Genomic DNA, 55,903 nt, shown 5'->3' with positions numbered 1-55,903 from the left:
TCCTTCGGTGACCAACGCCCAGGCCCAGGCGTGGCCGTTGATCCGCCAGCGCCGCTCGACGCTGATCGCCGCGCCCACCGGCTCCGGCAAGACACTGACGGCCTTCCTGGCAGTGCTGGACGACCTGGTGCACCAAGGCCTGGCCAACGGCGGCGAACTGCCGGACCAAACCCTGGTGGTGTATGTGTCGCCGCTCAAGGCGCTATCCAACGATATCCAGATCAACCTGCAAAAACCGCTGGCCGGCATTACCGAACATCTACAGAAGCGGGGGCTGCCGCCGCTGGTAATCCGCACCGCTGTGCGCACCGGCGACACCCCGCAAAAAGACCGCGCCCAGATGCGCAAACGCGCACCGCATATCCTGGTAACCACTCCTGAATCGCTCTACGTGCTGCTCGGCTCGGATTCCGGCCGGCACATGCTCGCCAGCACACGTACGGTGATCGTCGATGAGATCCACGCCATCGCCGCTGGCAAGCGCGGCAGCCACTTGGCCTTGAGCCTGGAGCGCCTGCAAGGGCTGTGTGCCGAGCCATTGACCCGTATCGGCTTGTCGGCCACGCAAAAACCCATCGAAGCCGTCGCACGCTTTTTAGTTGGCACCGAACGGGATTGCGCCATTGTGGATATCGGCCACGCCCGCCCCCGTGACCTGGCGATCGAAGTGCCGCCGGTGCCGCTCTCGGCGGTGATGGCCAACGACGTGTGGGAGTTGGTCTACGATCGCCTCGCGCAATTGGCCCGTGAACACCGCACCACCCTGGTATTCGTCAACACCCGACGCCTGGCCGAACGCCTGGCCCGGCATTTGAGCGAGCGCCTGGGCAAGACCGCCGTGGCCGCTCACCACGGCAGTCTGGCCAAGGAGATGCGCCTGGATGCCGAACAGCGCCTCAAGGCCGGCGAACTGCAAGTGTTGATCGCCACGGCGTCCCTGGAGCTGGGGATTGATATCGGCGAAGTGGACCTGGTGTGCCAGATCGGCTCACCCGGCTCCATCAACGGCTTCCTGCAACGGGTCGGCCGTTCCGGGCACCAGGTCGGTGGCACGCCCAAGGGGCGCCTGTTTGCCACCACCCGCGACGACCTGATCGAGTGCGCCGCGCTGCTCGACTGCGTGCGCCGTGGCGAACTGGATACCTTGCATATTCCGGTGGCACCGCTCGATGTACTGGCCCAGCAGATCATCGCCGAGGTCAGCGCCCAGGAATGGCCGGAACAGGCGCTGCTGGCGCTTATCCACCGCGCCGCGCCTTACGCCGAACTGGATGAACGCCACTACCAGGCCCTTTTGCAGATGCTCAGCGAGGGCTACAACGGCCGCCAGGGCATGCGCAGCGCCTACCTGCACCGCGACGCCGTGGCCCACACCCTGCGCGGCCGCCGTGGCGCCAGGCTCACGGCGGTAACCAGCGGCGGCACGATACCCGACAACGCCGACTACAGCGTGTTGCTGGAGCCGCAAAGCCTGAATATCGGCAGCGTCAACGAAGACTTTGCGGTGGAAAGCATCGCCGGGGATATCTTCCAGCTCGGCAATACCTCCTATCGCATCCTGCGTGTCGAAGCCGGCAAGGTGCGGGTCGAAGACGCCCAGGGCCAACCCCCGACCATTCCGTTCTGGTTGGGTGAAGCGCCCGGGCGCAGCAACGAGTTATCGGTGGCCGTGGCCCGCTTGCAAGGGCAATTGGACAGCTTGCTCGGCGCCACGCCCGGCGACCTGCAACCGGCCCTCGACTGGCTTACCGGCACCCTGGGCCTCAACGTCGCCAGCGCCGACCAACTGTTGGACTACCTCGCCCGGTCACGCCAGGCCCTGAGCGCCTTGCCGTCCCAGGACACATTGATCATGGAACGGTTTTTCGATGCGTCCGGCGGCACCCAACTGATCATCCATACGCCGTTTGGCAGCCGCATCAACCGCGCCTGGGGCCTGGCCTTGCGCAAGCGCTTTTGCCGTACCTTCAATTTCGAGCTGCAAGCGGCGGCCAGTGAAAATGCCATCGTGCTGTCGTTGTCCACCAGTCACAGCTTCGCGCTGGACGAGGTGTGGCGTTACCTCAACAGCAACAGTGCCGAGCACATCCTGATCCAGGCCGTGCTGGATGCGCCACTGTTCGGTGTGCGCTGGCGCTGGAATGCCGGCGTGGCCCTGGCGCTGCCGCGTTATACCGGCGGGCGCAAGGTGGCGCCGCAGATCCAGCGCATGAAGAGCGAAGACCTGATCGCCAGCGTATTTCCCGACCAGATCGCCTGCCTGGAAAACCTCTCCGGCGAACGCGAAATCCCCAACCACCCGCTGGTGGAGCAAACCCTCGACGACTGCCTGCACGAGGCTATGGACAGCGACGCCTGGCTGGCGCTGCTGCGGCGCATGGAACGCGGCGACGTGCGGTTGATCAGCCGCGACCTGCCCGCGCCCTCGCCCATGGCCGCAGAAATCCTCAGCGCTAAACCCTATACCTTCCTCGACGACGCCCCCCTGGAAGAGCGCCGCACCCAGGCCGTGCTCAACCGACGCTGGAGCGACCCGCAGAGCACCGACGACTTGGGCGCCCTGGATGCCGACGCCATCGCCGGTGTACGCGAAGAAGCCTGGCCGGCGCCCAATGGCCTGGATGAAATGCATGAAGCGTTGATGAGCCTGGCGTGCATCGCAGCGGGCGAAGTTACGCCGCAATGGGCCCAATGGTTGCAGGCCTTGCGCAAGGCCGGGCGGACCTATCAGTTGCCCAACGGAATGTGGGTCGCCGTAGAGCGCTTGAATTGTTTGCAGGCGCTGTATCCCAACGATCTGCCGTTGCTGCCGGGGTTCGATGAGCCCTGGTCCTTTGATGAAGCGCTGGTGGAAGTGCTACGTGCGCGCCTGAGTGGTTTTGGCCCACTGACCCTGGTCGAGATCGCAGCGCCCCTGGCATTACCGGTGGTGGCGCTTACCCAGGCCCTGGCACGCCTGGAACAAGAAGGCTATGTGCTGCGAGGTCACTTCAGCCCCGGCGTGGGTGAAGAACAATGGTGCGAACGTCATTTGCTGGCGCGCATTCATCGCAACACGGTCAAGCGCCTGCGCCGGGAAATCGAGCCGGTGGCATTGCAGGATTTCATGCGCTTTCTGTTCGATTGGCAACACCTGTCCGACAGCACCCGCGGCCAGGGCAGCGCCGTGTTGCCGCAAATCGTCGGCCAGTTCGAAGGCTATGCCGCTGCCACGTCAGCCTGGGACACAGACCTGCTCAGCGCCCGCATCAAGGATTACTCATCGACCTGGCTCGATGACCTGTGCCGCAGCGGCAAGCTGGTCTGGACGCGCCTGAGCAACAAGGCCGGCGCCATGGCATTGCGCAGCACCCCGGTGGTTTTGCTCCCCCGTAGCCAGGTAGCGTTGTGGAGCGGGCTGACCGAGCTTACCGACAGCACCACCTTGTCGCCCAAGACGCAGAAGGTCCACCTGGCCCTGCGCGAGCATGGCGCGCTGTTTTTCGATGAACTGGTACACGAGGCCCATTTGCTGCGCAGCGAGCTGGAGACAGCCTTGCAGGAATTGGTAGGCGCCGGCTTGGTGAATGCTGACAGCTTCGCCGGCCTGCGCGCCTTGACCACCCCCGCCAGCAAACGCCAGGCGCGCAGCAGTCGACGTGGGCGCGGGGCGTTTGTCGGCGGTATGGACGACGCCGGGCGTTGGGCCTTGGTTCGCCGCTCGGCGACCGCCGCCGGCGCGCATACGGCCGAGACCCTGGAGCATGTGGCGATGACCCTGCTGCGCCGCTATGGCGTGGTGTTCTGGCGGCTGCTGGAGCGCGAGGCGGATTGGTTACCGAATTGGCGCGAGTTGCTGCGCACTTTCCATCGGTTAGAGGCGCGAGGCGACATCCGTGGCGGGCGGTTTGTCAGTGGGTTGGCGGGAGAGCAGTTTGCATTGCCGGAGGCGATACCGTTGCTGCGCGAGGTGCGGCGGCGGCCCCATGATGGGAGTTTAATTGCGGTGTGTGGGGCGGATCCGTTGAATCTTGTCGGCACGCTGTTACCGGGAGCCAAGGTGCCAGCGGTAAGCGGTAATCGGGTTGTGTACCGTGATGGGGTGCCGGCGGCGGTGATGGTAGGGGGCAAGCAGCAAGTTTTGTTGGAGGTGGATCAGCAAGCGGTGCAGGAGAAGTTGATCAGGCGCTGACCTTGAGGGCCTCATCGGGAGCAAGCCCCCTCCCACACTTGAAACGTGTTCACAAATCTCAATGTGGGAGGGGCTTGCTCCCGATGGGGCCAGGACAGCCACCTTCATCATTGAGACCTGGGCTGCTCCGTCAACACCACCGCCTCCTGCTCATGCTCCTGCGCCACACGCTTAGGCAACAACACCTGCTGTGGATAAGTTTGCGCAAAATGCACCTCATCACAGTTATCCACAAGCTTTTTCAAGCGCTGATTAAACGCACGGCTGACAGCGTATTGGCCACCCGAAACCGTGCGGAACTGCGCCGTGAGCACCACGCCATTGAGGTCCATCTTGTCCACCCCGAACACCTCCAACGGCCCTTGCAGGTTGTACTTGAGGAACACATCGTCGCGAATCGACTGGCCGGCCTCGCGGATCAGCTCCACGGCCCTGTCCACGTCAGTGTCGTAGGTGAACTGCACCGAGAAGAAGGCATAGGCGAATTGACGGGACTGGTTGGTGACCGCCTTGATCTGCCCGAACGGCACCGAATGCACAAACCCCTTGCCATCACGCAGGCGCAGGGTGCGGATGGTCAGGCCCTCCACGGTGCCGGCGTGACCAGAGTCGAGCACCACCCAATCGCCGATGGACAGGGTGTCTTCGATAATGATGAACAGGCCAGTAATCACGTCCTGCACCAGTTGCTGGGAACCGAAACCGATCGCCAGTCCCACCACCCCGGCGCCCGCCAGCAACGGCGCGACATTGATGCCCAGATTGGCCATGGTGGTGATCGCGCAGATCACCACCAGGATGATCTTCACTGCATTGCGCAGCAGCGGCAGGATGGTTTTGACCCGGGTACTGGGCTGGCGACTGGAGCGCTTATTCACGGGTGGTTTGAGGGCTTCCTGGATCGCGGTGTCGAGCACCACCCAGAACAGCCAGGTCACCAACAGGATCAGGCCGATGCTGCTGAGGGAGTCACTGATGGCCCGCCCCACCGAGTTGCGCTGGGCGAATTCGAACAGCGAAACACCCCAGATACGCCCGAGTATCTCGATAAACGCAATGGCCATGGCGATACGCAAAATCGCGTGCAGCAAACTCAGGAAGCGTTCCTTGTAGGCACTGCTGCGTTGGATCGATACCTGGCTGCGGGACTTGAACAGGTGTTGCAGCACGGTGCTGAGAAACACCGTGCCGATCAGTAACAAAGTGGTGAGCAGCGCGCAGCGCAGGGCCTCTTGGTTGTCGTCACCGGCACCGATCAGGTTGACCACCGACACCAGCACCATCAACAGAATCGGCCAGTACCAGAGCCCGGAAAACACCCGCAGCGACTGTTGCAATGCTGGATGTTTGAGGCGCTGGGCCAGTGGCCGGTTGCGGATCAAATGGGCCACCGGCCGCCGCAGGCGTACCACCAGCACGCCAAAGATGACCGCGGCAAACAGGCCGGTAAACACGGCGATGCTGCTGGTGATATTGCCGCCCAACTGACGAGCGATTTGCGGGCTGGTCAGCGCATCGCTGAGGGCCGCGAGAAAGCCGATCAGGAACAGCGGCTTGGGGCAATAGTCACGAATGATCTGCACGGCAGGCCGCTTGTGCCCGACGTTGAACATGACAATGACGCACAGCAACAGCGAGGAGGAAAAGATGCCACTGCTGGTGGCGTAGGCAAAACACAGTGCCAGGGCTCGGCCGACAGACGCAGGTAAAAAGTGACTGACATAAAGCGTCAGCGGCAGGCAGATCAGCGCTGGAATCGTGTAGGGCACCACATAGCCCAGCAAGCCTTGCAGCCGTTGACGCCGCGCAAGGAACGGGCGGCGGCTCGTGCGTTGCACAACCAGACGCCCAAGCATCGTCAACAGGGTAAAGGCACCGGCCCACACGCCGGACAACAGCAGGAAATCGCCGGCCACGCTCCAGGGCGAGCGTGCGGCTGTCTGGTCTACCAGGCGTCCGACTTCGTCTGCGGCGCGATCAGCACGCAGGCGCCAGGCGTCGATGAGGTTCTGGTCGAGGTCGAGCTTGTTCTGCACGTCGTCGATGCTGGAGCTGATGGCCCCGAGCAACCCGCCCTCCACCAGCAGCTCCGGCTTGGCCGGTGTGTCGGCAGCAGGCGCAGAGGCCGCGGCCTGCAATGCGCCATTGCCGCAGAGCAGCAGCGCGCCGAGCAGTAATGCAGTCTTTAAATTCAGCAAAACAGCAAGCTCCTTCAGCAGGGTCTGTAAGGAACTGACGAGCTGGGGCCTTTATCGTTCCCTGCATTTGCAATGCCCCTCCCGCATTTCACCCCTATTACCGCCTGTAGGAATGTGGAAACTTTCAGCCAAATAGCGCAGTCATCCCATAACGGAGGTCACCTCACCCACCATCCACGGGAGTAAACATGGCGGCGATTCACATCGGCATTTCCGGCTGGCGCTACACGCCCTGGCGCGGGGACTTTTACCCCGAAGGGCTGACCCAGAAACGCGAGTTGCAGTTTGCGTCACGCGCCGTCAACAGCATCGAAATCAACGGCTCGTTCTACGCGCTGCAAACCCCCAAGCGCTACGCCGAGTGGTATGCCGATACGCCCGAAGGTTTCCTGTTCAGTGTCAAGGCGCCCCGTTTCATCACGCATATCCTGCGCCTGCGGGACGTGCACAAGCCGATGGCGAATTTCTTCGCTTCCGGCGTGCTGGAACTCAAAGAAAAACTCGGCCCCATCCTCTGGCAGTTTCCGCCCAGCTTCAAATTCGACGCCACGCTGTTCGAAACCTTTTTGGCTGAATTACCTACCGATACCCAGCAGGCAGCCGCCCTCGCCCGCCAGCATGAGCCACGCCTGAACGGCAAGGCGAGCATGAAGGCCTATGCCAAGAAGCCTTTGCGCCATGCCGTGGAGATTCGCAACAAGAGTTTTGCCGTGCCGGAGTTCATCCAATTGCTGGATAAGCACGGTGTGGCGCTGGTGGTCGCGGACACTGCCGGCAAGTGGCCGTACATGGAAGACGTGACCGCTAACTTCATGTACCTGCGCTTGCACGGCGACAAGCAGTTATACGCCAGCGGTTATAGCGCCGAAGCGCTCCAGCGCTGGGGTGACCGCATTGAGCGCTGGGCCCAGGGCAAGCAACCTGCCGATGCACACCTCGTCGACCCGCACCACACACCCCGCAGGCGTAAACACCGTGACGTGTTCTGCTTTTTCGACAACGACATCAAAGTTCGCGCCCCCTTCGATGCACGCCAATTGCTGCAACGTTTCGGGCTGGACCAACACCTGCTCACCGAACCTGGCCGGCTGCCGGAACCAGGAGTATTGCCATGACGCATCCAGAGCTGATCCCCACCCCGCCGACCACCGCCATCACCCGTTTCACGGTGCTGACGGTTAATATCCACAAGGGTTTCACCGCACTGAATCGCCGTTTCATCTTGCCCGAGCTGCGTGAAGCGGTGCGCAGCGTGGGCGCAGACATGGTGTTCTTGCAGGAGATCCATGGCACTCACGAACGCCATCCCCAGCGCTACAGCGACTGGCCAAAAATGCCGCAGTATGAATTCCTGGCCGACAGTATCTGGCCGCAATTTGCCTATGGGCGCAATGCGGTGTACCCCCATGGCGATCATGGCAATGCACTGCTGTCGAAATTCCAGATCATCCGCTACGACAACCTCGATATTTCGCAAAGCGGCCATGAAAACCGCGGCCTGCTGCATTGCGTGTTGCGCCTGCCGGGCAGCGGCCAGCAGGTGCACGCGATCTGCATCCACCTGGGCTTGCGCGAGGTGCACCGCCAACAACAATTGCGCTTGCTGGAACAACGTATCAGCGAGATTCCCGCCGATGCGCCGTTGGTGGTCGCTGGCGATTTCAACGACTGGCGGCAAAAAGCCGACCTGAGCCAAAGCGGCCTGCAGGAAGTGTTCATGCACACCCTCGGCAAACCGGCGCGCACCTTCCCGGCACGCCTGCCGTTGCTGCCGCTGGACCGCATTTATGTGCGCAACCTGACGGTGCACAACCCTCGCGTGCTCACCACTCGTCCCTGGTCCCATTTATCAGACCATGTGCCGCTGTCGGTGGAGGTTGAGCTATGAACGTTGCGGTAGACCATATCGCCACAGACCAACCGCCAGATGACAGCAAGGCGCGAGATCTGGATTACGGCTGGCAGAGCGGCAACCAGGTGGTGTTGCTGGAGAACGGCGAGGCGTACTTTCCTGCCGTGTTCGAGGCATTGCGCAGCGCCGAGCGCGAGATCCTGCTGGAGACCTTCATCCTTTTTCAAGACAAGGTCGGCTTTGAGCTGCACAGCATCCTCATCGAGGCGGCCAAGCGTGGGGTAAAGGTGGTGGTCAGCCTCGACGGTTTTGGTTGCGGCGAGCTGAGCCCGGGCTTCCTGCGGGAGTTGGCCGAAGCCGGGGTGATGGTGCAAATGTTCGACCCGGCGCCCAAGACCTTCGGCATACGCACTAACTGGTTTCGCCGCCTGCACCGCAAGATTGTGGTGGTGGATGCCCGTGTGGCGTTTATCGGCGGGATCAATTTTTCTGCTGACCACTTGGCGGATTTCGGCTCCGAAGCCAAGCAGGATTACGCCGTGCAGGTGATCGGCCCGGCCGTGGCCGACCTGCACCATTTCGCCCTTGCCCAAAGTGGCCGCCAGGTGCGCAGCCGTCGCGGTTGGCGGCGGCGCCAGCAGCGGCCTTCACCCTGGACGAACGAGCCAGGCGACGGCTTGGTACGCCTGATCTATCGCGACAACATCCAGCATCGTGACGACATCGAAGACGCGTATATCCACGCCTTGAGCCAGGCCCGGCAGCGGGTGGTGATCGCCAACGCGTACTTCTTCCCCGGCTATCGCCTGCTTCGCGAGATCCGCAACGCGGCGCGCCGTGGCGTGCAGGTGCAATTGATCATGCAGGGCCAGCCCGACGTGCTGTTGGCAAAACTTGCCGCGCGCATGCTCTATGACTATCTGCTCAAGGATGGCGTGGTGATTCACGAATACTGCCAACGCCCACTGCACGGCAAGGTGGCGCTGGTGGATGACGAATGGAGCACCGTCGGTTCGAGCAACCTGGACCCACTCAGCCTGGCATTGAACCTGGAGGCCAATGTGCTGATTTGCGACCGGGCTTTCAATCAGCAGCTCTACGAACGCCTGGAAGCCCTCGCCCACAATCATTGCCAGACCATGCCGGAAAAGCGCAAGCCACGCCTGTGGCTCTGGCGCCTGACCGTGGGTTTCCTGGTGTTTCATGTGATGCGCCATTTCCCGGTACTGGCCAGTTGGTTGCCGGCCCACAAACCGCGCTTGAAACCTTTTGAGGCCACGCCCCATGACGTCTGAAGCCCGCCCCCAAACGCAAGCCTCTGGGTTCAAGCGCTGGAAGAAACCGCTGACGATTGCGTTCTTCGTGCTGCTGATCGTGTTGTTTACCCTGCTCGCCCGGCGCATCGACTGGAGCGAAGTGTTCCAGACCCTGAGCGAGTTCAAGCTACGCACATTGTTCATCGCCGGCGCGCTGACGCTGTGCAGTTTTATCGTCTATGCCTGCTTCGATTTGATCGGCCGCACCTACATTCGCCAGCCGTTGCGTTGGAAGCAGATATTACCGGTGGGCATCATCAGCTACGCGTTCAACCTCAACCTCAGCGCCTGGGTCGGCGGCATCGCCATGCGGTATCGGCTGTATTCACGCCTGGGCGTGAGCACCAGCAATATCGCCAAGATCCTCGGCCTGAGCCTGGCCACCAATTGGTTCGGCTATATGGCGTTGGCCGGGGTGGTATTCAGCAGCGGGTTGGTGACCCTGCCGCCAGGCTGGAAGCTCAGCAGCGGCGCCTTGCAAGGCGTCGGGGTGTTATTGGTGATCGCGAGCCTGGGCTACCTGGCGGCGTGCCGGTTTTCGAAAAAGCGTGCGTGGTCGATTCGCGGTATCGAGATCAACTTGCCGTCGTTGCGCATGGCCTGTTTGCAGTTGGCCCTGGGTGCGTTGAACTGGTCATTGATGGCCGCGGTGATCTTTACCTTGCTGCCGGCCAAACTGGATTACCCACTGGTGCTGGGCGTGCTGTTGATCAGTGCGATTGCCGGGGTGGTCACCCATATCCCCGCCGGGTTGGGGGTGTTGGAGGCGGTGTTCATTGCGCTGTTGCAGCATGAGGCGTCGCGGGGGAGTTTGCTGGCCGGGCTGATCGCGTACAGGGCGATTTATTTTATCTGCCCGTTGTTGATTGCACTGGTGATGTATTTGGGGGTGGAGGCCAAGGCCAAAGCGTTGCGGGTTAAGAAAACTGCCTGATGAGACGGTGGTGACGGTGGAATCGCTATCGCGGGCAAGCCCGGCTCCCACAGGGGAATGCATTCCCAGGTGGGAGCCGGGCTTGCCCGCGATAGCGATCACAAGGGCAACGACTATCGAGCCTGAATGATGCTCAACCGCTCCCCCACCACCATCTCGGTAATCCAGTCCACCAGGATCGAGGTGTAGGCCTGTTGCGACACCGGGTCGCTCAAGGAATGGTCGGCGCCGTCGATGATGCGGTGGGTCAGGGAGTGGGTTTGCTGGCACGCCGCGCGGTAACTCATGATGGTGGCGTGGGGTACATGGTCGTCGGTTTCCGATTCGACAATCAGCACATCGCCGGTAAATTGCGCGCAGGCATGCAGGGCACGGTTGGTTTCGGCGTGCACGAGGGTGCCGCGGTAATCCATCAGGTCGGCTTTATCCAAGTCGCGCTTGGGCTTGAGCCATTCCTGGTCGCGGTACAGCGCCGGCACTCGCAGCGCCAGCCAACGTACCGGGCGCAATGAGGTGAGGATCGCTGCCAGGTAGCCGCCATAACTGGTGCCCACCACTGCCACCGCCGAGGTGTCGATAGCCGGGTGGGACAGCAGGCGGTCGTAGGCGGCCAGCAGGTCGCGCAGGTTGTCTTCGCGGGTGACGCGCGACAAAGGGATGCCGGTGCCAGCATGGCCACGCAGGTCGAAGGTCAGGCACACACACCCAAGGCCTGCGATACCTTTGGCCCGCTCCAGGTCGCGCTCCTGGCTACCGCCCCAGCCGTGCACGAACAACACGCCGGGCACTTTGGACTTGGGACTGAGGAATGTCCCGCTCATCTGTTCGTCGTCTATATCGATGGTGATGCTCTCGCTTCTAGCCGTCATAAGTCTTGACCGTCACATACTTGAGTAGAAAGTCGCTGTTTTCGGCCGGGCCTCGGTATACCTCGATGGCATCCGCCGGCAGCGCCTGGTCTACATAGGTTTCTACCGAGGACACACGGATGGCCTTAAGGCCCGGATGGTTGATAAAACTCTGCAACGCCGCGACTTCCGCGCTGCTGGCCCCGCCCATGCGCCAGGATTGTTCGAGCACACCACTGCGGCGCTGGCCTGTGCTGTCCAGGCCTTGGGCGATGTCGTAGTTGCGGCGCGAGGCGAAGAGGCCTGGGTAGGCCTCATTCGCAGCACGGTCGAAAACCAGCGCCTGTTCGATGGCCTCACGCACGTCTTCAGGCAGATCCAGTTTGAGCAGGGCAGCGTAATCACCGGGGACGACCAGCAGATCGGAACCGCCGTAGACCTCTTCCCCCTGCCCGTCTTGCGTCAGGTGCTGCTCGCCGCAGTAGCTGAAGAGGTGAGCGCCGATAAAGCTCTGGCCTACACTGTGGGTGACCACCGCGTGCAGGTCTTGTTCCAGCACCACACCTTCATTGAACATTCGGGCCGCTTCCGGGCGCGCCACTATCGCGTCGAACTCATCCAGGCTGTGGATAACTTCCTGCCCCCGCCCTGCACAGGCATTTACGGGTTTCAGACGAATCGGGCCGCTGTAGAGCAAGCGGGTCGCGGCAGGACGTGCATCCTCAAGGGCGAACACACTCACACCGTCCAACACCACGTCACGCACACGCTCGCAGAATGACGGCGACCAGCCTTCGGGCGCCTTGGCCTCGGGACTCAGCAGCCCGTGACTGATGGCTTTGGTGCAGATGAACGCGTGATCGACATAGCCGCCCCACAGATCTTGTGGCCCCTTGATATTGAGCTGGTGCGCTTGGGCTGGCCCGACCAGGGTTTGCGTGGGCAGCAGATACAATTCCCGACCCGCATGCAGGGCCGGGTCGTAACTGCCACCGAACTTGAGCCCCAGGATCTGCGCGAGCCAGCGTGCGAGGGCGCGGTTGGTCTCAATTTCATGCAGGGGCGCACCCTCTCGCATGGAGTGGGCGACCACCAACTTCTTGCGACTTATGGGGGTCATGCGGTCCCCTTTTCTATCAACCTTTGTGTAGCAGTGAGGTTGCATGGATCAGGCCAACGCTGGGATTGAGGGAAGAGCTGTTAAATCAATAATTTGCGCAAAAAGTGATGGCCGTTAGCCTGTTTTATTCTGCACGACCCGGGGCGACGCCTGCGGCGTTCTGCACGATTCAAACCCCGAAGCGGTTGCGGTAATCGCTGGGGGACAGGCCGGTGATTTTCTTGAAGATGGCGCGAAAGGCGCTGGGGTCCTGATAGCCCACGGTCCAGGCAATGTGATCGATCGTGCCGTTGGTGAACTCCAGCATCTGCCGCGCCTTGCCGACTCGCAGATGCTGACAGTACTCGGTGGGTTTCAGCCCGGTGGCGTTGCGAAAGCGGCGCAAGAACGTGCGCTCCTCCAGGTTCGCCTCCTGCGCCATCGCCGCCACGGACACATCCACCGCGCCACTGGCCTGCAGCCAATGCTGGACCTTGAGGACCGCACCATCACCATGCCTGAGAATCGGCGCAAAGTTGCTACCGCACTGGCTGGCACTGGCGCTGTGCTCGATCACCAGAAAGCGCGCAGTGTCAGCTGCAATGCTCGGCCCCATAAGCCGATCGACCAGGCGCAGGCCCAGCTCCGACCAGGCCATCAGCCCAGCGGAGGTGATCAGGTCGCCGTCATCGACAATAGGTTTATCCGCTTCCAGTCGCACCGCCGGGTAACAGGCCGCAAAAGACTTCGCGGAGGACCAGTGGGTGGTGGCACTGCGGCCATCCAACAGGCCGCTGCGCGCCAGCATGATCGAGCCGATGCACACGCCGCCCAGCACGGTGCCGCCCGCATGTTGCAGGCGCAGCCATTCCAGCAGCGCAGGCGGCGCCTGGTCTTCGGTGAACTCTGCAATCGAGGGCGGCACCAACACGGCCATCATCGGTTGCTCGGGGCCTGGGTGGCTGTCGAACGTGCGCGCGGGCGTGCCGTGGGCATCTACCTGCCAGTGGCTGACCCGCAGCAGCGGTAACTGCGCAGATTCATGCTCGGCGGCGATGCGGTTAGCGACCCCGAACAGGTCGGTCAGCCCGTGGACTGCGGCGAGTTGCGCGCCCTGGTAGATCAACACACCCAGCTCGACAGTGCTGCGTTGCGCGGCCATTGTCAGTTTTCCCCCTGTTATTGTCGGTGCAGCCAATTCTCGGTGTGATCGCCAGCTAAGATACTAGGCCCATCAACCCATCACGAGGCAACACACATGGCCAAGCAGGCGCTCATCCTAATCGATATCCAGAACGACTACTTCCCCCAGGGCAAGTGGCCGCTCGACGGCGTGGAAGCCGCAGCGGACAAGGCGGCGCAGGTGCTCCAGGCGTTTCGGCAGGCAGGCGATGCGGTGATTCATGTACGGCATGAGTTCGCTGGCGACGACGCACCGTTCTTCACACCGGGCTCCGAAGGCGCGCATTTGCATGCCAAGGTGCTCAACGAGGGCGATGAACCGGTGGTGCTCAAACACTTCGTGAATGCGTTTCGCCAAACCAACCTGCGCGAACTGCTGGAACAGCGCAGCATCACCGAGGTGGTGGTGGTGGGTAGCATGAGCCATATGTGCGTTGACGCCGTGGTGCGGGCGGCAGCGGACCTGGGCTACAAGGTTACGGTGATCCATGACGCCTGCGCGACCCGCGACCAGGAATTCAACGGCCAGGTGATTCCGGCGGCACAGGTGCACGGGGCGTACATGGCCTCCCTGGCATTTGGCTATGCGGGTGTAGTGTCGGCAGAGGAATATCTGAAAGCCCAAGCAGCGGCTGCGTGACCGCCACCTGGGCTGATCGCTTTAGCGTGTGGCAATGATGAACAGCCGCGGAAAGGGCAACAACACCGTGCCATCGGCCAGGGCTGGATAAGCCTGGGTAATTCGCGCCTGGTATTGCTGCAGGAAGGCGGCTTTTTCATCGTCCGTCAACGGCGCAAGAAAAGGCCGCAATGCCGAAGCCTTGAACCACTCCACCACCGCCGCGTGGTCCGCCAAGGGGTGTTGATAGGTGGTGCGCCACACGTCCACGGTACTGCAATGCTTGCTCAGCAGTTCGTAGTAGTAACTGGCGGTGTGCCGTTCATTGTGTTTGACCGCCCCTATCTTTGCCGCCCATGGGCCATCGGCCGCAACTTCACGGGCCAGGCGATGAGCGGGCTCGTCAAGGTTGTCCGGGGTTTGCACCGCTAGCGTACCGCCTGGGTTCAGTTGGTGGACCAAATGCGGGTAGAGCGTGGCGTGGTCGGGCAGCCATTGCAGCGAGGCATTGGCCAGAATCACATCCAAGCGTTGCGCAGGGTGCCAGGCGCCGATGTCCGCCAGCTCGAAGTTCAACCTGGGCAGGCGCTTGCGGGCGTCTACCAACATGTCATCGGAGCTGTCCATGCCAGTGACGTGCGCTTGGGGGAAACGCTCGGCCAGCACTTCCGTGGAGTTTCCCGGCCCGCACCCCAGGTCGACTGCGGTGCCCACGTCGGTGTTGGGAATTGCCGCAACCAGGTCACGGACGGGGCGAGTGCGCTGCTGTTCGAACATCGTGTACTGCTTGGCGGACCAGGTCATCACAGCCTTCCTTCTTTGTTAGAGGTGGCGCCAGCCTAAATCTTGTGAGTCATGAGAACAAATGCTGGAGTTGGTGTGCTGCCTGTACAAAGGCACCCCGCGCGCGACGCCTGCACGTCGACCATAAAAAAACCCCGATGCTTTCGCTATCGGGGGTTTTGTTTGTTCAGGGTCGGTCTTGGACCTTAGAACGGGATATCGTCATCAAAGCTGTCGAAATCCGGAGCCGGTTGCGGAGCAGCCTGTTGTGGTGCTGGGCGCGACTCACGCTGTGGCTGCTGGCTTGGCTGCGGACGCGACTGCTGTGGGCGCGGTGCCGAGTTGGACATGCCGCCCTGGCCCTGTTGGTCGCCCTGTGGACGGCCGCCCAGCAGTTGCATGGTGCCTTGCATGTCGACCACGATTTCGGTGGTGTAACGCTTGATGCCGTCTTTTTCCCACTCGCGGGTTTGCAGTTTGCCTTCGATGTACACCTGCGAACCTTTGCGCAGGTATTCACCGGCGATCTCTGCGACCTTGCCGAACATCGACACGCGGTGCCATTCGGTCTTCTCGACCTTCTGGCCGGTCTGCTTGTCGGTCCACTGTTCGCTGGTCGCCAGGCTCAGGTTGGTCACGGCGTTACCGTTAGGCAAGTAGCGAACTTCGGGATCCTGGCCGCAAGTACCGACCAATATGACTTTGTTAACCCCACGGGCCATAACGTTCTCCTAGGCTGGGCGCGCTGTTGGCACTGGGTTGACCAGTTGCTCGAGCGTCGCGCGATCCAATAATTCGGTGTCCAATTTGATGTAAATGGCCGCCTCTTCAGCGACCACGACTGCATCCGTTACCCCTACGACAGCCTTCAGGCGCTCTACCAGGCCGGCTTCGCGGATCGCTTCGGGCGATAGCGGCAAACGCAGACTGGTGACGTAGGGAGGTTCGCGCATGGTAACAGCAAAGACCAGCCAAAGTGCAGCCAGCCCGGCGCATCCGAGGAACACAACCGACAAACCGCCATGCTGGAACATCCAGCCGCCCATGATGCCGCCCAACGCGGAACCCAGGAACTGGCTGGTGGAATACACCCCCATGGCCGTGCCCTTGCCGCCTGCCGGTGAAACTTTACTGATCAGTGACGGCAACGACGCTTCGAGCAGGTTGAAGGCGGTGAAAAACACCACCGTACCGATCACCAATGCTCGCAGGCTGTCGCCGAACTGCCAGAAGAATAGTTCAGTGAGCATCAATGTCGCGACGGCGCCGAGTAAAACTCGTTTCATTTTGCGTTTCTTCTCGCCATAGATGATGAACGGGATCATGGCGAAGAACGAAATCAACAGCGCAGTGAGGTAGACCCACCAGTGCTGCTCCTTGGGCAGGCCGGCTTTTTCCACCAGGGCCAGGGGCAAGGCGACGAAGCTGCACATCAGCATGGCGTGTAATACGAAGATACCTAAATCCAGGCGCAGCAGGTCCGGGTGCTTGAGCGTGGGAAGCAACGCCTTGCGTGCGACGCCCGATTCACGATGCTGCAGGGTACCGGTGGAGCGCGGCACCATAAAGGCAACGATCAGGATGCCAAACAACGCCATGCCGCCCGTGGCCAGGAACAGCCCATGCAAGCCGAACGCGCGCGTGAGCAAGGGCCCGACCACCATGGCCACGGCAAACGACAGGCCGATGGTCATGCCGATCATCGCCATGGCCTTGGTGCGGTGTTGTTCGCGGGTCAGGTCCGACAGCAGCGCCATCACGGCGGCGGAAATCGCACCGGCGCCCTGCAGGATGCGGCCGGCGATCACGCCCCAGATCGAATCGGATTGGGCCGCTAGCACACTGCCAAGGGCGAATACGATCAGCCCGAGATAGATCACCGGGCGACGGCCAATGCGGTCGGAAATAATCCCGAACGGGATCTGGAAAATCGCCTGGGTCAGGCCATAGGCACCAATCGCCAGGCCGATCAAGGCGGGGGTCGCACCTGCGAGATCCATCCCATAGGTGGCCAGCACTGGCAACACCATAAACATGCCCAGCATACGGAAGGCGAACACCAGGGCCAGCCCGCTTGCCGCTCGGGTCTCGCCGCTACTCATGCGTTCGCTGTGGGGATCGTGCATGGAAAAACCTCGTGTGAACCGGCGGCGATTCTACCAGTCCCATCGATTGAGAGGGTATATGCGGCGCTTTGCCGCGCAGCTTTCATGTAAGGCTGCAGGCGGCGTTTTGACAGTGTATATTCATCCAGTCTTTAGCCGTATACTCCGGCATCATTTACGCCCGCCGTGCGAGGCCATCTTGGACAAGATCCTGATTCGTGGGGCTAGAACCCACAACCTGAAGAACATCGACCTGACCCTGCCCCGGGACAAACTGATCGTCATCACCGGCTTGTCCGGCTCCGGCAAATCGTCCCTGGCGTTCGACACGCTGTATGCCGAAGGTCAGCGTCGCTATGTGGAATCGCTGTCGGCCTACGCCCGGCAGTTCCTGTCGATGATGGAAAAGCCCGATGTCGACACCATTGAAGGCCTGTCGCCGGCTATTTCCATCGAGCAGAAATCCACGTCCCACAACCCGCGCTCCACCGTGGGTACCATTACCGAGATCTACGACTACCTGCGCCTGCTCTACGCACGCGTGGGTATCCCCCGCTGCCCGGACCACGATATCCCCCTGGAAGCCCAGACCGTCAGCCAGATGGTCGACCTGGTGCTGGCCCAGCCCGAAGGCGCCAAGCTGATGCTGCTGGCGCCTGTCATTCGCGAGCGCAAGGGCGAACACCTGTCGGTCTTCGAAGAGCTGCGTGCCCAGGGCTTTGTACGTGCGCGCATCAACGGCAAGCTCTACGAGCTGGACGAAGCGCCGAAGCTGGACAAGCAGAAAAAGCACTCCATTGATGTGGTGGTCGACCGATTCAAGGTGCGTGCCGACTTGCAACAGCGTTTGGCGGAATCGTTCGAAACCGCGCTGAAGCTGGCCGATGGCATTGCCCTGGTAGCGCCGATGGATGACGAGCCGGGCGAAGAGATCATCTTCTCCGCGCGCTTTGCGTGCCCGATCTGTGGCCATGCCATCAGTGAGCTGGAACCCAAGCTGTTTTCCTTCAACAACCCGGCCGGCGCCTGCCCGACTTGCGACGGCCTGGGTGTGAAGCAGTTTTTCGATATCAAGCGCCTGGTCAATGGTGACCTGACCCTGGCCGAGGGGGCGATACGCGGATGGGACAGACGTAACGTCTACTACTTCCAGATGCTTGGGTCGTTGGCCTCCCACTACAAGTTCAGCCTGGAAGTACCGTTCAACCAACTCCCGGCAGACCAGCAGAAGGTCATTCTAAATGGCAGCGGTTCGCAGAATGTCGACTTCAAATACCTGAACGATCGCGGTGATATCGTCAAGCGCTCGCACCCGTTCGAAGGCATCGTGCCGAACCTGGAACGCCGTTACCGCGAAACCGAATCGGCGAGCGTGCGCGAGGAGCTGGCGAAGTTCCTCAGCACACAGCCATGCCCGGATTGCCGTGGCACGCGCCTGCGCCGTGAAGCCCGGCATGTATGGGTGGGCGAGAAGACCTTGCCTGCAGTAACCAACCTGCCGATCGGCGATGCCTGTGAATACTTTGGCGTGCTGAAGCTGACCGGTCGTCGTGGCGAAATTGCCGACAAGATCCTCAAGGAGATTCGCGAGCGGTTGCAGTTCCTGGTCAACGTGGGCCTGGACTATCTGTCGCTGGACCGCAGTGCCGATACCCTGTCTGGCGGTGAGGCACAGCGCATTCGCCTGGCCAGCCAGATCGGCGCGGGCCTTGTGGGCGTGCTGTATATCCTCGACGAGCCGTCGATTGGCTTGCACCAACGAGATAACGACCGCCTGCTGGGCACGCTGAAACACCTGCGCGATATCGGCAATACCGTGATCGTGGTGGAGCATGATGAAGACGCTATCCGCCTGGCGGACTACGTGGTCGATATCGGCCCCGGCGCGGGCGTGCATGGTGGCCATATCGTTGCTGAAGGCACGCCTGCCGAGGTGATGGCACATCCTGATTCACTGACCGGCAAATACTTGTCGGGGCGTGTGAAGATTGAAGTACCCGCCAAGCGAACGCCGCGTAACAAGAAGATGGCGCTGCATCTCAAGGGCGCGCGCGGGAACAACCTGCGCAATGTCGACCTGGAGATTCCGCTGGGCCTGCTGACCTGCGTGACCGGTGTTTCCGGTTCGGGCAAGTCGACGCTGATCAACAACACCCTGTTCCCACTGAGTGCCACCGCCCTGAATGGCGCGACCACCCTGGAAGCGGCGGCTCACGACAGCATCAAGGGCCTGGAACATCTGGACAAGGTGGTCGACATCGACCAGAGCCCGATTGGGCGTACGCCTCGCTCCAACCCAGCCACCTACACCGGGCTGTTTACCCCTATCCGTGAGTTGTTCGCTGGCGTGCCAGAGTCGCGCTCACGGGGTTATGGGCCGGGCCGCTTCTCGTTCAACGTCAAGGGCGGCCGCTGTGAAGCGTGCCAGGGCGATGGCCTGATCAAGGTGGAAATGCACTTCCTGCCGGACATCTACGTGCCGTGCGATGTGTGCAAGAGCAAGCGCTACAACCGCGAGACCCTGGAGATCAAGTACAAGGGCAAGAGCATCCACGAGACCTTGGAAATGACGATCGAGGAAGCTCGCGAGTTCTTCGACGCAGTGCCGGCGCTGGCGCGCAAGCTGCAGACGCTGATGGATGTGGGCCTGTCGTACATCAAGCTGGGGCAGTCAGCGACCACGCTGTCGGGTGGCGAGGCGCAGCGGGTCAAGCTGTCTCGCGAGCTGTCCAAGCGTGATACCGGCAAAACCTTGTATATCCTCGATGAGCCGACCACTGGCCTGCACTTCGCGGATATCCAGCAGTTGCTGGACGTACTGCACCGCTTGCGGGACCACGGCAATACCGTGGTGGTGATCGAGCACAACCTTGATGTGATCAAGACTGCCGACTGGCTGGTAGACCTGGGGCCAGAAGGTGGTTCTAAGGGTGGCCAGATCATCGCAGTGGGCACTCCGGAGCAGGTTTCCGAAATGCCTCAATCGCACACCGGTTACTACTTGAAACCGTTGCTGGAACGCGACAGGGCCTGATTTTTTCATCGCCCAATAAAAAGCCCCTGCCACTTTGCGGTGACAGGGGCTTTTTGTAACCGGGAATCAGAACTGCGATTGCAGGTAATTCTCCAGGCCGATCAACTTGATCAGGCCCAACTGCTTTTCCAGCCAGTAGGTGTGATCTTCTTCGGTGTCATTCAACTGCACCCGCAATATTTCGCGGGTGACATAGTCGTTGTGCTGTTCGCAAAGCTCGATGCCCTTGCAGAGTGCGGCACGTACCTTGTACTCAAGGCGAAGATCGGCAGCGAGCATGTCTGGCACTGTGGTACCCACGTCCAGATCATCAGGACGCATACGCGGCGTGCCTTCGAGCATCAGAATGCGGCGCATCAGGGCGTCAGCGTGCTGTGCCTCTTCTTCCATTTCGTGGTTGATACGCTCATAGAGCTCGGTAAAGCCCCAGTCTTCGTACATACGCGAATGGATGAAATATTGGTCACGAGCTGCCAGTTCGCCCGTCAGCAACGTGTTGAGGTAATCGATTACGTCGGGGTGACCTTGCATCGCCCTACATCTCCCTGCTTGAAAGACTGTAGTTTGAACCATGCTGACTTGAAGGTCACGGGACAAACGGCAGAAAAGTGAAGATTTCCGGAGAAAAGTAGCTGAAATAACGCAAAAACCGCCCAAATGAGGGCGGTTCTGCTTATCGTTTAGAGTCAGTTAAGCGATACACCCAATGCCTTTGCAATTGCTTCTCCATAAGCCGGGTCGGCCTTATAGAAGTGCTGCAGTTGACGCTGGACCACATCGCTGGAAACCCCAGCCATTGCGCCCGCGATGTTATTGGTGAGCAACGCTTTTTGCTCATCATTCATCAGACGGAACAGCGCACCGGCGTGGCTGTAGTAGTCCGTATCTTCGCGGTGATCGTAACGATCGGCGGCGCCGCTCAGGGCCAGTGCTGGCTCTGCATATTGCGGGGCTTGTTTTGGTGCGTCGACATAGCTGTTTGGCTCGTAGTTCGGAGCCGCCCCACCATTGCTGCCGAAAGCCATGGAACCGTCACGCTGGTAGCTGTTAACCGGGCTACGTGGCGCGTTCACCGGCAGTTGCTGGTGGTTAGTGCCGACACGGTAGCGGTGAGCATCTGCGTAGGCGAACACCCTACCTTGGAGCATACGGTCTGGGGACAGGCCAACGCCTGGGACCATGTTGCTTGGGCCAAATGCAGCCTGCTCAACTTCTGCGAAGTAGTTTTGCGGATTACGGTTGAGCTCCAGCTCACCCACTTCAATCAACGGGAACTCTTTTTGCGACCAGGTCTTGGTCACATCAAACGGGTTCTCGTAATGGGCATTCGCCTGTGCCTCGGTCATGATCTGGATGCACACGCGCCATTTGGGGAAGTCACCGCGCTCGATTGCACCAAACAGATCGCGCTGGGCGTAGTCAGGATCGGTACCCGCCAAGCGGGCAGCCTCGGCCGGCGCCAGGTTCTTGATGCCTTGCTTGGTCTTGTAGTGCCACTTCACCCAATGACGCTCGCCCTGGGCATTGATCAGACTGTAAGTGTGGCTGCCGAAACCATGCATGTGGCGATAGCCGTCCGGGATGCCACGGTCCGAAAACAGAATGGTGACCTGATGCAGCGCCTCTGGTGAGTGCGACCAGAAGTCCCACATCATCTGCGCGCTTTTCAGGTTGCTCTGCGGCAGGCGTTTCTGGGTGTGGATAAAGTCCGGGAACTTCAGCGGATCACGGATAAAGAACACAGGGGTGTTGTTACCGACGATGTCCCAGTTACCTTCCTCGGTGTAGAACTTCAAGGCGAAACCACGTGGATCGCGCTCAGTGTCGGCCGAACCGCGCTCCCCACCCACCGTGGAGAAACGCAAGAACGTAGGGGTCTGCTTGCCAACGGACTCGAACAATTTGGCGCTGGTGTATTGGGTAATGTCTTTTGTCACCGTGAAGGTACCGAAGGCACCCGAACCTTTGGCGTGCACGCGACGCTCAGGGATGTTTTCACGGTTGAAGTGAGCGAGCTTCTCGATCAGGTGAAAATCGTCGAGCAGCAAGGGGCCACGAGGGCCGGCGGAACGTGAGTTCTGATTGTCCGCAACGGGCGCGCCGCTGGCGGTGGTAAGGACTTTATTCTGGCTCATGCGCATCTTCCTCAGGTCGGGCTTGAAACTGCCGGCTAATCGGCTTGGAGGGAGTATTGACCATCCACATGACACCTACAAATTCATTAAATTGTAGGCTTCAATAGAAAATAACTACCAACATGCCCGACGCTCATAGTGAAGCGTGTCGCCTGAAGATTCTTGTACGCAACGCGCTTTTGTTACGCGCACAAAAAACCGGGCACTAGGCCCGGTTCTTCGTTGCAGCTTGTCGTATTACTCGGCGCTTACAGCTTCGCCGGCAGTAGCACGATCAACCAACTCGACGTACGCCATAGGCGCGTTGTCGCCAGCGCGGAAACCGCACTTGAGGATGCGCAGGTAGCCGCCCTCACGGGTAGCGTAACGCTTGCCCAGGTCGTTGAAGAGCTTACCAACGATAGCTTTCGAACGAGTACGGTCGAAAGCCAGACGGCGGTTAGCCAGGCTGTCTGTCTTGGCCAAAGTGATCAGCGGCTCAGCAACGCGACGCAGTTCTTTAGCTTTCGGCAGTGTAGTTTTGATCAGCTCGTGCTCGAACAGCGACACCGCCATGTTTTGGAACATGGCCTTGCGGTGCGAGCTGGTACGGCTCAGGTGACGACCACTTTTACGATGACGCATGGTTCATTCCTTACCAAACTCACGTTCGGTGATTACGACGATCAGGCAGTCGCCTTGTCGTCCTTCTTAAGACTTGCAGGCGGCCAGTTGTCGAGGCGCATGCCGAGGGACAGACCGCGGGAGGCCAGAACGTCCTTGATTTCAGTCAAGGATTTCTTGCCCAGGTTCGGAGTCTTCAACAGTTCTACTTCGGTGCGCTGGATCAGGTCACCGATGTAGTAAATGTTTTCCGCCTTAAGGCAGTTAGCCGAACGTACAGTCAGTTCCAGATCGTCAACCGGGCGAAGCAGGATCGGATCGATCTCGTCTTCCTGCTCGATTACCACTGGTTCGCTGTCACCTTTGAGGTCGACGAACGCAGCCAACTGCTGTTGCAGAATGGTTGCAGCGCGGCGGATAGCCTCTTCAGGATCCAGGGTACCGTTGGTTTCCAGATCAATAACCAGCTTGTCCAGGTTAGTACGCTGCTCGACACGGGCGTTTTCCACCACGTATGCGATACGGCGAACCGGGCTGAACGAAGAGTCAAGCTGCAAGCGACCAATGCTGCGGCTTTCGTCTTCATCGCTCTGACGCGAGTCGGCCGGTTCATAACCACGACCACGAGCTACAGTGAGCTTCATGTTCAGGGCGCCGTTAGACGCCAGGTTAGCGATTACGTGATCGGGGTTAACGATCTCGACATCATGATCCAGCTGAATATCGGCAGCGGTAACCACCCCCGAACCCTTCTTCGACAAGGTCAGCGTAACTTCGTCACGGCCGTGCAGCTTGATAGCCAGACCTTTAAGGTTCAACAGGATTTCAATTACGTCTTCCTGTACACCTTCGATGGCGCTGTACTCGTGGAGCACACCGTCAATCTCGGCCTCGACTACTGCACAGCCGGGCATTGAGGACAACAGGATGCGGCGCAGCGCGTTGCCCAGGGTGTGGCCAAAACCACGCTCGAGAGGCTCGAGAGTAATTTTAGCGCGGGTTGGACTGACAACCTGCACATCAATGTGGCGGGGTGTCAGGAACTCATTTACCGAAATCTGCATGGATGCACCTATTTTCTAGCCCTTACTTGGAGTAGAGCTCGACAATCAGGCTTTCGTTGATGTCGGCGGACAGATCACTGCGAGCAGGAACGTTCTTGAAAACGCCCGACTTCTTCTCAGTGTCTACTTCTACCCATTCTACGCGGCCACGTTGGGCACACAGATCGAGAGCTTGGACAATGCGAAGTTGGTTTTTTGCTTTCTCGCGAACTGCGACCACGTCACCAGCACGAACCTGGTAGGACGGAACGTTTACGGTCTGACCGTTAACGCTGATCGACTTGTGCGATACCAGCTGACGGGATTCGGCACGAGTCGAACCAAAGCCCATACGGTATACAACGTTGTCCAAACGGCATTCGAGCAGTTGCAGCAGGTTTTCACCGGTTGCACCTTTCTTGCCAGCAGCTTCTTTGTAGTAGCCGCTGAACTGACGCTCGAGAACGCCGTAGATACGACGGACCTTCTGCTTTTCACGCAGTTGGGTGCCGTAGTCGGACTGGCGACCGCGGCGTTGGCCGTGGATACCAGGTGCTGCTTCAATGTTGCACTTCGATTCGATCGCGCGCACGCCGCTCTTCAGGAAGAGATCGGTGCCTTCGCGACGAGCGAGTTTGCATTTTGGACCAATGTAACGAGCCATTCTTTACAATCTCCTGGATTACACGCGGCGCTTCTTCGGCGGACGGCACCCGTTGTGCGGGATTGGCGTCACGTCGGTGATGCTGGCGATCTTATAGCCACAGCCGTTCAAAGCACGGACAGCAGACTCACGACCTGGACCTGGACCTTTGACGTTAACGTCGAGGTTTTTCAGGCCATATTCCAGCGCAGCTTGACCAGCACGTTCAGCAGCTACTTGAGCAGCAAACGGGGTGGACTTGCGGGAACCGCGGAAACCCGAACCACCGGAGGTAGCCCAAGAAAGCGCGTTACCTTGACGGTCGGTGATGGTCACGATGGTGTTGTTAAAAGATGCATGGATGTGGGCGATGCCATCAACCACTGTCTTTTTAACTTTTTTACGAGGACGAGCAGCAGGTTTTGCCATGATAATTTTCCTGTCGATTCGCTGGGGCGATTACTTGCGGATCGGCTTACGCGGACCTTTACGGGTACGCGCGTTAGTCTTGGTACGCTGACCGCGTACTGGAAGACCACGACGATGACGCAGACCGCGATAGCAACCGAGGTCCATCAAACGCTTGATTTTCATGTTGATTTCGCGACGCAGGTCACCTTCAGTGGTGAACTTCGCCACTTCGCCACGCAGCTGTTCAATCTGCTCGTCGCTCAGATCCTTGATCTTAGCGGCTGGGTTTACCCCAGCAACCGCGCAAATTTTCTGCGCAGTAGTGCGACCAACACCATAGATGTAGGTCAGCGAGATAACAGTGTGCTTGTTATCTGGAATGTTAACGCCTGCAATACGGGCCATTCAGTGGGACTCCAATTGACAGCTACCTACGCCCCGGAAGCCAAGAAATAGGGCGCGAGATAATATCGCTGTAATAACAAATAATCAACCCGGCAGCGCACTAGCTGCCGGGCTTCAAGCGGATCACACTCAGCCTTGGCGCTGTTTGTGACGCGGTTCCGCGCTGCAAATTACTCGAACAACACCTTCGCGGCGAATAATCTTGCAGTTACGGCACAGCTTTTTCACCGATGCACGAACTTTCATCACCAACTCCTCGAACCTTATGGGGTACTCAGCGCAACATGCCGCTGCCGTAGCCCTTCAGGTTGGCTTTCTTCATCAGGGATTCGTACTGGTGCGAAACGAGGTGCGATTGTACTTGGGACATGAAGTCCATCACAACCACGACCACGATCAGCAACGAGGTCCCGCCAAGGTAGAACGGAACGTTTGCTGCAACCACCAGGAACTGGGGCAACAAGCACACGGCCGTCATATATAGAGCACCGAACAGGGTCAAACGGGTCAGAACGCCATCAATGTAGCGTGCCGACTGCTCACCTGGACGGATGCCCGGAATAAAGGCACCGGACTTCTTCAGGTTTTCCGCTACGTCTTTCGGATTGAACATCAACGCCGTATAGAAGAAGCAGAAGAAAATAATCCCTGCACTAAACAGCAGAATATTCAACGGCTGACCAGGAGCGATCGACTGAGAGAGGTCCTGCAGCCAGCCCATATTTTCAGACTGACCAAACCAGGTACCCAACGAAGCCGGAAACAGCAAGATGCTGCTCGCGAAAATTGCCGGAATAACACCGGCCATATTCACTTTCAGCGGCAAGTGGCTGGTCTGCGCAGCAAAGACCTTACGGCCCTGCTGACGCTTGGCGTAGTGAACAGCAATACGACGCTGGCCACGCTCAATGAACACCACAAAACCGATAATCGCTACTGCCAGCAAACCGATGGCAACCAAGGCGAAGATATTGATATCACCCTGACGCGCAGACTCGAAAGACTGCCCGATTGCTCTCGGAAGACCGGCGACGATACCTGCGAAAATCAACATCGAGATACCGTTGCCAACACCACGCTCAGTAATCTGCTCACCCAGCCACATCATGAACATCGCACCAGCCACAAACGTGGATACCGCGACGAAATGGAAGCCAAAGTCACCAGTGAACGCAACGCCCTGCCCTGCCAGGCCAACGGACATGCCGATAGCTTGAACCAGGGCGAGGACGACAGTGCCGTAGCGGGTGTACTGGCTAATCTTGCGACGGCCAGCTTCACCTTCCTTCTTCAACTGCTCCAGCTGCGGGCTGACGGCTGTCATCAGCTGCATGATGATCGATGCCGAGATATACGGCATGATCCCCAGTGCAAAGATGCTCATCCGCTCCAGCGCGCCGCCGGAAAACATGTTGAACAAGCTAAGAATGGTCCCCTCATTCTGTCGAAACAGGTCTGCGAGTCGGTCCGGGTTGATACCTGGAACCGGGATGTGTGCGCCTATTCGGTAGACGATAATCGCCAGGAACAGAAAACGCAGACGAGCCCAAAGTTCAGACATACCGCCTTTGCCGAGCGCTGAGAGAGCACCTTGCTTAGCCATTTATTCCTCGAACTTGCCGCCAGCTGCTTCGATAGCCGAACGCGCACCTTTGGTGGCGCCGATTCCCTTGCCGATAGTGACAGCGCGAGTCACTTCACCGGACAGCATGATTTTCACACGCTGTACGTTGACGTTGATCACGTTGGCATCTTTCAGGGTCTGCACAGTAACGATGTCGCCTTCCACTTTAGCCAGCTCGGACAGACGCACTTCTGCGCGATCCATGGCTTTCAGGGATACGAAACCGAACTTGGGCAGGCGACGATGCAGCGGCTGTTGACCGCCTTCAAAGCCTGGAGCAATGGTGCCACCGGAGCGGGAGGTTTGACCCTTGTGGCCACGGCCACCGGTCTTACCCAAACCACTACCGATACCACGGCCCGGACGATGCTTTTCGCGACGGGAACCCGGCGCTGGACTCAGATCATTGAGTTTCATCGATTAACCCTCTACACGCAGCATGTAGTAAGCCTTGTTGATCATCCCGCGATTCTCGGGAGTATCCTGGACTTCTACAGTGTGACCGATGCGACGCAGACCCAAACCTTTAACGCACAATTTGTGGTTAGGGATGCGGCCGGTCATGCTTTTGATCAGCGTTACTTTAACGGTAGCCATGATCAGAAGATCTCCTTGACAGTCAGACCACGCTTGGCAGCGATGGACTCAGGAGATTGCATAGCCTTCAGACCCTTGAAAGTGGCGTGAACCACGTTTACCGGGTTAGTCGAGCCGTAGCACTTGGCCAGAACGTTCTGAACGCCAGCAACTTCGAGGACAGCACGCATAGCGCCGCCAGCGATGATACCGGTACCTTCAGAAGCAGGCTGCATGTACACCTTCGAAGCGCCGTGAGCGGACTTCATTGCGTACTGCAGAGTGGTGCCGTTCAGATCAACCTGGATCATGTTGCGACGAGCAGCTTCCATCGCCTTCTGGATCGCGGCAGGCACTTCACGTGACTTGCCACGGCCGAAGCCAACACGCCCTTTACCATCACCCACCACGGTCAACGCGGTGAAAGTGAAGATACGGCCGCCTTTAACGGTTTTGGCTACGCGGTTAACTTGAACCAGCTTCTCAATGTAGCCTTCGTCGCGCTTTTGGTCGTTATTTGACATAACTTAGAACTCCAGCCCAGCTTCACGAGCAGCATCAGCCAGCGCTTTCACGCGGCCATGGTACTTGAAGCCAGAGCGGTCGAAAGCCACTTGCGAGACGCCAGCGGCCTTAGCACGCGTAGCGACCAGCTGGCCAACCTTTGTGGCCGCGTCGATGTTGCCAGTGGCACCATCACGCAGTTCTTTATCCAAAGTCGAGGCGCTTGCCAGGACTTTGTTGCCGTCGGCCGAGATGACCTGGGCGTAGATGTGCTGCGACGAGCGGAACACGCAGAGACGCACGACTTCGAGTTCGTGCATTTTCAGGCGTGCTTTGCGAGCGCGACGCAGTCGAGTAACTTTTTTGTCGGTCATTTGCTATGCCCTACTTCTTCTTGGCTTCTTTACGACGGACGACTTCGTCCGCGTAGCGCACACCTTTGCCTTTGTACGGCTCTGGTGGACGGAAGTCGCGGATCTCAGCGGCCACTTGACCTACCAGCTGCTTGTCGATGCCCTTGATCAGGATATCGGTCTGGCTAGGAGTCTCAGCAGTGATGCCCGCTGGCAGTTCGTAATCCACTGGGTGCGAGAAGCCAAGGGCAAGGTTCAAAACCGTGCCTTTTGCTTGCGCTTTGTAACCAACACCGACCAGCTGGAGCTTACGCTCGAAGCCTTGGCTTACGCCTTGGACCATGTTGTTTACCAACGCACGCGTGGTACCGGCCATTGCGCGAGTTTGTTGATCGCCATTGCGAGCAGCGAAACGCAGCTCACCAGCTTCTTCAACGATCTCAACGGACGAATGGATGTTCAGTTCAAGAGTACCCTTGGCACCCTTCACCGAAAGCTGTTGGCCTGCGAATTTGACTTCGACACCGGCTGGCAGCTTAACGGGGTTCTTAGCGACGCGAGACATGCTTATCCCCCCTTAGAACACAGTGCAAAGAACTTCGCCGCCGACACCGGCAGCGCGCGCAGCACGATCCGTCATCACACCTTTGTTGGTGGAGACGATAGACACGCCCAGACCGCCACGAACTTTCGGCAGATCTTCAGCGGACTTGTACTGACGCAGGCCTGGACGGCTAACGCGCTTCACTTCCTCGATGACCGAACGGCCTTCGAAGTACTTCAGCTCGATGGACAGCAGTGGTTTGATTTCGCTGCTGATCTGATAACCCGCAATGTAGCCTTCGTCTTTCAGGACTTTGGCAACAGCTACCTTCAACTTGGAAGATGGCATGCTTACGACGGACTTTTCAGCCATCTGGGCATTACGGATACGAGTTAGCATGTCCGCTAACGGGTCCTGCATACTCATGGGCTAGACGCTCCTAATACAAAAAAATTAGCCTTGCGGCTACATATGTCGCCGAGAATCTCCGAGCACAAAAAACACGGGCTCAGGCGAGCCGCGTATTTTAGACATACTCCAGAAATGAAACAAGCCCCAAAAGGGGCTTGATCCAGATTCAAGGTCACCGGCGGTCAGTATCTTGCGATTCCGACCACCTGGACGTTGAAAGTACTTACCAGCTGGCTTTAACCAGACCTGGTACGTCACCACGCATTGCCGCTTCACGCAGTTTGTTACGGCCGAGGCCGAACTTGCGGTAAACGCCGTGTGGACGACCGGTCAGGCGGCAGCGGTTACGCATGCGCGAAGCGCTTGCGTCACGTGGCTGCTTCTGCAGAGCAACTGTAGCTTCCCAACGCGCTTCTGGACTTGCGTTCAGATCAACGATGATTGCTTTCAGTGCTGCACGCTTCTTGGCGTACTTGGCAACCGTGAGCTGACGCTTCAGCTCGCGGTTTTTCATGCTCATCTTGGCCATGGTCCTACTCCAATCAGTTGCGGAACGGGAATTTGAACGCACGCAGCAGAGCGCGGCCTTCATCATCGTTCTTGGCAGTGGTGGTCAGGGTGATGTCCAGACCGCGGAGAGCATCGATCTTGTCGTAGTCGATTTCCGGGAAGATGATCTGCTCTTTCACGCCCATGCTGTAGTTACCACGACCATCGAAGGACTTGGCATTCAGGCCGCGGAAGTCGCGGACCCGAGGCAGGGAGATCGACAGCAGACGATCCAGGAATTCGTACATACGCTCACGGCGCAGAGTCACTTTGACGCCGATCGGCCAACCTTCACGGACTTTAAAGCCAGCGATGGATTTCCGAGCGTAAGTCACAACGACTTTTTGACCGGTGATCTTTTCCAGGTCAGCAACAGCGTGCTCGATGACTTTTTTGTCGCCGATCGCTTCGCCCAGACCCATGTTCAGGGTGATTTTGGTGACGCGCGGAACTTCCATCACGTTCCCGAGCTTAAGTTCTTCCTTAAGCTTAGGGGCGATTTCCTTCCGGTAAATCTCTTGTAGTCGTGCCATGGTCTAATCTACCTAGCAGTGTTCAAGCATCAACCGCTTTTTGGGTCGACTTGAAGACACGAATTTTCTTACCGTCTTCTACTTTGAAACCAACGCGGTCAGCCTTGTTGGTTTCGCCGTTGAAGATGGCGACGTTAGAAGCATCCAGCGGAGCTTCTTTCTCGACGATACCGCCCTGCACGCCCGACATCGGGTTAGGCTTGGTATGACGCTTGACCAGGTTCAGACCACCGATAACCAGACGGTTATTAGCGAGAACCTTAAGCACCTTACCGCGCTTACCTTTGTCTTTGCCGGCGATCACGATGATCTCGTCGTCACGACGAATCTTTTGCATGTCGGATCTCCTTACAGCACTTCTGGGGCGAGCGAGACGATCTTCATGAACTTCTCAGTACGAAGTTCACGGGTCACTGGCCCAAAGATACGGGTGCCGATCGGCTCTTGCTTGTTGTTCAGAAGAACAGCAGCGTTGCCATCAAAGCGGATAATGGAGCCATCAGCACGACGTACGCCGTGACGAGTGCGGACTACAACAGCAGTCATCACTTGGCCTTTTTTCACCTTACCGCGAGGAATTGCTTCCTTCACGGTAACTTTGATGATGTCACCGATACCAGCGTAACGACGATGGGAGCCACCCAGCACCTTGATGCACATAACACGGCGAGCGCCGCTGTTATCGGCCACATCGAGCATGGATTGAGTCTGAATCATATAATTTCTCCGACCCCTAGTCCTTAGACTTCCACAGCGCGTTCGAGAACATCAACCAGTGCCCAAGACTTGGTCTTGGCCATCGGACGAGTTTCACGAATAGTGACTTTGTCGCCGATGTGGCACTGATTGGTTTCGTCGTGCGCGTGCAGCTTAGTCGAACGCTTAACATATTTACCGTAGATCGGGTGCTTAACGCGACGCTCGATCAAAACGGTGATGGTTTTGTCCATCTTGTCGCTGACAACACGGCCAGTCAGCGTACGGACAGTCTTTTCGGCTTCAGCCATGATCACTTACCTGCCTGCTGGTTGAGCACAGTCTTCACGCGAGCGATGTCACGCTTAACTTGCGAGAGCAGATGAGACTGCCCCAACTGGCCAGTTGCTTTCTGCATACGCAGATTGAACTGGTCGCGCAGCAGGCCGAGCAGTTGCTCGTTCAGCTGCTGTGCGGATTTTTCACGAAGTTCATTCGCTTTCATCACATCACCGTCCGTTTAACAAAGGAGGTGGCGAGCGGCAGCTTTGCAGCAGCCAGGGCGAAAGCCTCACGCGCCAGCTCTTCAGAAACACCCTCGATTTCATACAGGACTTTGCCTGGCTGAATCTGGGCTACCCAGTATTCCACGTTACCCTTACCTTTACCCATCCGAACCTCGAGAGGTTTTTTGGAGATCGGCTTGTCCGGGAATACACGGATCCAGATCTTGCCGCCACGTTTTACGTGACGGGTCAGAGCACGACGCGCTGACTCGATCTGACGAGCGGTGAGACGACCACGAGCTACAGACTTCAGCGCGAACTCGCCGAAGCTGACTTTGCTACCGCGCTGAGCCAGACCACGGTTGTGGCCTGTCATCTGCTTGCGGAACTTCGTACGCTTAGGTTGCAACATTTGGCGTACCCCTTACTTAGCAGCTTTTTTACGAGGCGCTGGTGCTTGTGGTTTCAGTTCTTCTTGGCGACCACCAATTACTTCGCCTTTGAAGATCCAAACCTTTACACCGATCACACCGTAAGTGGTGTGAGCTTCGTAGTTGGCATAGTCGATGTCGGCACGCAGGGTGTGCAGTGGCACACGACCTTCGCGATACCATTCAGTACGTGCGATTTCAGCACCGCCGAGACGACCGCTCACTTGGATTTTGATGCCTTTGGCACCAATGCGCATGGCGTTCTGTACGGCGCGCTTCATAGCGCGACGGAACATTACGCGACGCTCCAGCTGCTGAGCTACGCTCTGCGCAACCAGCATACCGTCGAGCTCCGGCTTGCGGATCTCTTCGATATTGATGTGCACAGGCACACCCATTTGCTTGGTCAGGTCCTGACGCAGTTTCTCAACATCTTCACCTTTCTTCCCGATAACGATACCTGGACGAGCGGTGTGGATGGTGATACGTGCAGTTTGGGCCGGACGATGGATATCGATACGGCTTACGGACGCGCTTTTTAGTTTGTCTTGGAGATACTCACGCACCTTCAGATCAGCGAACAAGTAGTCCGCATAAGTCCGACCGTCTGCGTACCAGACGGAGGTGTGCTCCTTGACGATTCCCAGGCGAATGCCAATGGGATGTACTTTCTGACCCATCTCTTCGACTCCGTTACTTGTCAGCAACCTTGACAGTGATATGGCAAGACCGCTTGACGATGCGATCAGCACGGCCTTTGGCACGTGGCATGATGCGCTTCAGCGAACGCCCTTCGTTGACGAAAACGGTGCTGACCTTCAGGTCATCAACGTCTGCGCCTTCGTTATGCTCGGCGTTGGCTACGGCCGACTCCAGCACTTTCTTCATGATCTCGGCGGCTTTCTTACTGCTGAAAGCCAACAGGTTGAGCGCTTCGCCCACCTTCTTCCCGCGGATCTGGTCGGCGACCAAGCGGGCTTTCTGGGCGGAGATTCGAGCGCCCGACAACTTAGCGGCTACTTCCATTTCCTAACCCCTTAACGCTTGGCTTTCTTGTCTGCCACGTGCCCACGATAAGTGCGGGTACCGGCGAACTCGCCCAGTTTGTGGCCGACCATGTCTTCGTTAACGAGAACTGGGACGTGTTGACGACCGTTGTGTACTGCGATGGTCAGACCGACCATTTGTGGCAGGATCATCGAACGACGCGACCAGGTCTTAACTGGTTTGCGATCGTTCTTTTCCGCCGCCACTTCGATCTTCTTCAGTAGGTGAAGATCAATAAAAGGACCTTTTTTCAGAGAACGTGGCACTGTCGTATCCCTCTATTTACTTGCGACGACGGACGATCATTTTGTCGGTACGCTTATTACCACGAGTCTTCGCGCCCTTAGTCGGGAAGCCCCATGGCGATACCGGATGACGACCACCAGAGGTACGACCTTCACCACCACCGTGTGGGTGGTCAACCGGGTTCATGGCAACACCACGAACGGTTGGGCGAACGCCACGCCAGCGTTTGGCACCAGCTTTACCCAACGAACGCAGGCTGTGCTCGGAGTTCGAGACTTCGCCCAGGGTCGCACGGCATTCAGCCAGTACTTTACGCATCTCACCAGAACGCAGACGCAGGGTCACGTAGACACCTTCACGAGCGATCAACTGAGCCGAAGCACCAGCGGAACGAGCGATCTGTGCGCCTTTACCTGGCTTCAATTCGATGCCGTGTACGGTGCTACCAACTGGAATGTTACGCAGTTGCAGAGCGTTGCCCGGCTTGATCGGTGCCAGAGCACCTGCGATCAGCTGGTCGCCAGCACTCACGCCTTTAGGGGCGATGATGTAGCGACGCTCGCCATCTGCGTACAGCAGCAGAGCGATGTGAGCAGTACGGTTTGGATCGTATTCGATACGCTCGACAGTGGCAGCGATGCCATCTTTGTCGTTGCGACGGAAGTCGACCAGACGATAATGCTGCTTATGGCCACCACCGATGTGACGAGTGGTAATACGACCATTGTTGTTACGACCACCAGACTTCGATTTTTTCTCGAGCAGCGGTGCGTGAGGAGCGCCTTTATGCAGCTCCTGGTTGACCACCTTGACCACAAAACGGCGGCCAGGGGAAGTCGGTTTGCATTTAACGATTGCCATGATGCACCCCTTCCTTACTCAGCACTGCTGCTGAAATCGAGATCTTGGCCTGGCTGAAGGGAGATAACTGCCTTCTTCCAGTCATTACGCTTGCCCAGACCGCGAGCAGTGCGCTTGCTCTTACCCAGAACATTCAGGGTAGTAACACGCTCTACTTTCACGCTGAACAGGCTTTCGACGGCCTTCTTGATTTCCAGCTTGGTTGCGTCAGTTGCAACCTTGAAAACGAACTGGCCTTTCTTGTCAGCCAAAACCGTAGCCTTTTCGGAAACGTGCGGGCCAAGCAGAACTTTAAATACGCGTTCCTGGTTCATCCCAGCAGCTCCTCGAATTTCTTCACGGCCGACACGGTGATCAACACCTTGTCGTATGCGATCAGACTAACTGGATCGGAACCTTGCACGTCACGTACATCAACGTGTGGCAGGTTGCGAGCAGCCAGGTACAGGTTCTGATCAACAGCTTCGGACACGATCAAAACGTCGGTCAGGCTCATGTTGTTCAGTTTGCCCAGCAGATCTTTGGTTTTTGGACTTTCAACAGCGAAGTCCTGAACCACGACCAGACGATCAGTACGCACGAGTTCAGCAAGGATGGAGCGCAGTGCTGCGCGGTACATCTTCTTGTTGAGCTTCTGAGAGTGATCCTGTGGACGAGCTGCGAAAGTGGTACCGCCGCCACGCCAGATTGGGCTACGGATAGTACCGGCACGAGCACGGCCAGTGCCTTTCTGACGCCAAGGGCGCTTACCGCCACCACGTACGTCGGAACGGGTCTTTTGCTGCTTGCTACCTTGACGGCCGCCGGCCATGTAGGCCACGACTGCTTGGTGAACGAGCGTCTCGTTGAATTCGCCGCCAAATGTCAGTTCGGAAACTTCGATCGCTTGAGCGTCATTTACATTTAATTGCATGTCAGCTTCCCCTTAACCGCGAGCCTTGGCCGCTGGACGTACAACCAGGTTGCCGCCAGTAGCGCCAGGAACAGCACCCTTGACCAACAACAGATTGCGTTCAGCGTCGACGCGCACTACTTCGAGGGACTGCACGGTCACGCGCTCAGCGCCCATATGACCGGACATTTTTTTGCCCTTGAATACACGACCAGGAGTCTGGCACTGGCCAATAGAGCCCGGGACGCGGTGGGAAACGGAGTTACCGTGAGTGTTGTCTTGACCACGGAAATTCCAACGCTTGATCGTACCCTGGAAGCCTTTACCCTTGGACTGACCGGTTACATCAACCAGTTGACCAGCGGCGAAGATTTCAGCGTTGATCAGATCGCCAGCCTGGTAGTCGCCGTCTTCAAGACGGAACTCCATGACAGTACGACCAGCTGCAACGTTTGCTTTAGCGAAGTGACCTGCTTGAGCAGCAGTCACGCGCGAAGCACGACGCTCGCCGACAGTGACTTGCACTGCACGATAGCCATCGGTTTCTTCAGTTTTGAACTGGGTGACGCGATTCGGTTCGATCTCAATGACCGTGACCGGAATGGAGACACCTTCTTCGGTGAAAATACGGGTCATACCGCATTTACGACCGACTACACCAATAGTCATGTTGTAAACCTCATGAGTGTACGGGGCTTTCACCCGCTATGGCCGCCCATTTCAGAGCGTTACACGACTAAGACCCAAGTCTTAGCCGAGGCTGATCTGTACTTCCACACCGGCCGCCAGATCGAGCTTCATAAGTGCATCAACGGTTTTATCCGTTGGCTGGACGATGTCCAGTACGCGCTTATGAGTACGGATCTCGTACTGGTCACGCGCGTCTTTGTTGACGTGCGGGGAGACCAGAACGGTGAACCGCTCTTTACGGGTAGGCAGTGGAATTGGACCACGCACTTGAGCACCAGTACGTTTCGCGGTTTCCACGATTTCCTGGGTGGATTGGTCGATCAGGCGATGGTCAAAAGCCTTCAACCTGATACGGATTTGCTGATTTTGCATTGGATTTCAGACTCCGGCTGCTATTCCCACCGGGCGCAATACGCCCGTTAAAAGGAGGCGCAATTCTATAGACGCCCTAGATAGGTGTCAACCCAATAAAAAAGGCCCCCGCTAAGCGGGGGCCTTTTCAAAACATCAGAGCTCACTCAAAAGAGAGATTACTCGATGATTTTAGCTACAACGCCAGCACCAACGGTACGGCCGCCTTCACGGATAGCGAAGCGCAGACCGTCTTCCATTGCGATGGTTTTGATCAGGGTAACAGTCATTTGAATGTTATCGCCTGGCATTACCATTTCAACGCCTTCTGGCAATTCGCAGTTACCGGTCACGTCAGTAGTACGGAAGTAGAACTGTGGACGGTAGCCTTTGAAGAACGGAGTATGACGGCCGCCTTCTTCTTTGCTCAGAACGTAAACTTCTGCGGTGAACTTGGTGTGCGGCTTGACCGAACCCGGCTTAACCAGAACCTGGCCACGCTCAACGTCGTCACGCTTGGTACCACGCAGCAGAACGCCGCAGTTCTCGCCAGCACGACCTTCGTCGAGCAGTTTGCGGAACATTTCAACACCGGTGCAGGTGGTGACAGTAGTGTCACGCAGACCAACGATTTCCAGTGGATCCTGAACGCGAACGATACCGCGCTCGATACGACCAGTCACAACAGTACCGCGACCGGAGATCGAGAATACGTCTTCGATTGGCATCAGGAACGGCTTGTCGGTCAGACGAACTGGTTCTGGGATGTAGCTGTCCAGAGTTTCAACCAGTTTACGAACGGCAGTGGTGCCCATTTCGTTTTCGTCGTTGCCTTCCAGAGCCATACGAGCAGAACCGATGATGATCGGAGTGTCGTCGCCCGGGAAGTCGTAAGTGCTCAGCAGATCGCGCACTTCCATCTCAACCAGTTCCAGCAGCTCAGCGTCGTCTACCAGGTCAGCCTTGTTCAGGAAAACCACGATGTACGGAACGCCAACCTGGCGGGACAGCAGGATGTGCTCACGGGTTTGTGGCATCGGACCATCAGCGGCCGAGCAAACCAGGATAGCGCCGTCCATCTGGGCAGCACCAGTGATCATGTTCTTCACGTAGTCAGCGTGACCTGGGCAGTCAACGTGAGCGTAGTGACGAATAGTCGAGTTGTACTCAACGTGCGCGGTGTTGATGGTGATACCACGAGCTTTTTCTTCTGGTGCGCTGTCGATCTTGTCGAAGTCAACACGAGCCGAACCGAAAACTTCGGAGCAGACGCGAGTCAGAGCAGCGGTCAGAGTGGTTTTACCGTGGTCAACGTGGCCGATGGTGCCAACGTTTACGTGCGGTAGGGAACGATCAAATTTTTCTTTAGCCACGACAATTAACTCCTTGCCTAAAGGACTGAATCAGCCTTGTTTTTTGGATACAGTTTCAGCGATGTGCGCCGGAGCTGTGTTGTATTTTTTGAATTCCATAGAGTAGCTTGCGCGACCCTGGGACATGGAGCGAACGTCGGTCGCATAACCGAACATCTCACCCAACGGAACCTCGGCGCGAATCACTTTGCCGGAAACCGTGTCTTCCATACCCAAGATCATGCCGCGACGACGGTTAAGGTCGCCCATGACATCACCCATATAGTCTTCAGGTGTAACAACTTCTACCGCCATGATTGGCTCAAGCAACTCACCACCGCCCTTCTGGGCCAGTTGCTTGGTTGCCATGGAAGCAGCCACCTTAAACGCCATCTCGTTGGAGTCGACGTCGTGGTAAGAACCGTCAAAAACGGTTGCTTTCAGGCCGATCAGCGGATAGCCGGCAACAACACCGTTCTTCATCTGCTCTTCGATACCCTTCTGGATAGCAGGGATGTATTCCTTAGGAACAACACCACCTACTACTTCGTTCACGAATTGCAGACCTTCCTGACCTTCGTCAGCAGGAGCAAAACGGATCCAGCAGTGACCGAACTGACCACGACCGCCGGATTGACGAACGAACTTGCCTTCGATTTCACAGTTCTTCGTGATGCGCTCACGATAGGAAACCTGAGGCTTACCGATGTTGGCTTCGACGTTGAACTCACGGCGCATCCGGTCAACCAGGATGTCCAAGTGCAGCTCGCCCATGCCGGAGATGATCGTTTGACCAGTCTCTTCATCAGTCTTGACGCGGAAAGATGGATCTTCCTGAGCAAGCTTGCCCAGAGCGATACCCATTTTTTCCTGGTCATCCTTGGTCTTAGGCTCTACGGCAACCGAAATAACCGGCTCCGGGAAGTCCATGCGAACCAGGATGATTGGCTTGGCAGCGTCGCACAAAGTCTCACCAGTGGTGACGTCCTTCATGCCGATCAGGGCCGCGATGTCACCAGCGCGTACTTCCTTGATCTCTTCACGGGCGTTTGCGTGCATTTGCACCATACGACCCACGCGCTCTTTCTTGCCTTTAACCGAGTTGATCACGCCGTCGCCGGAGGCCAACACGCCCGAGTAAACGCGGACGAAGGTCAAAGTACCCACGAATGGGTCGGTAGCGATCTTGAACGCCAGAGCCGAGAACGGCTCGTTGTCATCGGCGTGACGCTCCATTTCTTCTTCCTCGTTATCAGGGTTGGAACCCTTGATAGCAGGAATGTCAGTTGGAGCAGGCAGGTAGTCGATAACGGCGTCGAGAACCAGGGGAACACCCTTGTTCTTGAACGAGGAACCGCAAACAGCCAAGACGATCTCACCAGCGATAGTACGCTGACGCAGAGCGGCCTTGATTTCCACGTTGGTGAGCTCTTCACCTTCGAGGTATTTGTTCATCAGCTCTTCGCTGGCTTCGGCAGCAGCCTCAACCATGTTGTTGCGCCACTCGTCAGCCAGTTCCTGAAGTTCTTCAGGGATAGGCTTACGAACAGGAACCATACCCTTGTCGGAATCATTCCAGTAAACAGCTTCCATGTTGATCAGATCGATCTGACCCTGGAAGTTGTCTTCGGAACCGATAGCCAACTGGATAGGCACCGGAGTGTGACCCAGACGCTGCTTGATCTGACCGATCACGCGCAGGAAGTTGGCACCAGCACGGTCCATCTTGTTTACATAAACAAGACGTGGAACACCGTACTTGTTGGCTTGACGCCATACGGTTTCCGACTGAGGCTCAACACCCGAGGTGCCGCAGAACACAACGACAGCGCCGTCGAGTACGCGCAGGGAACGCTCAACTTCAATGGTGAAGTCTACGTGGCCCGGGGTATCGATTACGTTGAAGCGATGCTCGTCTTTGTACTGCTTCTCGGAACCTTTCCAGAAGGCGGTAATAGCAGCAGAAGTAATGGTAATACCACGCTCCTGCTCCTGAACCATCCAGTCTGTGGTCGCGGCGCCGTCATGCACCTCGCCCATTTTGTGACTTTTGCCGGTGTAAAACAGTACGCGCTCGGTGGTGGTGGTTTTACCAGCATCCACGTGAGCGACGATACCGATGTTACGGTAGCGGCTAATCGGAGTAGTACGAGCCATAAAGCCCTCGCAAAATTAGTGAAGCTAAAATTAGAAGCGGTAGTGCGAGAAAGCTTTGTTGGCTTCAGCCATACGGTGCACGTCTTCACGCTTCTTAACAGCAGCACCTTTACCTTCAGCAGCGTCCAACAGTTCGCCGGCCAAACGCAGAGCCATAGACTTCTCGCCGCGCTTACGGGCGAAGTCTACCAACCAGCGCATTGCCAGAGCGTTACGACGGGACGGGCGAACTTCAACCGGAACCTGGTAAGTAGCACCGCCTACACGGCGCGACTTCACTTCGACCAGCGGAGCGATGGCGTCGAGAGCTTTCTCGAAGATTTCCAGGGGGTCGCTGTTCTTGCGTTCTTTAACCTTTTCCAGCGCGCCATAAACGATACGCTCGGCAACGGCTTTCTTGCCGCTTTCCATCACGTGGTTCATGAACTTGGCCAGGATTTGGCTTCCGTATTTTGGATCGTCAAGCACTTCGCGCTTGGCTGCTACGCGTCTTCTTGGCATGGATAAGCCCTCAAACGGTCTTCAGGTTCGCTCGGAATCGGTGCCCTTTCGGGACGCCTCCGACCTTACTCTTATCGACTCAGAAAATAAGATGATTCAGGTTTACAAAAAGCCGCTACTACTTAGGCTTCTTGGTACCGTACTTCGAACGACCCTGGTTACGACCTTTAACGCCGGAAGTATCCAAGGAACCGCGTACGGTGTGATAACGAACACCTGGCAAGTCTTTTACACGACCGCCGCGGATCAGTACCACGCTGTGCTCTTGCAGGTTGTGGCCTTCACCGCCGATGTACGAGGAAACCTCGAAACCGTTGGTCAGACGCACACGGCATACTTTACGCAGTGCCGAGTTAGGTTTTTTCGGCGTGGTGGTATACACACGGGTGCATACGCCACGACGTTGCGGGCAGTTCTGCAGCGCAGGTACGTCGGATTTCTCGACGATACGCTTACGCGGCTGACGTACCAGCTGGTTGATAGTTGCCATCTACTAGCTCCACTGTTGTCTTGCGACGCTATTGTCTTGCAAGAAAAGCAAAATGGCAGGAACGAATTCCCGCCAAATTTAGGGGTACAAGAGTCTAAAGAGGATCTTGTCCCCAGTCAAGGCAAGGCCCCGACCTCCCCTCGCGTCGAACCGGGGCAAAAATGCCTCGATCCGACGAACGGGAGTGCCAGGGCCCAGACTCATCTATCGCAGAACTCAGTTACCGCTTGAGTTCAGCGCTTCGGTCAGTGCAGCTTCCACTTCACTGGCGCTTACGCGCAGCGGCTTGTCAGCATCACGGCGACGCTTACGCTCGCTGTGGTAAGCCAAACCGGTACCTGCCGGGATCAGACGACCCACGACTACGTTTTCTTTCAGGCCGCGCAGGTAATCGCGCTTGCCGGTTACCGCTGCTTCGGTCAGTACGCGAGTGGTCTCTTGGAAGGAGGCCGCCGAGATGAACGACTCAGTGGACAACGACGCCTTGGTGATACCCAGCAGCACGCGAGTGAACTTGGAGACAAACTTCTCTTCGTTCGCCAGGCGCTCGTTTTCTACCAGTACGTGAGTCAGTTCCATCTGGTCGCCCTTGATGAAACTGGAATCGCCGGATTCAGCGATTTCAACTTTACGCAGCATCTGACGCAGGATGGTCTCGATGTGCTTGTCGTTGATCTTCACGCCTTGCAGACGGTAAACGTCCTGGATCTCGTTAACGATGTACTTGGCCAGCGCACTCACACCCAGCAGACGCAGGATGTCGTGTGGATCGCTCGGACCGTCGGAGATAACTTCGCCGCGGTTTACCTGTTCGCCTTCGAACACGTTCAGGTGACGCCACTTCGGAATCAGCTCTTCATACGGATCGCTACCGTCGTTCGGGGTAATAACCAGACGGCGCTTGCCTTTGGTTTCTTTACCGAACGCGATGGTGCCGCTGACTTCAGCCAGAATCGACGCTTCTTTCGGACGACGAGCTTCGAACAAGTCGGCAACACGCGGCAGACCACCGGTGATGTCACGGGTCTTCGAAGTTTCTTGCGGGATACGCGCGATAACATCACCGATCGCGATCTTCGCACCATCCGCTACACCGACCAGGGCGTTGGCTGGCAGGAAGTACTGAGCGATTACGTCAGTGCCTGGCAGCAACAGATCCTTGCCGTTGTCATCGACCATCTTCACGGCAGGACGGATGTCCTTACCAGCAGCTGGACGATCTTTGGCGTCGAGTACTTCAATGTTGGTCATACCGGTCAATTCGTCAGTCTGACGCTTGATCGTGATGCCTTCTTCCATGCCCACGTAGGTCACGGTACCTTTCATTTCGGTAACGATTGGGTGAGTGTGCGGATCCCACTTGGCCACGATTGCGCCAGCGTCGACCTTGTCACCTTCTTTAACCGAAATCACAGCACCGTACGGCAGCTTGTAACGCTCACGCTCACGACCGTAGTCATCAGCGATGGCCAGCTCACCGGAACGGGACACAGCAACCAGGTGACCATCCACTCGCTCAACGTGCTTGAGGTTATGCAGGCGGACGGTACCGCCATTCTTCACCTGAACGCTGTCGGCTGCGGAGGTCCGGCTTGCCGCACCACCGATGTGGAACGTACGCATGGTGAGCTGGGTACCCGGCTCACCGATGGACTGGGCAGCGATAACGCCGACCGCTTCACCGATGTTCACCTGGTGACCACGAGCCAAGTCACGGCCATAGCACTTGGCGCAGATGCCGTAGCGGGTTTCGCAACTGATCGGCGAGCGAACGATCACTTCGTCGATGCTGTTGAGTTCGATGAACTCGACCCACTTCTCGTCAACCAGGGTGCCGGCAGGAACGATAACTTCCTCGGTACCTGGCTTGAATACGTCACGGGCAATAACACGACCCAATACGCGCTCACCCAGCGGCTCTACAACGTCACCGCCTTCAATGTGCGGCGTCATCAGCAGGCCGTGCTCGGTGCCGCAATCGATCTCGGTTACAACCAGATCTTGTGCAACGTCTACCAGACGACGAGTCAGGTAACCGGAGTTAGCGGTTTTCAACGCGGTATCCGCAAGACCCTTACGAGCACCGTGAGTGGAGATGAAGTACTGAAGTACGCTCAAACCTTCACGGAAGTTCGCAGTGATCGGCGTTTCGATGATGGAACCGTCCGGCTTGGCCATCAGGCCACGCATACCGGCGAGCTGACGGATCTGCGCAGCAGAACCCCGTGCGCCCGAGTCGGCCATCATGTACATCGAGTTGAAGGACTCTTGGTCAACTTCGTCGCCGTGACGGTCGATGACTTTCTCTTTCGAGAGGTTGGCCATCATCGCCTTGGACACTTCGTCGTTGGCCTTGGACCAAAGGTCGATCACTTTGTTGTACTTCTCGCCCTGGGTTACCAGGCCGGAGGCGTACTGGCTCTCGATCTCTTTCACTTCGTCAGTGGCAGCACTGATGATGCGAGCTTTTTCATCCGGGATAACGAAGTCGTTAACACCGATGGAAACGCCGGAGATAGTCGAGTAAGCGAAACCTGTGTACATCAACTGGTCAGCGAAGATAACGGTCTCTTTCAAACCAACCACGCGGTAGCACTGGTTGATCAGCTTGGAGATCGCCTTTTTCTTCATCGGCAGGTTGACGACGTCGTACGACAGGCCTTTTGGCACAACCTGATACAACAGCGCACGGCCGACAGTAGTGTCGACGATACGGGTGTTGCTCACGCTGCCGCCGTCACGGTCGTTGACGGTTTCGTGGATCCGCACCTTGACCTTGGCGTGCAGTGCGGCTTCGCCAGCACGGAACACACGGTCAACTTCTTGCAGGTCAGCGAACACACGACCTTCGCCTTTGGCGTTGATCGCTTCACGAGTCATGTAGTACAGACCCAATACAACGTCCTGCGACGGAACGATGATTGGCTCACCGTTGGCTGGCGACAGGATGTTGTTGGTCGACATCATCAACGCACGCGCTTCCAACTGGGCTTCCAGTGTCAGCGGTACGTGCACGGCCATTTGGTCGCCGTCGAAGTCGGCGTTGTACGCAGCACAGACCAGAGGGTGCAGCTGGATAGCCTTACCTTCGATCAGTACAGGTTCAAACGCCTGGATACCCAGACGGTGAAGGGTCGGTGCACGGTTGAGGAGAACCGGGTGTTCGCGGATCACTTCAGCGAGAACGTCCCAAACCTCTGGCAGTTCGCGCTCGACCATTTTCTTGGCCGCTTTGATGGTGGTCGCAAGACCGCGCATTTCAAGCTTGCCGAAGATGAACGGCTTGAACAGCTCGAGTGCCATCTTCTTAGGCAGACCGCACTGGTGCAGACGCAGGGTCGGGCCTACGGTAATTACCGAACGACCGGAGTAGTCAACACGCTTACCGAGCAAGTTCTGACGGAAACGGCCTTGCTTACCCTTGATCATGTCAGCCAAGGATTTCAGAGGACGCTTGTTCGAACCGGTGATAGCGCGGCCACGACGACCGTTGTCGAGCAGGGCATCGACCGCTTCTTGCAACATACGCTTTTCGTTGCGCACGATGATGTCCGGAGCGGACAGATCAAGCAGGCGCTTCAAGCGGTTGTTACGGTTGATCACGCGGCGGTACAGGTCGTTGAGGTCGGACGTCGCGAAACGACCACCGTCCAACGGTACCAGCGGACGCAGGTCTGGCGGCAGAACCGGCAGAACGGTCAGCACCATCCACTCTGGCAAGTTGCCGGAACCCTGGAAGGCTTCCATCAACTTCAGACGCTTGGACAGCTTCTTGATCTTGGTTTCGGAGTTGGTTTGCGGAATCTCTTCACGCAGACGACCAATCTCGTGCTCCAGGTCGATAGCGTGCAGCAGCTCACGGACAGCTTCGGCACCCATGCGGGCATCGAAATCGTCGCCGAACTCTTCAAGCGCTTCGAAGTACTGCTCGTCGTTCAGCAGCTGACCTTTTTCAAGGGTGGTCATGCCTGGATCGATAACGACATAGCTCTCGAAGTAGAGAACACGTTCGATATCACGCAGGGTCATGTCCATCAGCAAGCCGATACGGGACGGCAGCGATTTCAGGAACCAGATGTGGGCAACCGGCGAAGCCAGTTCGATGTGCGCCATGCGCTCACGACGAACCTTGGCCAGCGCAACTTCAACGCCGCACTTCTCGCAGATCACACCACGGTGCTTCAAGCGCTTGTACTTACCGCACAGGCACTCGTAATCCTTTACCGGGCCAAAGATCTTGGCGCAGAACAGGCCGTCACGCTCAGGTTTGAACGTACGGTAGTTGATGGTTTCCGGCTTTTTAACTTCACCGAACGACCACGAACGGATCATCTCAGGCGATGCCAACCCAATACGGATGGCGTCGAACTCTTCGACTTGACCCTGGTTTTTCAGCAAATTCAGTAGGTCTTTCAAGGCCTTTCCTCCTGGCGGAGCAGAGAGCGGGCTAAACAGCCCCGCTCTCGATTCGCGTCACGTGTTATTCGGTTTCCAGATCGATATCGATGCCGAGGGAACGAATTTCTTTGATCAACACGTTGAAGGACTCGGGCATGCCCGGCTCCATACGGTGATCGCCGTCCACGATGTTTTTGTACATCTTGGTACGACCGTTCACATCGTCCGACTTCACTGTGAGCATTTCTTGCAGAGTGTATGCAGCACCGTATGCTTCCAGTGCCCAGACCTCCATCTCCCCGAAACGCTGACCACCGAACTGAGCCTTACCACCCAGCGGCTGCTGGGTAACCAGGCTGTACGAACCGGTAGAACGAGCGTGCATCTTGTCGTCTACCAAGTGGTTCAGCTTCAGCATGTACATGTAGCCAACAGTAACCGGGCGCTCGAACTTGTTGCCGGTACGGCCGTCGAACAGCTGCATCTGGCCGCTTTCTGGCAGGTCTGCCAGTTTGAGCATGGCCTTGATTTCGCTTTCCTTGGCACCGTCGAACACCGGGGTAGCCATTGGAACGCCGCCGCGCAGGTTCTTCGCCAGATCCAGGATTTCCTGGTCGGAGAAGGTGTCCAGCTCTTCGTTGCGACCGCCGATCTCGTTGTAGATCTCGTGCAGGAACTTACGCAGGTCTGCGACTTTGCGCTGCTCTTCGATCATGCGGTTGATCTTCTCGCCCAGACCTTTGGCCGCGAGGCCCAGGTGGGTTTCAAGGATCTGACCAACGTTCATACGCGAAGGTACGCCCAACGGGTTGAGGACGACGTCAACCGGGGTGCCATTGGCATCGTGCGGCATGTCTTCAACCGGCATGATCACAGAGACCACACCCTTGTTACCGTGACGACCGGCCATCTTGTCACCCGGTTGGATGCGGCGACGGATTGCCAGGTAAACCTTGACGATTTTCAGCACGCCTGGAGCCAGGTCATCGCCCTGCTGCAGTTTGCGCTTCTTGTCTTCGAACTTATCGTCCAGCAGACGGCGGCGATCAACGATATAGGCCTGGGCCTTCTCGAGCTGCTCGTTCAGAGCATCTTCAGCCATGCGCAGTTTGAACCACTGCCCGTGCTCAAGACCGTCGAGGATTTCGTCGGTGATGTCCTGACCTTTCTTCAGGCCTGCGCCGCCTTCAGCCTTGTGGCCTACCAGAGCGGAACGCAGACGTTCGAAGGTCGCGCCTTCAACGATACGGAACTCTTCGTTCAGGTCCTTGCGGATCTCGTCGAGCTGAGTCTTCTCGATGGACAGTGCACGAGCATCACGCTCAACGCCGTCACGGGTGAAGACCTGTACGTCGATGACCGTACCCTTGGTACCGGTAGGTACACGCAGGGAGGTGTCTTTAACGTCGCTGGCTTTTTCACCGAAGATGGCACGCAGCAGCTTCTCTTCCGGCGTCAGTTGGGTCTCGCCTTTCGGAGTGACCTTACCGACCAGGATGTCGCCAGCGCCAACTTCAGCACCTACATAAACGATACCGGCTTCGTCCAGCTTGTTCAGTGCAGCTTCACCCACGTTCGGGATGTCTGCAGTGATTTCCTCAGGCCCAAGCTTGGTATCACGCGCCACACAGGTCAGTTCCTGGATGTGGATCGTGGTGAAGCGGTCTTCTTGAACCACACGCTCGGACAGGCAGATGGAGTCTTCGAAGTTGAAGCCGTTCCATGCCATGAACGCGATGCGCATGTTCTGACCCAGAGCCAGTTCACCCATGTCGGTGGACGGGCCGTCGGCCATGATGTCGCTACGCTGAACGCGATCACCCTTGCTCACCAGCGGACGCTGGTTGATGCAGGTGTTCTGGTTCGAGCGGGTGTATTTGGTCAGGTTGTAGATGTCGACACCGGCTTCGCCAGTTTCTACTTCGTCATCGGCAACACGAACCACGATACGGCTGGCATCAACGGAGTCGATCACGCCGCCACGACGAGCCACGACGCAAACGCCGGAGTCACGTGCTACGTTGCGCTCCATGCCGGTACCTACCAGCGGCTTGTCAGCACGCAGGGTCGGTACAGCTTGACGCTGCATGTTGGAACCCATCAACGCACGGTTGGCGTCATCGTGTTCCAGGAACGGGATCAGCGACGCTGCAACCGAAACTACCTGCTTCGGAGAAACGTCCATCAAGGTGACGTCTTCCGGCGCCTTGACGGTGAACTCGTTCAAGTGACGAACAGCTACCAGCTCGTCGACCAGGACTTTCTTGTCGTTCATCGTGGCCGAAGCCTGAGCGATCACGTGATCAGCTTCTTCGATGGCGGACAGGAATACGATCTCGTCGGTGACCAGGGCGTCTTTCACCACACGGTATGGGCTTTCGAGGAAGCCGTACTGGTTGGTGCGCGCATAGGCAGCCAGGGAGTTGATCAGACCGATGTTCGGACCTTCCGGCGTTTCGATCGGGCATACACGACCGTAATGCGTCGGGTGTACGTCACGGACTTCAAAGCCAGCACGCTCACGGGTCAGACCGCCCGGGCCCAGTGCAGAAACACGGCGCTTGTGGGTGATCTCGGAGAGCGGGTTGTTCTGGTCCATGAACTGCGAAAGCTGGCTGGAACCGAAGAACTCTTTCACCGCCGCAGCCACTGGCTTGGCGTTGATCAGGTCTTGCGGCATCAGGCCTTCGCTTTCAGCCATCGACAGACGCTCTTTGACCGCACGCTCAACACGCACCAGGCCAACGCGGAACTGGTTCTCGGCCATTTCGCCTACGCAGCGAACACGACGGTTACCCAGGTGGTCGATGTCATCGACGATGCCTTTGCCGTTACGGATGTCGACCAAAGTCTTCAATACCGCGACGATGTCTTCCTTGCACAGCACGCCCGAACCTTCGATCTCGGTACGACCGATACGACGGTTGAACTTCATCCGGCCGACCGCAGACAGGTCATAACGCTCAGGGCTGAAGAACAGGTTGTTGAACAGGGTTTCGGCAGCGTCTTTGGTTGGCGGCTCACCAGGACGCATCATGCGATAGATTTCGACCAGCGCTTCCAATTGGTTGCTGGTGGAGTCGATCTTCAGTGTGTCGGAGATGAACGGACCGCAGTCGATATCGTTGGTGTACAGGGTCTCGATGCGAACAACCTGGGCCTTGGCGATTTTGGCCAGGATCTCGGTGTTCAGCTCGGTGTTGCACTCAGCCAGGATTTCGCCTGTAGCCGGGTGAACGATGACCTTGGCGGTAGTGCGACCCAGAACGTAGTCCAGAGGCACTTCCAGCTCTTTGATACCGGCTTTTTCGATCTGGTTGATGTGGCGCGCAGTGATACGACGGCCAGCCTCAACGATGACCTTGCCTTTTTCATCCTGGATGTCCAGGACGGCAATTTCACCACGCAGACGCGAAGCGATCAGCTCCAGCTTGAGGGTTTCATCCTTCAGGCTGAATACGTTGGTGGTATAAAAAGCGTCCAGCACTTGCTCAGTGGTATAGCCGAGTGCGCGCAGCAGTACCGAGGCCGGCAGCTTGCGACGACGGTCGATACGTACGAACACGCAGTCTTTCGGGTCGAACTCGAAGTCCAACCACGAACCGCGGTACGGAATGATCCGCGCGGAGTACAGGAGTTTGCCGGAGCTGTGCGTCTTGCCGCGGTCGTGGTCGAAGAACACGCCCGGGGAACGGTGCAGCTGGGAAACGATTACACGCTCGGTACCGTTGATTACGAAGGTACCGTTCTCGGTCATCAATGGGATTTCGCCCATGTAGACTTCTTGCTCTTTGATGTCCTTGATCGCTTTGTTCGACGATTCTTTGTCGAAAATGATCAAACGGACTTTTACCCGCAAAGGTACGGCGTACGTAACGCCACGTAACACGCATTCTTTGACATCAAATGCCGGTTCGCCCAGGCGATAACCGACGTACTCCAGCGCAGCATTGCCGGAGTAGCTGATGATCGGGAAAACGGATTTGAAGGCCGCATGCAGGCCCACGTCGCGGAACTGATCTTTGGTCGCTCCCGCCTGCAAGAATTCACGATACGAATCCAGCTGGATAGCCAGAAGGTACGGGACATCCATGACGTCCGGCAACTTGCTAAAGTCCTTGCGGATACGTTTTTTCTCAGTATATGAGTAAGCCATCAGCGTTCCCCAGCTTGGTCACCTGCTTGTTTGGCCCCTCCGACGGGAGCAGCCAGAAAATCTTGCAAACCCCATGGTTTGCACCACCGCTTCGGGTGGCTACAGCGCGTTAATGGCGGCGACCGAGTCGACAGCCAAGAACGGAAAAAGGCCGGTGGCAAGAGCCACCAGCCATCAGCCTTCAGCTTAACGCTTGGGCTGGAGACGCAAGGTCGATGCTTACTTCAGCTCGACTTTAGCGCCTGCTTCTTCCAGAGTAGCTTTGGCTTTGTCAGCTGCGTCTTTAGTAACAGCTTCCAGAACCATGGCAGGAGCGCCGTCAACTACAGCCTTGGCTTCTTTCAAGCCCAGACCGGTCAGTTCACGTACTGCCTTGATCACGTTTACTTTCTTCTCGCCAGCTTCGGTCAGCATGACGTTGAATTCGGTTTGCTCTTCAACAACGGCAGCAGCAGCAGCTGGACCGGCGGAAGCAGCGGCAGCGGAAACGCCGAATTTTTCTTCGAAAGCTTTGATCAGCTCAACAACCTGCAGAACCGACATTTCAGCTACGGCGTTGAGGATATCGTCTTGGGAGATAGACATTGCTGTATTTCCTGAATTGGGGGACGGCCTACGCGGCCATCGAAATAAACAAAAATACGCGAGAGAGGTTGCTCAGCCTTAGGCTGCGGCAGCTTCTTTTTGCTCGCGAACTGCAGCCAGAGTACGAGCCAGCTTGCTGGTAGCGCCTTGAATCACGCTCATCAGCTGCGAAATGGCTTCGTCGCGGGTCGGCAGTGTTGCCAGTACGTCGATTTGGTTAGCTGCGAGGAACTTGCCCTCGAACGCAGCTGCCTTGATCTCGAACTTATCCTGACTCTTGGCGAATTCTTTGAACAAACGGGCAGCAGCGCCTGGATGATCTTTAGAGAACGCGATCAGAGTCGGGCCGGTGAACACGTCGTTGAGAACACTGTATTCAGTGTCAGCAACGGCGCGCTTGAGCAGGGTGTTACGTACAACACGTACGTATACGCCAGCTTCACGAGCCTCTTTACGGAGTCCGGTCATAGCGCCTACTGTCACACCACGGGCATCAGCCACGACAGCGGACAGAGCAGCTTTGGCAGCCTCGTTGACTTCAGCGACGATGGCCTTCTTGTCTTCGAGATTAATTGCCACGGGTTTAACTCCTGCTTGTTACCGTTTCATCTGGCCTAGGCCTGATGTCGTTTTGGTGTCTGATTCGGTAAGGAACCGGGAGCACCATCTGCGTAGGCTTGTTGGTTTAAGACTTGCGTCGCCTACGGTCTTGGATAGCCCCCGCCAGGCAGGGACCCCAATCTTTCAATTGGCGCAATTACTTGCGCCAATTTATGTCTTATACGTCCAGCGAGCCTTGGTCGATGACCAGGCCTGGGCCCATAGTGGTGCTCAGGGTAACGCGCTTGACGTAGATACCTTTCGAAGAAGCAGGCTTGATACGCTTCAGATCAGCGATCAGGGCTTCAACGTTTTCCTTCAGCTTGACGGCATCGAAGCCGACTTTGCCAATGGAGGTGTGAATGATGCCGTTTTTGTCGGTGCGATAACGAACCTGACCAGCCTTGGCGTTTTTAACCGCGGTAGCTACGTCTGGAGTTACGGTGCCGACTTTAGGGTTAGGCATCAGGCCACGTGGACCGAGGATCTGACCCAACTGACCTACAACGCGCATTGCATCCGGGGAAGCAATTACGACGTCATAGTTCAGGTCGCCGCCTTTCATTTCGGCAGCCAGGTCATCCATGCCAACGCGATCAGCACCAGCGGCCAGAGCAGCTTCAGCAGCTGGGCCTTGGGTGAAGACGGCAACACGTACAGTCTTGCCAGTACCGTGTGGCAGCACAGTAGCGCTACGAACGACCTGGTCGGATTTACGTGGGTCAACGCCCAGGTTCACAGCAACGTCAACAGACTCGCTGAACTTGACAGTCGACAGCTCGGTCAGCAGGGCAGCAGCGTCTACGAAGTTGTAGGACTTGCCCGCTTCGATTTTGCCGGCGATAGCCTTTTGGCGCTTGGTCAGCTTAGCCATTACACACCCTCCACGTTAAGGCCCATGCTACGAGCAGAACCGGCGATGGTACGCACGGCTGCATCCATATCAGCTGCAGTCAGATCCGCGTTTTTGGTTTTCGCGATTTCTTCCAGCTGAGCACGGGTTACAGTGCCAACCTTAACGGTGTTAGGACGAGCGGAACCGCTGGTCAGACCGGCAGCTTTCTTCAGCAAAACCGAAGCCGGGGTCGACTTGGTTTCGAAGGTGAAGCTACGGTCGCTGTATACAGTGATGATCACTGGAGTCGGCAGACCTGGCTCAAGACCCTGAGTACGGGCGTTGAAGGCCTTGCAGAATTCCATGATGTTCACGCCGTGCTGACCCAGAGCTGGACCGACGGGTGGGCTAGGGTTGGCCTGAGCGGCCTTCACTTGCAGCTTGATGTAAGCGGTAATCTTCTTGGCCATGAGGCACTCCAATTACGGGTTCAAACGCCTCGAAAGGCTCCCCGGTTACTTGCGCGTTTATCCCAGTGACGACAAAACCCCACAGCCTAGGCTGCGGGGTTGGGATGCTTGCCCAGCTAGACCTTTTCGACCTGGCTGAACTCCAACTCTACCGGGGTAGAGCGACCGAAAATGAGCACTGCCACTTGGATCCGGCTCTTTTCGTAGTTAACTTCTTCGACCGTACCGTTAAAATCAGCGAACGGACCGTCTGTAACGCGAACAACCTCACCCGGCTCGAACAATGTCTTCGGCTTGGGCTTGTCGCTACCGTCAGCAACACGACGCAGAATTGCTTCCGCCTCTTTGTCGGTGATCGGAGCAGGCTTGTCGGCAGTACCGCCAATGAAGCCCATGACGCGAGGGGTATCCTTGACCAAGTGCCAAGTACCTTCGTTCATGTCCATTTGTACCAGCACGTAGCCAGGGAAGAACTTGCGTTCGCTTTTGCGCTTCTGCCCATTCCGCATTTCAACCACTTCTTCAGTGGGAACCAGAATTTCGCCGAAGCCATCTTCCATGCCTGCCAGCTTTACGCGCTCCAGCAAAGAGCGCATAACATGCTTCTCGTAACCCGAGTAAGCATGCACAACGTACCAACGCTTAGCCACGGGACACCCTTAGCCAACAATCAAGGAAACAAGCCAGCCGAGCAGGGAATCAAGCCCCCACAACAGCAACGCCATAACCAGAACAACAGCCACGACAATCAATGTGGTCTGAGTGGTTTCTTGGCGAGTCGGCCAAACGACTTTACGGATTTCGGTGCGAGCTTCCTTAACCAGTACCGCGAAGGACTTGCCTTTGGCAGTCTGCAGGCCTACAAAGGCAGCTACAGCAGCGAGGGCAAGCAAAGCGAGTACACGGTACAGGATCGGCGAAGCAGAATAGTACTGATTGCCAACAACGCCTACGACCACCAAGGCGACTACAGCGAGCCACTTTACCAGATCGAAACGAGAGCTTTGAGCTTCAGCCTTAGGAGTCATCTATGAAGATCCTGTGAAAAGAAAGCCAGACACACCACGTGAATCTGGCAGGTCAGGAGGGAATCGAACCCCCAACCTACGGTTTTGGAGACCGTCGCTCTGCCAATTGAGCTACTGACCTAAAACAAAATCAGGCCGACCATTATGCAGGCCTGAAAAAGACTTTACAACAACCAACCCCACAAGACCTGAAACATCGAACAACATTCAAGCCGAGGCAGCTGTTAAAACAAAGGCAGATATTTTCATATCTGCCTTGTCATATGGAGCTCTTGAGCGGATTTGAACCGCTGACCTCACCCTTACCAAGGGTGTGCTCTACCAACTGAGCTACAAGAGCGAAACACCTTGCACAACCTGCAAACTTGGAGCGGGTAGCGGGAATCGAACCCGCATCATCAGCTTGGAAGGCTGAGGTTCTACCACTAAACTATACCCGCGGAGCTTGCAGCTCACGCTAAAAATGGTGGAGGGGGAAGGATTCGAACCTTCGAAGTCGTAGACGTCAGATTTACAGTCTGATCCCTTTGGCCGCTCGGGAACCCCTCCTAAGCGAGCCGGCATTTTACATCACGCCGACCTTCTGTCAAGCATTTTCTCATTTAAATTATGAGGTTAGCTGCATTGACGGTAGCTTTGCACTGTAGCCCTTAAAGGTCTTCACTGCGAAGCGGGCGCCATTCTATGCAAACTATTCGAGAGTTGCAATGCCTTCGCACAGCATTATTTTATGTTTTAACTCATTGAATTCATTAGCAAGGCTTTCAAAGGGCAGATCGTCAGCCAGGCGACGGCTCTCAGGAGCCACACGCAACCAATAACCCGAGGCGCTCTGCGCATTCAGCAACTGGACCGTGACCTTTATATCCAGGCTCGTGAGCCTCTGCTCAAGAGAGGAGGCTTGGCGTCGATCGGAGAACCCACCGATGTACAAGCAGGTATTCTGCGCCTCCGCCGACCTCGCTCGATCACGCCGAGCCACCGCATCTGCCGACTCACTCAAGAGGCGAATATCTTGCTGCGCTCCTCGATGGAAATTCAAGGGCGTGACATCCTTGGCCCGCAATGGCGCCTCTTGCTGATGCCAGACGTAATAAAAAACATTGAGAACCAGTAAAAGTAAAAACAGCCAGCGCATAATCACCTCAAGACAAAGGACACGCCATCGCCAAACCAACAAACACCAGGTCCGGGACCAGCCGAGCCTGAGGCGCAGCATCCCTGACCAGGTCGGCATCGCCTCCAGTGAGGAAGACCGTGAAATCCTCCCCCCAATAGCCTCGCGCCAACTCGAGCTGAGTCAGCACGAAACCTCTAAGCATGAGCGTACAACCACGCTCGACGGCCTCTACGGTCGTGCGACCTGGAGAGAGACGCTCCAGCGCCCGCTCAGCGGCCGCGTCGTCATAACGTATCTTGCGAGTATGGGTTCGCAGTTGATTACGCATAAGCGGCATACCCGGGCAAATAAACCCCCCCAGGTGCTCACCGTCCGGACCGATAAAATCTGCGGTCGCCGCCGTACCAAAATCGAGTACCAGACATGCACCTGACGCCAACTTGAACGCGCCTAGCATGGCCAGCCATCGATCCATTCCTAGGCGCTGGAAGTCTTCGTAGCCGTTGCGTACTCCGCTCATTTCTCGAGCAGAGGTGGCACAGGAAACAGCAACGCCAAATGCCCCTACCAACGCTGCTATCAACTTATCGGTCTCCTCAAGCGCGCGAACACTCACCAACCGACAACGCGTGAGCAATAGACCAGGCAAAGCCACCAAACTGTCGATCAGCGCAATATCCGAACCTGCGATGCCTTCGGCGCGGACACTTGCATCACTCGACTCAAGAACACGCCACTTGATAAAGCTATTTCCACAGTCGAGCTCAAGAATCATCACGCAACCTCAGGCTTAGCTCACCACCGCTGTATATTTTCTCAACGCCACCGACATCCAAACGCAACGCACCCTGACAATCCACACCGAGCACAACCCCATCAATCTGATTGACGCCCGCGATAAGCGACACACACTTCCCTTGCCACGCGTGATGCTGCTCCCATTCTGCTTGCAGCCCAGCAAAACCCGCAGCCTTGTGTCGGTCCAGGTAGGCTTGCAGTTGCAAGCCCAGTCGCGCCACCAGGTGATTGCGATCAACAGAAGAGCCCGTCTCGAGCTGCATCGAGGTCCACTGCTGATCAACCTCTACAGCTTTCTGCATATTCACATTGATACCTATCCCTAGCACAACGTGACAGATATCTGCGGGATCTCCCACCAACTCAAGCAAGATGCCTGAGATTTTCTTGTGCCCAACCAGGACGTCGTTTGGCCACTTCAAAGCTGCGCCCTCCACGCCCGACTCACGCAGAGCCTGCAGGACTGCCAGCCCCACCACCAGACTCAGCCCTTCCAGTTGCCGCAGGCCGCCCTCAACACGCAATACAAGGCTGTAGTAAATGTTTTGCGCAAATGGACTGACCCATTTGCGGCCTCGTCGCCCCCTACCAGCCGTCTGCTGCTCCGCTAACACAATAAAAGGAGCCGCACTGCCCGCATCGACAAGACGTAAAGCCTCAGCATTAGTGGAGTCAATGGAGTCGAAAATGTGAACAGGCCAAGCCAGGGAAGCCGCCCTCTGGGAAATTTCCTGCGCATTCAAAAACATCAATGGCGCAGCCAATCTATATCCTCGCCCCCGAATCTTATGAATGGGGAGATTCAGTTCTGCCTCAAGATGCTGAAGCTGCTTCCACACGGCACTGCGACTGACGCCTAGGGCGGCACCAAGCGCTTCTCCAGAATGAAAGCGACCATCTTTCAGAAGTTTCAACAACGTCAGCATGCACATATCGCCTCAGAATGAGGCACGCATGATAGCCATGCGCAGGGTCATTGCATAGAAAGGCTGGATATCAGTCATGATCGACGCCCCACCAGATTTTCGAGCGCCCAAAACAAAACCCCAACTGCTTTCGCAATTGGGGTTTTGGAATTTAATCTTGACGATGACCTACTCTCACATGGGGAAACCCCACACTACCATCGGCGATGCATCGTTTCACTGCTGAGTTCGGGATGGGATCAGGTGGTTCCAATGCTCTATGGTCGTCAAGAAATTCGGGTACTGAGTCGTG

The 55,903-nt window shown here is 57.4% G+C and carries 59 protein-coding genes, 4 tRNA genes and 1 rRNA gene (1 of these 64 cut by a window edge); 7 read left to right on the top strand and 57 right to left on the bottom strand.

Annotated features, from left to right (window positions below; translation table 11 throughout):
* Window positions 1-4,171 carry the 3' portion of a DEAD/DEAH box helicase gene (locus BT204_RS21570; RefSeq protein ID WP_072448214.1) on the top strand. Its footprint begins 77 nt before the window's first position, so the window shows 4,171 of its 4,248 coding nt (coding positions 78-4,248); the start codon falls outside the window, past its left edge; its stop codon occupies window positions 4,169-4,171.
* A gap of 107 nt (window positions 4,172-4,278) precedes the next feature.
* Here BT204_RS21570 and BT204_RS21565 read toward each other — a convergent pair whose 3' ends face one another.
* Window positions 4,279-6,369 (bottom strand): mechanosensitive ion channel family protein, encoded by a 2,091-nt coding sequence (locus tag BT204_RS21565; protein ID WP_072448212.1) that lies wholly within the window; start codon window positions 6,367-6,369, stop codon window positions 4,279-4,281.
* Window positions 6,370-6,557: 188 nt separating this feature from the next.
* Here BT204_RS21565 and BT204_RS21560 point away from each other — a divergent pair, with 188 nt between their 5' ends.
* Genes BT204_RS21560 through BT204_RS21545 form a run of 4 tightly spaced genes read left to right on the top strand, consistent with a single transcriptional unit; the run spans window position 6,558 to window position 10,471 of the window.
* A complete protein-coding gene (locus BT204_RS21560) occupies window positions 6,558-7,484 on the top strand; it encodes a DUF72 domain-containing protein (RefSeq protein ID WP_072448210.1) in 927 nt (308 codons plus the stop codon).
* Window positions 7,481-8,257: an endonuclease/exonuclease/phosphatase family protein gene (locus tag BT204_RS21555; RefSeq protein WP_032895083.1), complete on the top strand. Its 777-nt coding sequence runs from the start codon at window positions 7,481-7,483 to the stop codon at window positions 8,255-8,257. The genes BT204_RS21560 and BT204_RS21555 overlap by 4 nt, the downstream gene beginning before the upstream one ends.
* Entirely contained in the window at window positions 8,254-9,516 is a 1,263-nt protein-coding gene (gene clsB, locus BT204_RS21550; RefSeq protein ID WP_072448208.1) for a cardiolipin synthase ClsB, read from the top strand. The genes BT204_RS21555 and clsB overlap by 4 nt, the downstream gene beginning before the upstream one ends.
* Entirely contained in the window at window positions 9,506-10,471 is a 966-nt protein-coding gene (locus tag BT204_RS21545) for a lysylphosphatidylglycerol synthase domain-containing protein (protein ID WP_054896947.1), read from the top strand. The genes clsB and BT204_RS21545 overlap by 11 nt, the downstream gene beginning before the upstream one ends.
* 113 nt (window positions 10,472-10,584) lie before the next feature.
* Here BT204_RS21545 and BT204_RS21540 read toward each other — a convergent pair whose 3' ends face one another.
* The 3 genes from BT204_RS21540 to BT204_RS21530 all read right to left on the bottom strand — a co-directional run bounded on the left by BT204_RS21540 (window position 10,585) and on the right by BT204_RS21530 (window position 13,580).
* Window positions 10,585-11,340 carry an alpha/beta hydrolase family protein gene (locus BT204_RS21540; RefSeq protein ID WP_019818878.1) on the bottom strand — a complete coding sequence of 252 codons (756 nt, stop codon included), beginning with the start codon at window positions 11,338-11,340 and terminating at the stop codon, window positions 10,585-10,587.
* A complete protein-coding gene (locus BT204_RS21535) occupies window positions 11,330-12,439 on the bottom strand; it encodes a DUF3182 family protein (protein ID WP_072448206.1) in 1,110 nt (369 codons plus the stop codon). Before BT204_RS21535 ends, BT204_RS21540 begins: the two co-directional genes overlap by 11 nt.
* Window positions 12,440-12,608: 169 nt before the next feature.
* Window positions 12,609-13,580: a GlxA family transcriptional regulator gene (locus BT204_RS21530; RefSeq protein WP_054918190.1), complete on the bottom strand. Its 972-nt coding sequence runs from the start codon at window positions 13,578-13,580 to the stop codon at window positions 12,609-12,611.
* 96 nt (window positions 13,581-13,676) lie between these two features.
* On the opposite strand from BT204_RS21530, the gene BT204_RS21525 reads away from it, so the two are divergent.
* Entirely contained in the window at window positions 13,677-14,240 is a 564-nt protein-coding gene (locus BT204_RS21525; protein ID WP_057975594.1) for a cysteine hydrolase family protein, read from the top strand.
* A 21-nt stretch (window positions 14,241-14,261) separates the two neighbouring features.
* On the opposite strand, the gene tam is transcribed toward BT204_RS21525, so the two are convergent.
* The 3 genes from tam to BT204_RS21510 form a co-directional block, all read right to left on the bottom strand.
* Window positions 14,262-15,023 (bottom strand): trans-aconitate 2-methyltransferase, encoded by a 762-nt coding sequence (tam, locus tag BT204_RS21520; protein ID WP_072448204.1) that lies wholly within the window; start codon window positions 15,021-15,023, stop codon window positions 14,262-14,264.
* 185 nt (window positions 15,024-15,208) lie between these two features.
* The gene (locus tag BT204_RS21515) at window positions 15,209-15,724 is read right to left on the bottom strand and encodes a single-stranded DNA-binding protein (RefSeq protein ID WP_003232445.1); all 516 of its coding nucleotides are present in this window, start codon (window positions 15,722-15,724) and stop codon (window positions 15,209-15,211) included.
* A 9-nt stretch (window positions 15,725-15,733) separates the two neighbouring features.
* Window positions 15,734-17,128, bottom strand: a complete 1,395-nt coding sequence (locus BT204_RS21510) for an MFS transporter (protein ID WP_014720149.1) — start codon at window positions 17,126-17,128, stop codon at window positions 15,734-15,736.
* 178 nt (window positions 17,129-17,306) lie between these two features.
* Here BT204_RS21510 and uvrA point away from each other — a divergent pair, with 178 nt between their 5' ends.
* On the top strand, window positions 17,307-20,141 hold the full coding sequence (uvrA, locus tag BT204_RS21505; RefSeq protein WP_054918198.1) for an excinuclease ABC subunit UvrA: 2,835 nt from the start codon (window positions 17,307-17,309) through the stop codon (window positions 20,139-20,141).
* 66 nt (window positions 20,142-20,207) lie between these two features.
* Here uvrA and bfr read toward each other — a convergent pair whose 3' ends face one another.
* The 50 genes from bfr to rrf all read right to left on the bottom strand — a co-directional run bounded on the left by bfr (window position 20,208) and on the right by rrf (window position 55,882).
* Window positions 20,208-20,672 carry a bacterioferritin gene (gene bfr, locus BT204_RS21500; protein ID WP_003176400.1) on the bottom strand — a complete coding sequence of 155 codons (465 nt, stop codon included), beginning with the start codon at window positions 20,670-20,672 and terminating at the stop codon, window positions 20,208-20,210.
* 155 nt (window positions 20,673-20,827) lie between these two features.
* The gene (locus BT204_RS21495) at window positions 20,828-22,276 is read right to left on the bottom strand and encodes a catalase (protein WP_072448202.1); all 1,449 of its coding nucleotides are present in this window, start codon (window positions 22,274-22,276) and stop codon (window positions 20,828-20,830) included.
* 237 nt (window positions 22,277-22,513) lie between these two features.
* Window positions 22,514-22,900, bottom strand: a complete 387-nt coding sequence (gene rplQ / locus BT204_RS21490; RefSeq protein ID WP_003176402.1) for a 50S ribosomal protein L17 — start codon at window positions 22,898-22,900, stop codon at window positions 22,514-22,516.
* A gap of 41 nt (window positions 22,901-22,941) precedes the next feature.
* Window positions 22,942-23,943, bottom strand: coding sequence for a DNA-directed RNA polymerase subunit alpha (gene rpoA, locus BT204_RS21485; protein WP_003176403.1), 1,002 nt, complete (start codon window positions 23,941-23,943; stop codon window positions 22,942-22,944).
* Window positions 23,944-23,965: 22 nt separating this feature from the next.
* On the bottom strand, window positions 23,966-24,586 hold the full coding sequence (rpsD, locus tag BT204_RS21480; RefSeq protein ID WP_003176404.1) for a 30S ribosomal protein S4: 621 nt from the start codon (window positions 24,584-24,586) through the stop codon (window positions 23,966-23,968).
* A gap of 18 nt (window positions 24,587-24,604) precedes the next feature.
* Window positions 24,605-24,994, bottom strand: coding sequence for a 30S ribosomal protein S11 (rpsK, locus tag BT204_RS21475; protein WP_002555466.1), 390 nt, complete (start codon window positions 24,992-24,994; stop codon window positions 24,605-24,607).
* Window positions 24,995-25,024: 30 nt separating this feature from the next.
* Window positions 25,025-25,381 (bottom strand): 30S ribosomal protein S13, encoded by a 357-nt coding sequence (gene rpsM / locus BT204_RS21470; protein WP_003194635.1) that lies wholly within the window; start codon window positions 25,379-25,381, stop codon window positions 25,025-25,027.
* 129 nt (window positions 25,382-25,510) lie between these two features.
* Window positions 25,511-25,627 carry a 50S ribosomal protein L36 gene (gene rpmJ, locus BT204_RS21465; RefSeq protein ID WP_002555468.1) on the bottom strand — a complete coding sequence of 39 codons (117 nt, stop codon included), beginning with the start codon at window positions 25,625-25,627 and terminating at the stop codon, window positions 25,511-25,513.
* A 28-nt stretch (window positions 25,628-25,655) separates the two neighbouring features.
* Complete coding sequence (secY, locus tag BT204_RS21460; RefSeq protein ID WP_003194637.1) at window positions 25,656-26,984, bottom strand: preprotein translocase subunit SecY; 1,329 nt, start codon at window positions 26,982-26,984, stop codon at window positions 25,656-25,658.
* Window positions 26,985-27,422, bottom strand: a complete 438-nt coding sequence (gene rplO, locus BT204_RS21455) for a 50S ribosomal protein L15 (RefSeq protein ID WP_003176407.1) — start codon at window positions 27,420-27,422, stop codon at window positions 26,985-26,987.
* A 3-nt stretch (window positions 27,423-27,425) separates the two neighbouring features.
* Window positions 27,426-27,602, bottom strand: a complete 177-nt coding sequence (gene rpmD / locus BT204_RS21450) for a 50S ribosomal protein L30 (protein WP_003176408.1) — start codon at window positions 27,600-27,602, stop codon at window positions 27,426-27,428.
* A gap of 2 nt (window positions 27,603-27,604) precedes the next feature.
* Window positions 27,605-28,105, bottom strand: a complete 501-nt coding sequence (gene rpsE / locus BT204_RS21445; protein WP_003176409.1) for a 30S ribosomal protein S5 — start codon at window positions 28,103-28,105, stop codon at window positions 27,605-27,607.
* Between the two features lie 3 nt (window positions 28,106-28,108).
* Window positions 28,109-28,459: a 50S ribosomal protein L18 gene (gene rplR, locus BT204_RS21440; protein WP_003186037.1), complete on the bottom strand. Its 351-nt coding sequence runs from the start codon at window positions 28,457-28,459 to the stop codon at window positions 28,109-28,111.
* Window positions 28,460-28,469: 10 nt separating this feature from the next.
* Window positions 28,470-29,003, bottom strand: coding sequence for a 50S ribosomal protein L6 (rplF, locus tag BT204_RS21435; RefSeq protein WP_003194640.1), 534 nt, complete (start codon window positions 29,001-29,003; stop codon window positions 28,470-28,472).
* A gap of 12 nt (window positions 29,004-29,015) precedes the next feature.
* Window positions 29,016-29,408 (bottom strand): 30S ribosomal protein S8, encoded by a 393-nt coding sequence (rpsH, locus tag BT204_RS21430; protein WP_003176413.1) that lies wholly within the window; start codon window positions 29,406-29,408, stop codon window positions 29,016-29,018.
* A 208-nt stretch (window positions 29,409-29,616) separates the two neighbouring features.
* Window positions 29,617-29,922: a 30S ribosomal protein S14 gene (rpsN, locus tag BT204_RS21425; protein ID WP_003176414.1), complete on the bottom strand. Its 306-nt coding sequence runs from the start codon at window positions 29,920-29,922 to the stop codon at window positions 29,617-29,619.
* A 13-nt stretch (window positions 29,923-29,935) separates the two neighbouring features.
* Window positions 29,936-30,475: a 50S ribosomal protein L5 gene (gene rplE, locus BT204_RS21420; protein ID WP_003194642.1), complete on the bottom strand. Its 540-nt coding sequence runs from the start codon at window positions 30,473-30,475 to the stop codon at window positions 29,936-29,938.
* Between the two features lie 22 nt (window positions 30,476-30,497).
* On the bottom strand, window positions 30,498-30,812 hold the full coding sequence (gene rplX, locus BT204_RS21415) for a 50S ribosomal protein L24 (protein ID WP_003176416.1): 315 nt from the start codon (window positions 30,810-30,812) through the stop codon (window positions 30,498-30,500).
* Between the two features lie 11 nt (window positions 30,813-30,823).
* Window positions 30,824-31,192: a 50S ribosomal protein L14 gene (gene rplN, locus BT204_RS21410; protein WP_002555479.1), complete on the bottom strand. Its 369-nt coding sequence runs from the start codon at window positions 31,190-31,192 to the stop codon at window positions 30,824-30,826.
* Between the two features lie 23 nt (window positions 31,193-31,215).
* Entirely contained in the window at window positions 31,216-31,482 is a 267-nt protein-coding gene (rpsQ, locus tag BT204_RS21405; RefSeq protein WP_003194644.1) for a 30S ribosomal protein S17, read from the bottom strand.
* A 2-nt stretch (window positions 31,483-31,484) separates the two neighbouring features.
* Window positions 31,485-31,676: a 50S ribosomal protein L29 gene (gene rpmC / locus BT204_RS21400; RefSeq protein ID WP_002555481.1), complete on the bottom strand. Its 192-nt coding sequence runs from the start codon at window positions 31,674-31,676 to the stop codon at window positions 31,485-31,487.
* A complete protein-coding gene (rplP, locus tag BT204_RS21395) occupies window positions 31,676-32,089 on the bottom strand; it encodes a 50S ribosomal protein L16 (protein WP_003176421.1) in 414 nt (137 codons plus the stop codon). Before rplP ends, rpmC begins: the two co-directional genes overlap by 1 nt.
* A gap of 12 nt (window positions 32,090-32,101) precedes the next feature.
* Window positions 32,102-32,788 carry a 30S ribosomal protein S3 gene (gene rpsC, locus BT204_RS21390; RefSeq protein WP_003176422.1) on the bottom strand — a complete coding sequence of 229 codons (687 nt, stop codon included), beginning with the start codon at window positions 32,786-32,788 and terminating at the stop codon, window positions 32,102-32,104.
* Between the two features lie 13 nt (window positions 32,789-32,801).
* Complete coding sequence (gene rplV / locus BT204_RS21385) at window positions 32,802-33,134, bottom strand: 50S ribosomal protein L22 (RefSeq protein WP_003103908.1); 333 nt, start codon at window positions 33,132-33,134, stop codon at window positions 32,802-32,804.
* A gap of 11 nt (window positions 33,135-33,145) precedes the next feature.
* Window positions 33,146-33,421: a 30S ribosomal protein S19 gene (gene rpsS, locus BT204_RS21380; RefSeq protein ID WP_002555486.1), complete on the bottom strand. Its 276-nt coding sequence runs from the start codon at window positions 33,419-33,421 to the stop codon at window positions 33,146-33,148.
* A 16-nt stretch (window positions 33,422-33,437) separates the two neighbouring features.
* The gene (gene rplB, locus BT204_RS21375) at window positions 33,438-34,262 is read right to left on the bottom strand and encodes a 50S ribosomal protein L2 (protein ID WP_003186055.1); all 825 of its coding nucleotides are present in this window, start codon (window positions 34,260-34,262) and stop codon (window positions 33,438-33,440) included.
* A 14-nt stretch (window positions 34,263-34,276) separates the two neighbouring features.
* Window positions 34,277-34,576, bottom strand: a complete 300-nt coding sequence (gene rplW / locus BT204_RS21370; RefSeq protein WP_002555488.1) for a 50S ribosomal protein L23 — start codon at window positions 34,574-34,576, stop codon at window positions 34,277-34,279.
* Complete coding sequence (gene rplD, locus BT204_RS21365; RefSeq protein ID WP_003176424.1) at window positions 34,573-35,175, bottom strand: 50S ribosomal protein L4; 603 nt, start codon at window positions 35,173-35,175, stop codon at window positions 34,573-34,575. The genes rplW and rplD overlap by 4 nt, the downstream gene beginning before the upstream one ends.
* Before the next feature lie 12 nt (window positions 35,176-35,187).
* Complete coding sequence (gene rplC, locus BT204_RS21360) at window positions 35,188-35,823, bottom strand: 50S ribosomal protein L3 (protein WP_003194649.1); 636 nt, start codon at window positions 35,821-35,823, stop codon at window positions 35,188-35,190.
* Window positions 35,824-35,904: 81 nt separating this feature from the next.
* A complete protein-coding gene (rpsJ, locus tag BT204_RS21355; RefSeq protein ID WP_003186070.1) occupies window positions 35,905-36,216 on the bottom strand; it encodes a 30S ribosomal protein S10 in 312 nt (103 codons plus the stop codon).
* A gap of 158 nt (window positions 36,217-36,374) precedes the next feature.
* Window positions 36,375-37,568: an elongation factor Tu gene (gene tuf / locus BT204_RS21350; RefSeq protein ID WP_005791980.1), complete on the bottom strand. Its 1,194-nt coding sequence runs from the start codon at window positions 37,566-37,568 to the stop codon at window positions 36,375-36,377.
* Window positions 37,569-37,598: 30 nt separating this feature from the next.
* Window positions 37,599-39,704, bottom strand: a complete 2,106-nt coding sequence (gene fusA, locus BT204_RS21345; protein ID WP_003194651.1) for an elongation factor G — start codon at window positions 39,702-39,704, stop codon at window positions 37,599-37,601.
* 30 nt (window positions 39,705-39,734) lie between these two features.
* On the bottom strand, window positions 39,735-40,205 hold the full coding sequence (gene rpsG, locus BT204_RS21340) for a 30S ribosomal protein S7 (protein ID WP_002555493.1): 471 nt from the start codon (window positions 40,203-40,205) through the stop codon (window positions 39,735-39,737).
* A 118-nt stretch (window positions 40,206-40,323) separates the two neighbouring features.
* Window positions 40,324-40,695, bottom strand: a complete 372-nt coding sequence (gene rpsL / locus BT204_RS21335) for a 30S ribosomal protein S12 (protein ID WP_002555494.1) — start codon at window positions 40,693-40,695, stop codon at window positions 40,324-40,326.
* Between the two features lie 216 nt (window positions 40,696-40,911).
* On the bottom strand, window positions 40,912-45,111 hold the full coding sequence (rpoC, locus tag BT204_RS21330) for a DNA-directed RNA polymerase subunit beta' (protein WP_003194653.1): 4,200 nt from the start codon (window positions 45,109-45,111) through the stop codon (window positions 40,912-40,914).
* A 64-nt stretch (window positions 45,112-45,175) separates the two neighbouring features.
* Window positions 45,176-49,249 carry a DNA-directed RNA polymerase subunit beta gene (rpoB, locus tag BT204_RS21325; RefSeq protein ID WP_010206926.1) on the bottom strand — a complete coding sequence of 1,358 codons (4,074 nt, stop codon included), beginning with the start codon at window positions 49,247-49,249 and terminating at the stop codon, window positions 45,176-45,178.
* Window positions 49,250-49,468: 219 nt separating this feature from the next.
* Complete coding sequence (rplL, locus tag BT204_RS21320) at window positions 49,469-49,834, bottom strand: 50S ribosomal protein L7/L12 (RefSeq protein WP_020302454.1); 366 nt, start codon at window positions 49,832-49,834, stop codon at window positions 49,469-49,471.
* Between the two features lie 78 nt (window positions 49,835-49,912).
* Window positions 49,913-50,413, bottom strand: a complete 501-nt coding sequence (gene rplJ / locus BT204_RS21315) for a 50S ribosomal protein L10 (protein WP_003232405.1) — start codon at window positions 50,411-50,413, stop codon at window positions 49,913-49,915.
* Window positions 50,414-50,612: 199 nt separating this feature from the next.
* Entirely contained in the window at window positions 50,613-51,308 is a 696-nt protein-coding gene (gene rplA, locus BT204_RS21310) for a 50S ribosomal protein L1 (RefSeq protein ID WP_072448200.1), read from the bottom strand.
* Window positions 51,308-51,739 (bottom strand): 50S ribosomal protein L11, encoded by a 432-nt coding sequence (gene rplK, locus BT204_RS21305; protein ID WP_003176435.1) that lies wholly within the window; start codon window positions 51,737-51,739, stop codon window positions 51,308-51,310. Before rplK ends, rplA begins: the two co-directional genes overlap by 1 nt.
* A 116-nt stretch (window positions 51,740-51,855) precedes the next feature.
* Window positions 51,856-52,389: a transcription termination/antitermination protein NusG gene (gene nusG / locus BT204_RS21300; protein WP_003176436.1), complete on the bottom strand. Its 534-nt coding sequence runs from the start codon at window positions 52,387-52,389 to the stop codon at window positions 51,856-51,858.
* 9 nt (window positions 52,390-52,398) lie between these two features.
* On the bottom strand, window positions 52,399-52,767 hold the full coding sequence (secE, locus tag BT204_RS21295) for a preprotein translocase subunit SecE (protein WP_003194658.1): 369 nt from the start codon (window positions 52,765-52,767) through the stop codon (window positions 52,399-52,401).
* A 45-nt stretch (window positions 52,768-52,812) separates the two neighbouring features.
* A tRNA-Trp gene (locus BT204_RS21290) sits at window positions 52,813-52,888 on the bottom strand.
* Between the two features lie 143 nt (window positions 52,889-53,031).
* A tRNA-Thr gene (locus tag BT204_RS21285) sits at window positions 53,032-53,107 on the bottom strand.
* Between the two features lie 26 nt (window positions 53,108-53,133).
* Window positions 53,134-53,207 (bottom strand) — tRNA-Gly (locus tag BT204_RS21280).
* A 24-nt stretch (window positions 53,208-53,231) separates the two neighbouring features.
* Window positions 53,232-53,316, bottom strand: a tRNA-Tyr gene (locus BT204_RS21275).
* A gap of 142 nt (window positions 53,317-53,458) precedes the next feature.
* Window positions 53,459-53,905 (bottom strand): hypothetical protein, encoded by a 447-nt coding sequence (locus BT204_RS21270; protein ID WP_057975595.1) that lies wholly within the window; start codon window positions 53,903-53,905, stop codon window positions 53,459-53,461.
* A 7-nt stretch (window positions 53,906-53,912) separates the two neighbouring features.
* Complete coding sequence (locus BT204_RS21265) at window positions 53,913-54,662, bottom strand: pantothenate kinase (RefSeq protein WP_054896954.1); 750 nt, start codon at window positions 54,660-54,662, stop codon at window positions 53,913-53,915.
* Window positions 54,652-55,611 carry a bifunctional biotin--[acetyl-CoA-carboxylase] ligase/biotin operon repressor BirA gene (gene birA, locus BT204_RS21260; RefSeq protein WP_057975596.1) on the bottom strand — a complete coding sequence of 320 codons (960 nt, stop codon included), beginning with the start codon at window positions 55,609-55,611 and terminating at the stop codon, window positions 54,652-54,654. The genes BT204_RS21265 and birA overlap by 11 nt, the downstream gene beginning before the upstream one ends.
* A 155-nt stretch (window positions 55,612-55,766) precedes the next feature.
* Window positions 55,767-55,882: ribosomal RNA gene (gene rrf, locus BT204_RS21255) — 5S ribosomal RNA — on the bottom strand.
* Window positions 55,883-55,903: the final 21 nt, after the last annotated feature.

The organism is Pseudomonas sp. NFPP02 (genome assembly GCF_900119355.1).
In the GTDB taxonomy this organism is placed as follows: Bacteria; Pseudomonadota; Gammaproteobacteria; order Pseudomonadales; family Pseudomonadaceae; genus Aquipseudomonas; species Aquipseudomonas paracarnis.
The sequence above is the reverse complement of the archived record's forward strand: the minus strand, read 5'-3'. Positions and strand labels throughout refer to the sequence as shown.

Excerpts from the sequence above, each read along its gene's own strand:
- BT204_RS21560 (WP_072448210.1), top strand. The coding sequence starts at position 6,558 with ATGGCGGCGATTCACATCGGCATTTCCGGCTGGCGCTACACGCCCTGG.
- BT204_RS21555 (WP_032895083.1), top strand. The coding sequence starts at position 7,481 with ATGACGCATCCAGAGCTGATCCCCACCCCGCCGACCACCGCCATCACC.
- clsB (WP_072448208.1), top strand. The coding sequence starts at position 8,254 with ATGAACGTTGCGGTAGACCATATCGCCACAGACCAACCGCCAGATGAC.
- BT204_RS21545 (WP_054896947.1), top strand. The coding sequence starts at position 9,506 with ATGACGTCTGAAGCCCGCCCCCAAACGCAAGCCTCTGGGTTCAAGCGC.
- BT204_RS21540 (WP_019818878.1), bottom strand. The coding sequence starts at position 11,340 with ATGACGGCTAGAAGCGAGAGCATCACCATCGATATAGACGACGAACAG.
- BT204_RS21535 (WP_072448206.1), bottom strand. The coding sequence starts at position 12,439 with ATGACCCCCATAAGTCGCAAGAAGTTGGTGGTCGCCCACTCCATGCGA.
- BT204_RS21530 (WP_054918190.1), bottom strand. The coding sequence starts at position 13,580 with ATGGCCGCGCAACGCAGCACTGTCGAGCTGGGTGTGTTGATCTACCAG.
- BT204_RS21525 (WP_057975594.1), top strand. The coding sequence starts at position 13,677 with ATGGCCAAGCAGGCGCTCATCCTAATCGATATCCAGAACGACTACTTC.
- tam (WP_072448204.1), bottom strand. The coding sequence starts at position 15,023 with ATGACCTGGTCCGCCAAGCAGTACACGATGTTCGAACAGCAGCGCACT.
- BT204_RS21515 (WP_003232445.1), bottom strand. The coding sequence starts at position 15,724 with ATGGCCCGTGGGGTTAACAAAGTCATATTGGTCGGTACTTGCGGCCAG.
- BT204_RS21510 (WP_014720149.1), bottom strand. The coding sequence starts at position 17,128 with ATGCACGATCCCCACAGCGAACGCATGAGTAGCGGCGAGACCCGAGCG.
- bfr (WP_003176400.1), bottom strand. The coding sequence starts at position 20,672 with ATGCAAGGTCACCCCGACGTAATCGATTACCTCAACACGTTGCTGACG.
- BT204_RS21495 (WP_072448202.1), bottom strand. The coding sequence starts at position 22,276 with ATGAGCCAGAATAAAGTCCTTACCACCGCCAGCGGCGCGCCCGTTGCG.
- rplQ (WP_003176402.1), bottom strand. The coding sequence starts at position 22,900 with ATGCGTCATCGTAAAAGTGGTCGTCACCTGAGCCGTACCAGCTCGCAC.
- rpoA (WP_003176403.1), bottom strand. The coding sequence starts at position 23,943 with ATGCAGATTTCGGTAAATGAGTTCCTGACACCCCGCCACATTGATGTG.
- rpsD (WP_003176404.1), bottom strand. The coding sequence starts at position 24,586 with ATGGCTCGTTACATTGGTCCAAAATGCAAACTCGCTCGTCGCGAAGGC.
- rpsK (WP_002555466.1), bottom strand. The coding sequence starts at position 24,994 with ATGGCAAAACCTGCTGCTCGTCCTCGTAAAAAAGTTAAAAAGACAGTG.
- rpsM (WP_003194635.1), bottom strand. The coding sequence starts at position 25,381 with ATGGCCCGTATTGCAGGCGTTAACATTCCAGATAACAAGCACACTGTT.
- rpmJ (WP_002555468.1), bottom strand. The coding sequence starts at position 25,627 with ATGAAAGTTCGTGCATCGGTGAAAAAGCTGTGCCGTAACTGCAAGATT.
- secY (WP_003194637.1), bottom strand. The coding sequence starts at position 26,984 with ATGGCTAAGCAAGGTGCTCTCTCAGCGCTCGGCAAAGGCGGTATGTCT.
- rplO (WP_003176407.1), bottom strand. The coding sequence starts at position 27,422 with ATGAAACTCAATGATCTGAGTCCAGCGCCGGGTTCCCGTCGCGAAAAG.
- rpmD (WP_003176408.1), bottom strand. The coding sequence starts at position 27,602 with ATGGCTACCGTTAAAGTAACGCTGATCAAAAGCATGACCGGCCGCATC.
- rpsE (WP_003176409.1), bottom strand. The coding sequence starts at position 28,105 with ATGTCAAATAACGACCAAAAGCGCGACGAAGGCTACATTGAGAAGCTG.
- rplR (WP_003186037.1), bottom strand. The coding sequence starts at position 28,459 with ATGACCGACAAAAAAGTTACTCGACTGCGTCGCGCTCGCAAAGCACGC.
- rplF (WP_003194640.1), bottom strand. The coding sequence starts at position 29,003 with ATGTCTCGCGTCGCTAAGAACCCCGTTAAGCTGCCAGCCGGTGTCGAA.
- rpsH (WP_003176413.1), bottom strand. The coding sequence starts at position 29,408 with ATGAGTATGCAGGACCCGTTAGCGGACATGCTAACTCGTATCCGTAAT.
- rpsN (WP_003176414.1), bottom strand. The coding sequence starts at position 29,922 with ATGGCCAAGATGAGCATGAAAAACCGCGAGCTGAAGCGTCAGCTCACG.
- rplE (WP_003194642.1), bottom strand. The coding sequence starts at position 30,475 with ATGGCACGACTACAAGAGATTTACCGGAAGGAAATCGCCCCTAAGCTT.
- rplX (WP_003176416.1), bottom strand. The coding sequence starts at position 30,812 with ATGCAAAAGATTCGTCGTGACGACGAGATCATCGTGATCGCCGGCAAA.
- rplN (WP_002555479.1), bottom strand. The coding sequence starts at position 31,192 with ATGATTCAGACTCAATCCATGCTCGATGTGGCCGATAACAGCGGCGCT.
- rpsQ (WP_003194644.1), bottom strand. The coding sequence starts at position 31,482 with ATGGCTGAAGCCGAAAAGACTGTCCGTACGCTGACTGGCCGTGTTGTC.
- rpmC (WP_002555481.1), bottom strand. The coding sequence starts at position 31,676 with ATGAAAGCGAATGAACTTCGTGAAAAATCCGCACAGCAGCTGAACGAG.
- rplP (WP_003176421.1), bottom strand. The coding sequence starts at position 32,089 with ATGTTGCAACCTAAGCGTACGAAGTTCCGCAAGCAGATGACAGGCCAC.
- rpsC (WP_003176422.1), bottom strand. The coding sequence starts at position 32,788 with ATGGGTCAGAAAGTACATCCCATTGGCATTCGCCTGGGAATCGTCAAG.
- rplV (WP_003103908.1), bottom strand. The coding sequence starts at position 33,134 with ATGGAAGTAGCCGCTAAGTTGTCGGGCGCTCGAATCTCCGCCCAGAAA.
- rplB (WP_003186055.1), bottom strand. The coding sequence starts at position 34,262 with ATGGCAATCGTTAAATGCAAACCGACTTCCCCTGGCCGCCGTTTTGTG.
- rplW (WP_002555488.1), bottom strand. The coding sequence starts at position 34,576 with ATGAACCAGGAACGCGTATTTAAAGTTCTGCTTGGCCCGCACGTTTCC.
- rplD (WP_003176424.1), bottom strand. The coding sequence starts at position 35,175 with ATGCAATTAAATGTAAATGACGCTCAAGCGATCGAAGTTTCCGAACTG.
- rplC (WP_003194649.1), bottom strand. The coding sequence starts at position 35,823 with ATGACTATTGGTGTAGTCGGTCGTAAATGCGGTATGACCCGTATTTTC.
- rpsJ (WP_003186070.1), bottom strand. The coding sequence starts at position 36,216 with ATGCAAAATCAGCAAATCCGTATCAGGTTGAAGGCTTTTGACCATCGC.
- fusA (WP_003194651.1), bottom strand. The coding sequence starts at position 39,704 with ATGGCTCGTACTACTCCGATTAGCCGCTACCGTAACATCGGTATCGTC.
- rpsG (WP_002555493.1), bottom strand. The coding sequence starts at position 40,205 with ATGCCAAGAAGACGCGTAGCAGCCAAGCGCGAAGTGCTTGACGATCCA.
- rpsL (WP_002555494.1), bottom strand. The coding sequence starts at position 40,695 with ATGGCAACTATCAACCAGCTGGTACGTCAGCCGCGTAAGCGTATCGTC.
- rpoB (WP_010206926.1), bottom strand. The coding sequence starts at position 49,249 with ATGGCTTACTCATATACTGAGAAAAAACGTATCCGCAAGGACTTTAGC.
- rplL (WP_020302454.1), bottom strand. The coding sequence starts at position 49,834 with ATGTCTATCTCCCAAGACGATATCCTCAACGCCGTAGCTGAAATGTCG.
- rplA (WP_072448200.1), bottom strand. The coding sequence starts at position 51,308 with ATGGCTAAGCTGACCAAGCGCCAAAAGGCTATCGCCGGCAAAATCGAA.
- rplK (WP_003176435.1), bottom strand. The coding sequence starts at position 51,739 with ATGGCCAAGAAGATTACCGCTTACATCAAGCTGCAAGTGAAGGCCGCT.
- secE (WP_003194658.1), bottom strand. The coding sequence starts at position 52,767 with ATGACTCCTAAGGCTGAAGCTCAAAGCTCTCGTTTCGATCTGGTAAAG.
- BT204_RS21270 (WP_057975595.1), bottom strand. The coding sequence starts at position 53,905 with ATGCGCTGGCTGTTTTTACTTTTACTGGTTCTCAATGTTTTTTATTAC.
- BT204_RS21265 (WP_054896954.1), bottom strand. The coding sequence starts at position 54,662 with ATGATTCTTGAGCTCGACTGTGGAAATAGCTTTATCAAGTGGCGTGTT.
- birA (WP_057975596.1), bottom strand. The coding sequence starts at position 55,611 with ATGCTGACGTTGTTGAAACTTCTGAAAGATGGTCGCTTTCATTCTGGA.